General features: G+C 55.9%; 52 protein-coding genes (1 of these 52 only partly in view). 33 read left to right on the plus strand and 19 right to left on the minus strand.

Going from position 1 to position 56,958, the window contains the following annotated elements; genetic code table 11:
* Positions 1–345 precede the first annotated feature (345 nt).
* Entirely contained in the window at positions 346–1,485 is a 1,140-nt protein-coding gene (queG, locus tag QMN93_RS09395; protein ID WP_182382936.1) for a tRNA epoxyqueuosine(34) reductase QueG, read from the minus strand.
* Here queG and nnr point away from each other — a divergent pair.
* The 14 genes from nnr (at position 1,484) to rlmB (ending at position 17,261) form a co-directional block, all read left to right on the plus strand.
* Positions 1,484–3,007 (plus strand): bifunctional ADP-dependent NAD(P)H-hydrate dehydratase/NAD(P)H-hydrate epimerase, encoded by a 1,524-nt coding sequence (gene nnr / locus QMN93_RS09400; RefSeq protein WP_182382937.1) that lies wholly within the window; start codon positions 1,484–1,486, stop codon positions 3,005–3,007. The two genes, queG and nnr, sit on opposite strands and share 2 nt — an antisense overlap.
* Entirely contained in the window at positions 3,000–3,461 is a 462-nt protein-coding gene (gene tsaE, locus QMN93_RS09405) for a tRNA (adenosine(37)-N6)-threonylcarbamoyltransferase complex ATPase subunit type 1 TsaE (RefSeq protein WP_013095283.1), read from the plus strand. The genes nnr and tsaE overlap by 8 nt, the downstream gene beginning before the upstream one ends.
* 16 nt (positions 3,462–3,477) lie before the next feature.
* Positions 3,478–4,818 carry an N-acetylmuramoyl-L-alanine amidase AmiB gene (gene amiB, locus QMN93_RS09410; protein ID WP_033144462.1) on the plus strand — a complete coding sequence of 447 codons (1,341 nt, stop codon included), beginning with the start codon at positions 3,478–3,480 and terminating at the stop codon, positions 4,816–4,818.
* Between the two features lie 9 nt (positions 4,819–4,827).
* The gene (mutL, locus tag QMN93_RS09415) at positions 4,828–6,672 is read left to right on the plus strand and encodes a DNA mismatch repair endonuclease MutL (RefSeq protein ID WP_182382938.1); all 1,845 of its coding nucleotides are present in this window, start codon (positions 4,828–4,830) and stop codon (positions 6,670–6,672) included.
* On the plus strand, positions 6,665–7,615 hold the full coding sequence (gene miaA / locus QMN93_RS09420; protein WP_182382939.1) for a tRNA (adenosine(37)-N6)-dimethylallyltransferase MiaA: 951 nt from the start codon (positions 6,665–6,667) through the stop codon (positions 7,613–7,615). The genes mutL and miaA overlap by 8 nt, the downstream gene beginning before the upstream one ends.
* 85 nt (positions 7,616–7,700) lie before the next feature.
* Positions 7,701–8,012 carry an RNA chaperone Hfq gene (hfq, locus tag QMN93_RS09425; protein WP_023334248.1) on the plus strand — a complete coding sequence of 104 codons (312 nt, stop codon included), beginning with the start codon at positions 7,701–7,703 and terminating at the stop codon, positions 8,010–8,012.
* Between the two features lie 74 nt (positions 8,013–8,086).
* Positions 8,087–9,367 carry a ribosome rescue GTPase HflX gene (gene hflX, locus QMN93_RS09430; RefSeq protein WP_023310136.1) on the plus strand — a complete coding sequence of 427 codons (1,281 nt, stop codon included), beginning with the start codon at positions 8,087–8,089 and terminating at the stop codon, positions 9,365–9,367.
* A 56-nt stretch (positions 9,368–9,423) separates the two neighbouring features.
* Complete coding sequence (gene hflK / locus QMN93_RS09435) at positions 9,424–10,683, plus strand: FtsH protease activity modulator HflK (protein ID WP_045402256.1); 1,260 nt, start codon at positions 9,424–9,426, stop codon at positions 10,681–10,683.
* 2 nt (positions 10,684–10,685) lie between these two features.
* The gene (gene hflC, locus QMN93_RS09440; protein ID WP_023334250.1) at positions 10,686–11,690 is read left to right on the plus strand and encodes a protease modulator HflC; all 1,005 of its coding nucleotides are present in this window, start codon (positions 10,686–10,688) and stop codon (positions 11,688–11,690) included.
* A 71-nt stretch (positions 11,691–11,761) separates the two neighbouring features.
* Positions 11,762–11,959 carry a DUF2065 domain-containing protein gene (locus QMN93_RS09445; protein ID WP_003855996.1) on the plus strand — a complete coding sequence of 66 codons (198 nt, stop codon included), beginning with the start codon at positions 11,762–11,764 and terminating at the stop codon, positions 11,957–11,959.
* A gap of 104 nt (positions 11,960–12,063) precedes the next feature.
* Positions 12,064–13,362 carry an adenylosuccinate synthase gene (locus QMN93_RS09450; RefSeq protein ID WP_024907332.1) on the plus strand — a complete coding sequence of 433 codons (1,299 nt, stop codon included), beginning with the start codon at positions 12,064–12,066 and terminating at the stop codon, positions 13,360–13,362.
* A 192-nt stretch (positions 13,363–13,554) separates the two neighbouring features.
* Positions 13,555–13,980, plus strand: coding sequence for a nitric oxide-sensing transcriptional repressor NsrR (nsrR, locus tag QMN93_RS09455; RefSeq protein WP_023334253.1), 426 nt, complete (start codon positions 13,555–13,557; stop codon positions 13,978–13,980).
* Between the two features lie 38 nt (positions 13,981–14,018).
* Entirely contained in the window at positions 14,019–16,463 is a 2,445-nt protein-coding gene (gene rnr, locus QMN93_RS09460; RefSeq protein WP_023310140.1) for a ribonuclease R, read from the plus strand.
* A gap of 66 nt (positions 16,464–16,529) precedes the next feature.
* A complete protein-coding gene (gene rlmB, locus QMN93_RS09465) occupies positions 16,530–17,261 on the plus strand; it encodes a 23S rRNA (guanosine(2251)-2'-O)-methyltransferase RlmB (RefSeq protein ID WP_023334255.1) in 732 nt (243 codons plus the stop codon).
* 91 nt (positions 17,262–17,352) lie between these two features.
* Here rlmB and QMN93_RS09470 read toward each other — a convergent pair whose 3' ends face one another.
* Complete coding sequence (locus QMN93_RS09470; protein WP_182382940.1) at positions 17,353–18,627, minus strand: MFS transporter; 1,275 nt, start codon at positions 18,625–18,627, stop codon at positions 17,353–17,355.
* A 192-nt stretch (positions 18,628–18,819) separates the two neighbouring features.
* Here QMN93_RS09470 and QMN93_RS09475 point away from each other — a divergent pair, with 192 nt between their 5' ends.
* Complete coding sequence (locus QMN93_RS09475) at positions 18,820–20,442, plus strand: isovaleryl-CoA dehydrogenase (RefSeq protein ID WP_323619015.1); 1,623 nt, start codon at positions 18,820–18,822, stop codon at positions 20,440–20,442.
* Here QMN93_RS09475 and QMN93_RS09480 read toward each other — a convergent pair.
* The 3 genes from QMN93_RS09480 to bsmA all read right to left on the minus strand — a co-directional run bounded on the left by QMN93_RS09480 (position 20,439) and on the right by bsmA (position 23,296).
* Complete coding sequence (locus QMN93_RS09480) at positions 20,439–22,370, minus strand: methyl-accepting chemotaxis protein (protein WP_064673126.1); 1,932 nt, start codon at positions 22,368–22,370, stop codon at positions 20,439–20,441. The two genes, QMN93_RS09475 and QMN93_RS09480, sit on opposite strands and share 4 nt — an antisense overlap.
* A gap of 172 nt (positions 22,371–22,542) precedes the next feature.
* Positions 22,543–22,818, minus strand: a complete 276-nt coding sequence (yjfN, locus tag QMN93_RS09485; RefSeq protein WP_029740375.1) for a DUF1471 family protease activator YjfN — start codon at positions 22,816–22,818, stop codon at positions 22,543–22,545.
* Positions 22,819–22,966: 148 nt separating this feature from the next.
* On the minus strand, positions 22,967–23,296 hold the full coding sequence (gene bsmA / locus QMN93_RS09490) for a biofilm peroxide resistance protein BsmA (protein WP_029740376.1): 330 nt from the start codon (positions 23,294–23,296) through the stop codon (positions 22,967–22,969).
* A gap of 137 nt (positions 23,297–23,433) precedes the next feature.
* Here bsmA and yjfP point away from each other — a divergent pair, with 137 nt between their 5' ends.
* Positions 23,434–24,156, plus strand: a complete 723-nt coding sequence (yjfP, locus tag QMN93_RS09495; protein WP_182382942.1) for an esterase — start codon at positions 23,434–23,436, stop codon at positions 24,154–24,156.
* Between the two features lie 170 nt (positions 24,157–24,326).
* Here the strand turns inward: yjfP and yjfY are convergent, their stop codons facing one another.
* Positions 24,327–24,602 carry a DUF1471 family protein YjfY gene (gene yjfY, locus QMN93_RS09500; protein ID WP_029740378.1) on the minus strand — a complete coding sequence of 92 codons (276 nt, stop codon included), beginning with the start codon at positions 24,600–24,602 and terminating at the stop codon, positions 24,327–24,329.
* A 341-nt stretch (positions 24,603–24,943) separates the two neighbouring features.
* On the opposite strand from yjfY, the gene rpsF reads away from it, so the two are divergent.
* From rpsF to rplI, 4 genes are read left to right on the plus strand one after another with little or no spacing between them, the layout of a single operon-like run.
* Positions 24,944–25,339: a 30S ribosomal protein S6 gene (gene rpsF / locus QMN93_RS09505; RefSeq protein ID WP_014068637.1), complete on the plus strand. Its 396-nt coding sequence runs from the start codon at positions 24,944–24,946 to the stop codon at positions 25,337–25,339.
* Between the two features lie 6 nt (positions 25,340–25,345).
* Positions 25,346–25,660: a primosomal replication protein N gene (gene priB, locus QMN93_RS09510; RefSeq protein ID WP_008502895.1), complete on the plus strand. Its 315-nt coding sequence runs from the start codon at positions 25,346–25,348 to the stop codon at positions 25,658–25,660.
* Between the two features lie 4 nt (positions 25,661–25,664).
* Positions 25,665–25,892 (plus strand): 30S ribosomal protein S18, encoded by a 228-nt coding sequence (rpsR, locus tag QMN93_RS09515; RefSeq protein ID WP_000135199.1) that lies wholly within the window; start codon positions 25,665–25,667, stop codon positions 25,890–25,892.
* A gap of 41 nt (positions 25,893–25,933) precedes the next feature.
* Positions 25,934–26,383 (plus strand): 50S ribosomal protein L9, encoded by a 450-nt coding sequence (rplI, locus tag QMN93_RS09520; protein ID WP_023310148.1) that lies wholly within the window; start codon positions 25,934–25,936, stop codon positions 26,381–26,383.
* Positions 26,384–26,450: 67 nt separating this feature from the next.
* Here the strand turns inward: rplI and QMN93_RS09525 are convergent, their stop codons facing one another.
* The gene (locus QMN93_RS09525) at positions 26,451–27,095 is read right to left on the minus strand and encodes an OapA family protein (RefSeq protein ID WP_182382943.1); all 645 of its coding nucleotides are present in this window, start codon (positions 27,093–27,095) and stop codon (positions 26,451–26,453) included.
* Between the two features lie 233 nt (positions 27,096–27,328).
* On the opposite strand from QMN93_RS09525, the gene fklB reads away from it, so the two are divergent.
* Together fklB and cycA are read left to right on the plus strand one after the other, a co-directional pair.
* The gene (fklB, locus tag QMN93_RS09530; protein WP_008502892.1) at positions 27,329–27,949 is read left to right on the plus strand and encodes an FKBP-type peptidyl-prolyl cis-trans isomerase; all 621 of its coding nucleotides are present in this window, start codon (positions 27,329–27,331) and stop codon (positions 27,947–27,949) included.
* Between the two features lie 311 nt (positions 27,950–28,260).
* Positions 28,261–29,670 carry a D-serine/D-alanine/glycine transporter gene (cycA, locus tag QMN93_RS09535; protein ID WP_182382944.1) on the plus strand — a complete coding sequence of 470 codons (1,410 nt, stop codon included), beginning with the start codon at positions 28,261–28,263 and terminating at the stop codon, positions 29,668–29,670.
* Positions 29,671–29,766: 96 nt separating this feature from the next.
* Here the strand turns inward: cycA and ytfE are convergent, their stop codons facing one another.
* Entirely contained in the window at positions 29,767–30,429 is a 663-nt protein-coding gene (gene ytfE / locus QMN93_RS09540) for an iron-sulfur cluster repair protein YtfE (protein ID WP_182382945.1), read from the minus strand.
* A gap of 244 nt (positions 30,430–30,673) precedes the next feature.
* Here ytfE and QMN93_RS09545 point away from each other — a divergent pair, with 244 nt between their 5' ends.
* The gene (locus tag QMN93_RS09545; protein WP_182382946.1) at positions 30,674–32,323 is read left to right on the plus strand and encodes a methyl-accepting chemotaxis protein; all 1,650 of its coding nucleotides are present in this window, start codon (positions 30,674–30,676) and stop codon (positions 32,321–32,323) included.
* Positions 32,324–32,402: 79 nt separating this feature from the next.
* Here QMN93_RS09545 and QMN93_RS09550 read toward each other — a convergent pair whose 3' ends face one another.
* From QMN93_RS09550 to QMN93_RS09560, 3 genes are all read right to left on the minus strand, one after another.
* Positions 32,403–33,368, minus strand: a complete 966-nt coding sequence (locus QMN93_RS09550) for a DMT family transporter (protein ID WP_182382947.1) — start codon at positions 33,366–33,368, stop codon at positions 32,403–32,405.
* Positions 33,369–33,443: 75 nt separating this feature from the next.
* Positions 33,444–34,268 carry an AraC family transcriptional regulator gene (locus QMN93_RS09555; protein WP_064673129.1) on the minus strand — a complete coding sequence of 275 codons (825 nt, stop codon included), beginning with the start codon at positions 34,266–34,268 and terminating at the stop codon, positions 33,444–33,446.
* 48 nt (positions 34,269–34,316) lie between these two features.
* Positions 34,317–35,360: a GlxA family transcriptional regulator gene (locus QMN93_RS09560; RefSeq protein ID WP_226852589.1), complete on the minus strand. Its 1,044-nt coding sequence runs from the start codon at positions 35,358–35,360 to the stop codon at positions 34,317–34,319.
* Positions 35,361–35,980: 620 nt separating this feature from the next.
* Here QMN93_RS09560 and QMN93_RS09565 point away from each other — a divergent pair.
* Positions 35,981–37,435 (plus strand): beta-ketoacyl synthase, encoded by a 1,455-nt coding sequence (locus QMN93_RS09565; RefSeq protein ID WP_226852590.1) that lies wholly within the window; start codon positions 35,981–35,983, stop codon positions 37,433–37,435.
* Between the two features lie 85 nt (positions 37,436–37,520).
* On the opposite strand, the gene QMN93_RS09570 is transcribed toward QMN93_RS09565, so the two are convergent.
* Entirely contained in the window at positions 37,521–38,369 is an 849-nt protein-coding gene (locus tag QMN93_RS09570) for an SDR family oxidoreductase (RefSeq protein ID WP_033144480.1), read from the minus strand.
* Between the two features lie 84 nt (positions 38,370–38,453).
* Here QMN93_RS09570 and QMN93_RS09575 point away from each other — a divergent pair, with 84 nt between their 5' ends.
* The gene (locus QMN93_RS09575) at positions 38,454–38,840 is read left to right on the plus strand and encodes a helix-turn-helix domain-containing protein (RefSeq protein WP_032651400.1); all 387 of its coding nucleotides are present in this window, start codon (positions 38,454–38,456) and stop codon (positions 38,838–38,840) included.
* Positions 38,841–39,393: 553 nt separating this feature from the next.
* On the opposite strand, the gene QMN93_RS09580 is transcribed toward QMN93_RS09575, so the two are convergent.
* Positions 39,394–41,337 carry a bifunctional 2',3'-cyclic-nucleotide 2'-phosphodiesterase/3'-nucleotidase gene (locus QMN93_RS09580; protein ID WP_064673132.1) on the minus strand — a complete coding sequence of 648 codons (1,944 nt, stop codon included), beginning with the start codon at positions 41,335–41,337 and terminating at the stop codon, positions 39,394–39,396.
* A 190-nt stretch (positions 41,338–41,527) separates the two neighbouring features.
* On the opposite strand from QMN93_RS09580, the gene cysQ reads away from it, so the two are divergent.
* Positions 41,528–42,268: a 3'(2'),5'-bisphosphate nucleotidase CysQ gene (cysQ, locus tag QMN93_RS09585; protein ID WP_193138793.1), complete on the plus strand. Its 741-nt coding sequence runs from the start codon at positions 41,528–41,530 to the stop codon at positions 42,266–42,268.
* Here the strand turns inward: cysQ and QMN93_RS09590 are convergent.
* The gene (locus tag QMN93_RS09590; protein ID WP_047059492.1) at positions 42,262–42,819 is read right to left on the minus strand and encodes a YtfJ family protein; all 558 of its coding nucleotides are present in this window, start codon (positions 42,817–42,819) and stop codon (positions 42,262–42,264) included. The two genes, cysQ and QMN93_RS09590, sit on opposite strands and share 7 nt — an antisense overlap.
* Before the next feature lie 324 nt (positions 42,820–43,143).
* On the opposite strand from QMN93_RS09590, the gene QMN93_RS09595 reads away from it, so the two are divergent.
* Positions 43,144–43,350 carry a DUF1107 domain-containing protein gene (locus tag QMN93_RS09595; protein ID WP_008501430.1) on the plus strand — a complete coding sequence of 69 codons (207 nt, stop codon included), beginning with the start codon at positions 43,144–43,146 and terminating at the stop codon, positions 43,348–43,350.
* Positions 43,351–43,421: 71 nt separating this feature from the next.
* On the opposite strand, the gene QMN93_RS09600 is transcribed toward QMN93_RS09595, so the two are convergent.
* Positions 43,422–44,759: a hemolysin family protein gene (locus QMN93_RS09600; protein WP_032662457.1), complete on the minus strand. Its 1,338-nt coding sequence runs from the start codon at positions 44,757–44,759 to the stop codon at positions 43,422–43,424.
* A gap of 254 nt (positions 44,760–45,013) precedes the next feature.
* Positions 45,014–45,655: a peptide-methionine (S)-S-oxide reductase MsrA gene (msrA, locus tag QMN93_RS09605; RefSeq protein ID WP_029741954.1), complete on the minus strand. Its 642-nt coding sequence runs from the start codon at positions 45,653–45,655 to the stop codon at positions 45,014–45,016.
* Positions 45,656–45,879: 224 nt separating this feature from the next.
* Here msrA and tamA point away from each other — a divergent pair, with 224 nt between their 5' ends.
* The 3 genes from tamA to QMN93_RS09620 are packed head-to-tail and all read left to right on the plus strand — an operon-like array spanning position 45,880 to position 51,733.
* Positions 45,880–47,613, plus strand: coding sequence for an autotransporter assembly complex protein TamA (gene tamA / locus QMN93_RS09610; RefSeq protein ID WP_064673133.1), 1,734 nt, complete (start codon positions 45,880–45,882; stop codon positions 47,611–47,613).
* The gene (gene tamB / locus QMN93_RS09615) at positions 47,610–51,386 is read left to right on the plus strand and encodes an autotransporter assembly complex protein TamB (protein ID WP_193138794.1); all 3,777 of its coding nucleotides are present in this window, start codon (positions 47,610–47,612) and stop codon (positions 51,384–51,386) included. Before tamA ends, tamB begins: the two co-directional genes overlap by 4 nt.
* Before the next feature lie 2 nt (positions 51,387–51,388).
* Positions 51,389–51,733, plus strand: a complete 345-nt coding sequence (locus QMN93_RS09620) for a gamma-glutamylcyclotransferase (RefSeq protein WP_014830431.1) — start codon at positions 51,389–51,391, stop codon at positions 51,731–51,733.
* A 315-nt stretch (positions 51,734–52,048) separates the two neighbouring features.
* Here QMN93_RS09620 and QMN93_RS09625 read toward each other — a convergent pair whose 3' ends face one another.
* The 3 genes from QMN93_RS09625 to ppa all read right to left on the minus strand — a co-directional run bounded on the left by QMN93_RS09625 (position 52,049) and on the right by ppa (position 53,854).
* Positions 52,049–52,519 carry a hypothetical protein gene (locus QMN93_RS09625; RefSeq protein ID WP_182382950.1) on the minus strand — a complete coding sequence of 157 codons (471 nt, stop codon included), beginning with the start codon at positions 52,517–52,519 and terminating at the stop codon, positions 52,049–52,051.
* Complete coding sequence (locus QMN93_RS09630) at positions 52,516–53,100, minus strand: hypothetical protein (RefSeq protein ID WP_032662463.1); 585 nt, start codon at positions 53,098–53,100, stop codon at positions 52,516–52,518. The genes QMN93_RS09625 and QMN93_RS09630 overlap by 4 nt, the downstream gene beginning before the upstream one ends.
* A 223-nt stretch (positions 53,101–53,323) precedes the next feature.
* On the minus strand, positions 53,324–53,854 hold the full coding sequence (ppa, locus tag QMN93_RS09635) for an inorganic diphosphatase (RefSeq protein WP_010427397.1): 531 nt from the start codon (positions 53,852–53,854) through the stop codon (positions 53,324–53,326).
* A 309-nt stretch (positions 53,855–54,163) separates the two neighbouring features.
* On the opposite strand from ppa, the gene ytfQ reads away from it, so the two are divergent.
* From ytfQ to ytfT, 3 genes are all read left to right on the plus strand, one after another.
* Positions 54,164–55,120 carry a galactofuranose ABC transporter substrate-binding protein YtfQ gene (ytfQ, locus tag QMN93_RS09640; RefSeq protein WP_014882271.1) on the plus strand — a complete coding sequence of 319 codons (957 nt, stop codon included), beginning with the start codon at positions 54,164–54,166 and terminating at the stop codon, positions 55,118–55,120.
* 133 nt (positions 55,121–55,253) lie between these two features.
* Entirely contained in the window at positions 55,254–56,756 is a 1,503-nt protein-coding gene (gene ytfR, locus QMN93_RS09645) for a galactofuranose ABC transporter, ATP-binding protein YtfR (RefSeq protein WP_094935140.1), read from the plus strand.
* Positions 56,757–56,766: 10 nt separating this feature from the next.
* Positions 56,767–56,958, plus strand: partial view of a galactofuranose ABC transporter, ATP-binding protein YtfT gene (gene ytfT / locus QMN93_RS09650; protein ID WP_193138795.1) — the 5' portion only. The gene runs 834 nt beyond the window's last position; 192 of the gene's 1,026 nt are visible here — the first part of the coding sequence; it begins with the start codon at positions 56,767–56,769; its stop codon lies beyond the right edge, outside the window.

Raw genomic sequence — 56,958 nt, forward strand, 5'->3', positions numbered from 1 at the left:
CGGGAATAGCTCAGTTGGTAGAGCACGACCTTGCCAAGGTCGGGGTCGCGAGTTCGAGTCTCGTTTCCCGCTCCAAATTCTTCTTTATCTCTAAAATATCCACAGCGAAAAGAGTCGTTGGGGACGTTTTCTATTGTCTCTGAAATACTCTTGTGAACAGAGTTATCCACAGAAACTACGCTTAACCGTAACAGGGTTAAAACTTAGCAGGGTGAATAATATCTTTGTAACGCGCTGTATTTAGTAAATAAATTTTCATTTCAAAATGTTATTGAGATCACTTGACCTCTTCTCCAGCCCAGATGGCGCTTGAGTTTGTAATTTTATTCACAGGCTGTGAATAGTTCAGGCATCCCGCGTAAGCCCTTTTTCAATCACCCGCACCAGACGCTGTTTCTTCGGTAGCTGCACCTCGATCGTGCAGGCATTACGCTTCTCTATTTGCTGCGCAATCGCCCATTCTATGTGTTCATCAAGAAGTGGGTGCTCACCTTTACGGCTTTCAAGCGCCTGAATATTGGCTTCATCCCACGGGGCATTACCCAGCGCGACGGCAACATTACGCAGCCAGCGCAGATGACCGATACGGCGAATGGCCGAACCTTCCGTCACTTTCAGGAACCAGGCTTCGGTCCAGGCGAATAACTCAACCAGCTGCGGCGCATGCAGCGCCTTACGCGGGCTGAAATCCTCTTCGTCCGTGAGCTGCGAATAGCGGTTCCACGGGCAGATCAGCTGGCAGTCGTCGCAGCCGTAGATGCGGTTGCCGATAAGCGGTCGAAATTCCTCTGGAATGGCCCCTTCCAGTTCGATAGTGAGGTAGGAGATGCAGCGGCGCGCATCAACGGTGTAAGGCTCGACGATGGCACCCGTCGGGCAGATGGTCATGCAGGCCACGCAGCGTCCGCAGCCTTCTTCTACCGGGCCGTCTACCGGCAGCGGTAAATCAATCAGCAGTTCACCCAGGAAGAAGAACGATCCGGCGTCGCGGCTAAGGATAAGTGAGTGCTTACCTGTCCAGCCAAGCCCGGCTTTTTCGGCGATCGGGCGCTCAAGAATAGGCGCAGAATCGACAAAGGGTCTAAAATTCAGCGAAACACAGTGCTGCTGAATAGTTTCCCCGAGTTTTTTTAAACGGTTACGCAAGAGCTTATGGTAATCACGTCCCAGGGCGTACCGGCTGACGTAACCCAGAGCGGGATTTTTTAGCGTGCGCGCAAAGGCCGCGTTGGCGGGCAGATAATTCATGCGCACGCTGATGACGCGTAATGTGCCCGGCAAAAGCTCGTGAGGGCGGGCGCGCATCATGCCATGACGCGCCATCCACTCCATTTCGCCGTGGTATTGTTTGTCCAGCCAGGCCTGCAGTTTTGGCTCGCTGGCGGAAAGGTCGGTATCGGTAATGCCCACCTTCTGGAAGCCAAGCTCAGCACCCCACTGTTTTATTTTTTGCGCTAATTCATTGAGATCGAGGGGCTGTGACATGACGGACCATACGGTGAAGAAAAACCCCGCAAGTATACCACATTCCATCTGGCATGCGGATGACCTCCGGCGCGCCGAAAAAGAGGCCGCAGACAGCCTCGGGATTACCCTTTATGAACTGATGCTGCGCGCGGGGGAGGCGGCGTTTAACGTTGCCCGCAGCGCGTACCCTCAGGCCGCCCACTGGATGATTCTGTGCGGTCACGGCAATAACGGCGGCGACGGCTACGTCGTCGCCCGTCTCGCGGTTGCGGCAGGTATCCGCGTGACGTTGCTGGCCCTGGAGAGTGATAAACCGCTGCCTGAAGAGGCCAGCGCGGCGCGGGAGGCGTGGCTTAACGCAGGCGGTGTGATTCATGCGCCTGATATCGTCTGGCCGGAAGAGTTGGATCTGATTGTTGACGGTCTGCTGGGCACCGGGCTACGCAGTACGCCTCGCGAGAACATTGCCGCCCTTATTGAACACGCTAACAGACATTCCGCGCCGGTAGTTGCCCTGGATATTCCCTCTGGCCTGATTGCACAAACCGGCGCGACGCCGGGGGCGGTCATTCAGGCTGCACATACGGTAACCTTCATCGCCCTCAAGCCGGGGCTACTGACCGGTAAAGCACGAGACGTTGTTGGCGTGCTGCACCACCATGCGCTGGGGCTGGAGAGCTGGCTGTCCGGGCAGGAAACGCACCTCGCGCGTTTTGATGCTTCGCAGCTTGCGGCGTGGCTCCCGCCGCGCCGGCAGACGTCCCATAAGGGCGATCACGGCAGGCTGGTGATTATTGGCGGCGATCATGGTACGGCAGGTGCAATTCGCATGACCGGCGAGGCGGCTCTGCGCAGCGGTGCCGGATTAGTGCGAGTACTCACTCGCATTGAGAATATTGCGCCGATCGTTACGGCCCGACCGGAGCTGATGGTCCATGAGCTTAAGCCTCAGGCGCTTGAAGAAAGTCTGGAATGGGCGGACGTGGTGGTGATTGGCCCCGGGCTTGGGCAGCAGGCATGGGGTAAACAGGCCCTGCAAAAGGTCGAGAATTTTCGTAAACCGATGCTGTGGGATGCCGACGCGCTTAACCTTCTGGCAATAAACCCCGATAAGCGTCACAATCGCATTCTGACGCCACACCCCGGCGAAGCCGCGCGCCTGCTTAACTGCAGCGTGGCAGAAATTGAAAGCGATCGCTTACTTTCTGCTCAGCGTCTGGTAAAACGTTACGGAGGTGTTGCTGTTTTGAAAGGGGCAGGAACCGTTGTCGCCAGTGACGAGACGCAGGGCATTATTGATGCCGGAAATGCGGGCATGGCAAGCGGCGGCATGGGCGATGTGCTTTCCGGCATCATTGGCGCATTGCTTGGACAGAAACTTCCCCTTTATGATGCAGCCTGCGCGGGCTGCGTGGCCCACGGTGTCGCGGCGGATAAACTGGCCGCGCGTTACGGTACACGCGGCATGCTGGCCACCGATCTTTTTTGCACGCTGCGGCGTGTTGTTAACCCGGATGTGATTGACGTAGAAAATGACTAATCGAGCGATTCCTTTACCTGATGAACAAGCCACTTTAGAACTCGGCAAGCGCGTGGCGCAGGCCTGTCAGGGGGCAACCGTCATTTATCTGTATGGTGATTTAGGTGCGGGTAAAACCACCTTCAGCCGGGGTTTTTTGCAGGCGTTAGGGCATAACGGGAATGTGAAAAGCCCAACCTACACGCTGGTAGAACCGTACACCCTTGAAAATCTCATGGTGTATCACTTCGATTTATACCGCCTTGCGGATCCTGAGGAGCTGGAATTTATGGGGATCCGTGATTATTTTGCCAACGACGCCATTTGCCTGGTGGAGTGGCCGCAACAAGGTGCGGGTGTGCTGCCTGACCCGGATGTCGAAATTCACTTAGATTACCAGGCACAAGGGCGTGAGGCGCGCATCAGTGCTGTTTCCTCATCAGGCAGTTCCTTACTGGCGCGACTGGCCGGTTAAGCGTAGGGATGACGGGATGATAAATCGCGTTAAAGGTTGGTTGTTGGCTGCCACCGTGCTGCTGTGCGCGCAGGCCGGGGCGGCAAACCTCTCAGATATTCAGGTATCAAACGGCGAAAGCCAGGCCCGGATCACGTTCAGTTTTATGGGTGACCCTGAATATGCGTTCTCACAGCCAGACAGCCACAGCGTGGCGCTGGATATCAAACAAACAGGCGTGATCCAGGGGCTACCGCTGCGGTTCAGCGGTAACAATCTGGTGAAAAGTATCCGTTCGGGAACGCCGCAGGATAGCCAGTCGTTACGCCTGGTGGTTGATCTGACCGAAAAGGGCAAAACGAAGGCGGTGAAGCAGCAAAACGGGGCGAACTATACGGTGGTGTTTACCATCAATGCCGACGCGCCGCCACCGCCTCCACCGCCGCCGGTCGTAGCGAAGCGCGTGGAAGAACCGGTGTATACGCCGCGTCCTTCTGAACCTGCGCGTAATCCGTTTAAATCGCAGAACGATCGCATTACTGCGGCAACCAGCAGCAATACGGTGACGCGTCCTGCGGCCAGCGCGCGACGCGCGACGGTCAGCGGTGACAAAGTGATTATCGCCATTGATGCGGGCCACGGTGGGGAAGACCCGGGGGCGATTGGCCCTGGCGGCACGCGAGAAAAAAACGTGACTATCGCTATCGCGCGTAAACTGCGTTCGCTGCTCAATGACGACCCGATGTTTAAAGGCGTATTGACCCGCGACGGGGATTACTTTATCTCCGTAATGGGACGCTCGGACGTGGCGCGTAAGCAAAACGCGAACTTCCTGGTCTCTATTCATGCGGACGCCGCACCGAATCGTAGCGCGACCGGCGCCTCGGTTTGGGTGCTGTCGAACCGTCGCGCTAACAGCGAAATGGCCAACTGGCTGGAAGAGCACGAGAAGCAGTCTGAACTGTTAGGCGGCGCGGGCGACGTGCTGGCGAACAGCCAGTCCGATCCGTACCTCAGCCAGGCGGTGCTGGATTTACAGTTCGGTCATTCGCAGCGCGTCGGGTATGATGTCGCCACTAACGTATTGAACCAGCTGCAAAGCGTTGGCGTGCTGCATAAGCGCCGTCCGGAACATGCCAGCCTCGGCGTTCTGCGCTCCCCGGATATTCCGTCCATCCTTGTAGAGACGGGCTTTATCAGTAACAACGGTGAAGAGCGTCTGTTGGGAAGCGACAGTTACCAGCAGCAAATTGCCGAAGCGATTTATAACGGTTTACGTAAATATTTTGAGGCGCATCCTCTGCAGTCTGCGCCGCAGAGCGGCTCAGCACAGACGGCCAGCGCAGCGCTGCCGGGTGAGATGACCGCGACCAACTAAGGAGCATTCATGCCGATTCAGGTTCTACCGCCGCAGCTCGCGAACCAAATCGCCGCCGGTGAGGTGGTGGAACGCCCTGCGTCGGTGGTGAAGGAGCTGGTGGAAAACAGCCTTGATGCGGGCGCAACCCGCATCGATATTGATATCGAACGCGGTGGCGCGAAGCTTATCCGCATTCGCGACAACGGCTGTGGCATTAAAAAAGAGGAGCTGGCGCTGGCGCTGGCTCGTCACGCCACCAGTAAAATCGCCTCTCTGGACGATCTGGAAGCGATTATTAGCCTCGGTTTTCGCGGCGAAGCGCTGGCCAGTATTAGCTCCGTTTCGCGCTTAACGCTGACCTCCCGTACCGCTGAACAGCAGGAAGCCTGGCAGGCTTACGCCGAAGGGCGCGATATGGATGTGACGGTCAAACCCGCGGCGCACCCTGTCGGCACGACGCTGGAAGTCCTGGATCTGTTCTACAACACCCCCGCCCGACGCAAGTTTATGCGTACCGAGAAGACCGAGTTCGGCCATATCGACGAGATCATTCGCCGTATCGCGCTCGCCCGTTTCGATGTCGCCATCAACCTCAGCCATAACGGTAAGGTGATGCGCCAGTACCGCGCGGTGGCGGAAGGCGGACAGAAAGAGCGTCGCCTGGGCGCTATCTGCGGGACGCCGTTTCTGGAACAGGCTCTGGCCATTGAGTGGCAGCACGGCGATCTGGCTTTACGCGGCTGGGTTGCCGATCCAAACGCGAGCAGTGCTGCGTTCTCTGAAATTCAGTATTGCTACGTGAACGGGCGCATGATGCGCGATCGTCTCATCAATCACGCGATTCGCCAGGCCTGCGAAGACAAACTCGGGGCCGATCAGCAGCCAGCTTTCGTCCTTTATCTGGAAATCGACCCCCATCAGGTGGATGTAAACGTTCATCCTGCCAAGCATGAGGTGCGTTTCCACCAGTCGCGTCTGGTTCACGACTTCATTTATCAGGGTGTGGCCGCCGTGTTGCAGCAGCAGGCAGCGCCAACGCTGCCGCTGGAAAACGACGCTCCTGCGCCGCGTCCGCTGCCGGAAAACCGTGTGGCGGCGGGCCGCAATCATTTTGCTGAGCCTGCCGTCGCGCGTGAACCGGAAGCTCCGCGTTTCTCCCCGACCGGGAGCGCACCGCGTCCAACGGGCGCGAACTACCCGAATGCCCAGCCGGGCTATCAGAAGCAGCAGGGAGCGTTGTACCGCAAGCTGCTGGAAACGCCAGCCGTGGAGCGTAAAGAGCACATTCCGCCCGCTCAGCCTTCTCTGGACGGTCATAGCCAGAGTTTTGGCCGGGTGCTGACGATTATCGCACCGGATATGGCGCTGCTTGAGCGTGACGGCAAACTGATGCTTCTGGCCCTGCCGGTCGCCGAACGCTGGCTCAAGCAGATGCAGCTTACGCCAGGCGAAAATGCAGCCTGCGCGCAGCCGTTGTTGATTCCGGTTCGCCTGAAAATATCCCCTGATGAAACGAGGGTATTGCAGCGCGCAGAGCCGCAGCTGGCGCAAATGGGTATTGAAACTGTGCTCGAACCACAACATGTGACAATTCGTGCAGTGCCTTTACCCTTACGCCAACAAAATTTACAAAACTTGATTCCTGAACTGATAGGCTACCTGGCGCAGCAAACGTCGTTTGATGCCGCCAACACCGCGCAGTGGATCGCCCGCCATCTGGCAAGCGAACACGCGCCGTGGAGTATGGCGCAGGCCATTAGCGTGCTGGCGGAGGTAGAACGCCTCTGTCCGCATCTGGTGAAAACGCCGCCGGGTGGGTTATTACAACCTGTTGATTTACAAACGGCGATGAACGCCCTGAAACATGATTGACGCAAGTAAGGCGAGCCTGCCTAAGGCAATTTTTTTAATGGGCCCAACGGCCTCCGGCAAAACGGCGCTAGCCATTGAGTTGCGTAAAGTTTTGCCTGTAGAGTTGATTAGCGTCGACTCCGCCCTCATCTACCGGGGGATGGACATCGGCACGGCGAAGCCTGACGCAGAAGAGTTGCGTGCGGCACCGCACCGTTTGCTCGATATTCTCGACCCGGCTCAGGCGTACTCCGCAGCGGATTTCCGCCGGGATGCCTTAGCCGAGATGGCCGAGATAACGGCGACGGGACGTATACCGCTGTTGGTTGGCGGAACCATGCTCTATTTCAAGGCGTTGCTGGAGGGGTTGTCACCTCTGCCATCCGCGGATCCGGCAATAAGAGCGAAAATTGAGCAGCAGGCGGCAGAGCAGGGTTGGGACGTTTTGCATCAGCAACTGGCGGAGATTGACCCGGTTGCAGCAGCACGGATCCATCCAAATGATCCGCAAAGGCTTTCCCGGGCACTGGAAGTTTTTTTCATTTCGGGTAAAACTTTAACGGAACTGACGCAAACGTCAGGAGACGCTCTGCCGTATCAGGTGCATCAGTTCGCCATCGCCCCGGCGAGCCGTGAACTGCTCCATCAGCGAATTGAGCAGCGTTTTCATCAGATGTTAGCTTCAGATTTTGAAGCAGAAGTGCGGGCGCTATTTGCCCGTGGAGATTTGCATACGGACATGCCTTCCATTCGTTGTGTGGGATACCGCCAGATGTGGTCGTATCTTGAAGGTGAGATTTCATACGATGAAATGGTTTATAGAGGTGTTTGCGCCACGAGACAGTTAGCGAAGCGCCAGATCACCTGGTTGCGCGGTTGGGAGGGGGTTCACTGGTTAGACAGTGAAAAACCGCAACAGGCGTTAAACGAAGTGATTGAGGTTGTTGGTGATATCGCTCACTGAATGTGTACAATTGAGACGTATCGTGCGCAATTTTTCAGAATCGCAAGGTTCTAAGTACAAAACAAGCATATAAGGAAAAGATAGAATGGCTAAGGGGCAATCTTTACAAGATCCGTTCCTGAACGCATTGCGTCGGGAACGTGTTCCAGTTTCTATTTATTTGGTGAATGGTATTAAGCTGCAAGGTCAGATTGAGTCTTTCGATCAGTTTGTGATTCTGTTGAAAAACACGGTCAGTCAGATGGTCTACAAGCACGCTATTTCTACTGTTGTTCCGTCCCGTCCGGTATCTCATCACAGCAATAACGCTGGCGGCGGCACTGGTAGTAACTACCATCATGGCAGCAGCGCGCAGGGTTCTTCAACGCCGGCGCAGGACAGCGACGAGACCGAATAAGGTTTCGCACTGTTATCCACACGGGGAGCCAGGGATCCTGCGTTCCCCGCTGATCTTTTTAGAGAGGTTTACGCTTGTTTGACCGTTATGATGCCGGTGAGCAGGCGGTGCTGGTACACATCTATTTTTCGCAAGACAAAGATATGGAAGACCTCCAGGAGTTTGAATCTCTGGTCTCTTCCGCCGGTGTCGAAGCAATGCAGGTGATTACCGGTAGCCGTAAAGCGCCGCACCCAAAGTATTTTGTTGGTGAAGGTAAAGCAGTCGAAATTGCGGATGCCGTAAAAGCAACCGGCGCGTCAGTCGTGTTGTTTGATCATGCGCTGTCTCCAGCCCAGGAGCGCAACCTGGAAGCCCTTTGCGAATGCCGTGTTATCGATCGCACGGGTTTGATTTTAGATATTTTTGCTCAGCGTGCACGTACCCACGAAGGGAAACTGCAGGTTGAGCTGGCGCAGCTGCGCCATCTGGCAACGCGTCTGGTGCGTGGCTGGACACACCTTGAAAGACAAAAAGGCGGGATTGGTTTGCGCGGCCCGGGTGAAACCCAGCTCGAAACCGACCGTCGTTTGCTGCGTGGCCGAATTACCCAGATCCTTTCACGTCTGGAACGTGTAGAGAAACAGCGCGAACAGGGGCGTCGGGCGCGAACCAAAGCCGATATCCCGACGGTGTCGCTGGTGGGCTATACCAACGCCGGTAAATCCACCCTGTTTAACCAGATAACCGAGGCCCAGGTGTATGCCGCAGACCAGCTGTTTGCGACCCTGGACCCTACGCTGCGCCGTATTGACGTTGCAGACGTCGGTGAAACGGTGCTGGCGGATACCGTAGGGTTTATCCGCCACCTGCCGCATGACCTGGTGGCGGCGTTTAAAGCCACCCTGCAGGAGACGCGACAGGCGACTCTGCTGCTGCACGTGATTGATGCGGCAGACGTGCGCGTGCAGGAGAACATCGACGCGGTGAACGTGGTGCTCGAAGAGATCGACGCCCACGAGATCCCAACGCTGTTGGTCATGAATAAGATCGATATGCTGGACGATTTCGAACCGCGTATCGACAGAGATGAAGAAAACAAACCGATTCGGGTCTGGCTTTCTGCCCAGACCGGTATTGGTGTGCCACTGCTTTTCCAGGCTTTGACAGAACGTCTTTCCGGTGAGGTAGCTCAGCACACGCTGCGACTGCCGCCACAGGAAGGCAGGCTGCGCAGCCGGTTTTATCAGCTTCAGGCGATAGAAAAAGAGTGGATGGAGGATGACGGCAGCGTGGGGATGCAGGTGCGTATGCCGATCGTTGACTGGCGTCGCCTCTGTAAACAAGAACCTGCGCTGGTCGACTATATCGTCTGATCAGAAAGGGGATGCCTGAATAATTCGCCCTTGCATAACAAATATGGAGCATATACATGGCGTGGAATCAGCCCGGTAATAACGGACAAGACCGCGACCCGTGGGGAAGCAGCAAACCTGGCGGCAACTCTGAGGGAAATGGCAACAAAGGTGGTCGCGAGCAGGGGCCGCCGGATCTGGATGATATCTTCCGCAAACTGAGCAAGAAGCTTGGTGGCCTTGGCGGAGGAAAAGGTTCTGGCTCGGGTGGCAATTCCACTCAGAGTTCGCGCCCGCCAATGGGTGGCCGCGTAGTGGGTATCGTGGCCGCTGCGGTAGTCATCATCTGGGCAGCCAGCGGGTTCTACACCATTAAAGAAGCAGAACGCGGCGTAGTCACCCGTTTCGGTAAGTTCAGCCATCTGGTTGAGCCGGGTCTGAACTGGAAGCCGACCTTCATTGACGATGTGACCGCGGTAAACGTGGAATCCGTCCGTGAACTGGCCGCCTCTGGCGTGATGCTGACCTCTGACGAAAACGTGGTGCGCGTTGAGATGAACGTGCAGTACCGCGTGACCGATCCTGAGCGTTATCTGTTTAGCGTGACCAGCGCCGATGACAGCCTGCGTCAGGCGACCGACAGCGCCCTGCGCGGTGTGATCGGTAAATACACCATGGACCGTATTCTGACCGAAGGTCGTACCGTTATTCGTAGCGATACCCAGCGCGAGCTGGAAGAGACCATTCGTCCGTACAACATGGGTATTACCCTGCTGGACGTCAACTTCCAGGCTGCGCGTCCGCCGGAAGAGGTGAAAGCCGCATTTGACGATGCGATTGCTGCCCGTGAAAACGAACAGCAGTACATCCGTGAAGCAGAAGCGTACACCAACGAAGTTCAGCCACGCGCTAACGGTCAGGCGCAGCGTATTCTGGAAGAAGCGCGCGCGTATAAGACGCAGACCATCCTGGAAGCTCAGGGTGAAGTGGCTCGCTTTGCGAAGATCCTGCCGGAATATAAAGCGGCACCGGAAATTACCCGTGAGCGTCTCTATATCGAGACCATGGAAAAAGTGCTGAGCCATACCCGCAAAGTGTTGGTTAACGACAATAAAGGCGGGAACCTGATGGTTCTGCCGCTGGATCAGATGCTGAAAGGCGGTTCTGCGCCAGCAGCGAAAGGCGACACCAGCGGAGCGAATAACCTGCTGCGTCTGCCGCCAGCCTCAACAGGCAGCGCCAGCACGAACACAACGCCTTCTTCGAACGATGGTGACATTATGGACCAACGCCGTGCTAACGCGCAGCGTAACGACTACCAGCGTCAGGGGGAATAAGGATGCGTAAGTCAGTTATTGCGATCATCGTCATCGTACTGGTCGCGCTTTATACCTCGATCTTTGTGGTGAAAGAAGGCGAGCGTGGGATTAAGTTCCAGTTCAGCAGCGTCGTGCGTGACGGCGACAAACGCCCGGTGATTTACGAGCCGGGTCTGCACTTCAAGGTGCCGTTTATTCAGTCCGTGAAAACGCTTGATGCGCGTATCCAGACCATGGATAACCAGGCCGACCGTTTCGTGACCAAAGAGAAGAAAGACCTGATCGTTGATTCCTATATCAAATGGCGCATCAGCGATTTCAGCCGTTACTTCCTGGCAACGGGCGGTGGTGACGTTTCTCAGGCAGAAGTGCTGCTGAAACGTAAGTTCTCTGACCGCCTGCGTTCCGAGATTGGTCGTCTGGATGTGAAAGACATCGTGACCGACTCCCGTGGTCGTTTGACCCTGGAAGTACGCGATGCGCTGAACTCCGGTACAGCGGGCACTGAAGATGAAGTTTCAACGCCGGCAGCAGATGATGCGATTGCCAAAGCGGCTGAACGCGTTCAGGCGGAGACCAACGGTAAAGTGCCGGTGATCAACCCGAACAGTATGGCTGCGCTGGGTATCGAAGTGGTTGACGTGCGTATCAAGCAGATCAACCTGCCAGTTGAAGTGTCCGAGGCGATTTACAACCGTATGCGCGCCGAGCGTGAAGCGGTAGCCCGTCGTCACCGTTCACAGGGCCAGGAAGAGGCTGAGAAGCTGCGTGCCGCAGCGGACTACGAAGTCACCAAGACGCTGGCGGAATCTGAGCGCCAGGGCCGTATCCTGCGCGGTGAAGGCGATGCCGAAGCGGCGAAGCTGTTCGCGGATGCCTTCAGCCAGGATCCTGACTTCTACGCCTTTATCCGTAGCCTGCGCGCTTACGAGAATAGCTTCCAGAGCAACCAGGATGTGATGGTGCTCAGCCCGGACAGCGATTTCTTCCGTTATATGAAGACGCCGACTAACGCAACGCGATAAACTCAGGTCCGTTTGAGTATTCAAACCACCGCTCCCAACGGAGCGGTGGTTTTCTTTTATAAGGAATAAAAATGAATTCAACGATCTGGCTCGCACTGGCTTTGGTCCTGGTGCTGGAAGGTCTTGGACCGATGCTTTATCCGCGTGCCTGGCGCCGAATGATCGCCACGATGAGCCAGCTGCCGGATAATATTTTGCGTCGTTTTGGCGGCGGTCTTGTGGTTGCGGGCATCGTGATCTACTACATGTTGAGGAAAACGATTGGCTGATCAAAAAGTAGACGCAATCGGCGTATTTTGAGGTCAAAAAGTGCTGTATATCTGAAAAAGCGATGGTAGAATCCATTTTTAAGCAAACGGTGATTTTGAAAAAAATGGGTAACAACGTCGTCGTACTGGGCACCCAATGGGGTGACGAAGGTAAAGGGAAGATTGTTGATCTTCTGACTGAACGGGCTAAATATGTTGTACGCTACCAGGGCGGTCACAACGCAGGCCATACTCTCGTAATCAACGGTGAAAAAACCGTCCTCCATCTTATTCCATCAGGCATTCTTCGTGATAACGTCACCAGCATCATCGGTAACGGCGTTGTGCTGTCTCCTGCTGCGCTGATGAAAGAGATGAAAGGTCTGGAAGACCGTGGTATCCCTGTTCGTGAGCGTCTGCTGCTCTCCGAAGCCTGCCCGCTGATCCTGGATTATCACGTGGCGCTGGACGTAGCGCGTGAGAAAGCGCGCGGCGCGAAAGCGATCGGCACCACCGGTCGTGGTATCGGTCCGGCTTACGAAGATAAAGTTGCACGTCGCGGTCTGCGCGTGGGCGACCTCTTCGACAAAGCAACCTTCGCTGAAAAACTGAAAGAAGTGATGGAATATCACAACTTCCAGCTGGTGAACTTCTACAAAGCTGACGCTGTTGACTACCAGAAAGTGCTGGATGACGTCATGGCGATCGCTGACATTCTGACCGGTATGGTTGTTGACGTGTCCGATCTGCTGGACCAGGCGCGCAAGCGTGGCGATTTCGTCATGTTCGAAGGTGCGCAGGGTACGCTGCTGGACATCGACCACGGTACCTATCCGTACGTAACGTCCTCTAACACCACTGCAGGTGGCGTGGCGACCGGCTCTGGCCTGGGTCCACGTTATGTGGATTACGTACTGGGCATCATCAAAGCGTACTCCACTCGCGTGGGTGCGGGTCCATTCCCGACCGAGCTGTTTGATGAAACCGGCGAGTTCCTGTGCAAGCAGGGTAACGAGTTTGGCGCGACCACAGGTCGTCGTCGTCGTACCGGCTGGCTGGATGCGGTTGCAGTGCGTCGCGCAGTGCAGATCAACTCCCTGTCTGGCTTCTGCCTGACCAAGCTGGACGTACTGGACGGCCTGAAAGAAGTGAAAATCTGCGTAGGCTACCGTATGCCAGATGGCCGCGAAGTGACCACCACTCCGCTGGCTGCTGACGACTGGGAAGGCATTGAGCCAATCTACGAAACTATGCCGGGCTGGTCTGAGACCACTTTCGGTGTGAAAGAGCGTAGCGGCCTGCCGCAGGCGGCGCTGGATTACATCAAGCGTATTGAAGAACTGACCGAAGTACCGATCGATATTATTTCTACCGGCCCGGATCGTACTGAAACGATGATCCTGCGCGACCCGTTCGACGCATAATCTTCGTGACTGCTGGCCTGCGGGGAGACCCGTAGGCCGGATAAGCGTAGCGCCATCCGGCGACCGCTCCTGGATCTCCGCTTTTTCGCCCCGTCTGTCAAATAAATTAGCCGCTAACTATCTGGCTGGTTTATCATCATTAATGAATATCTCTGCGGTTTGACCGCGTTTTCCCTTTTTCCTGAGGTTGATGTGCAGTTAACAAGTTTCACCGATTACGGCTTACGTGCGCTGATTTACATGGCGTCGTTACCCGAGGGGAAGATGACCAGTATCTCTGAAGTGACAGAGGTCTACGGCGTATCCCGTAATCATATGGTCAAAATAATCAATCAACTTAGTCGTGCCGGATACGTTGCTGCCGTCCGCGGGAAGAATGGTGGGATCCGTCTCGGTAAACCGGCACAGAGTATTCGTGTTGGCGATGTGGTACGTGAACTGGAGCCGCTTTCTCTGGTGAACTGCAGCAGCGAGTTCTGCCACATCACGCCCGCTTGCCGCCTGAAAAAGGCGCTTTCAAAGGCCGTGCAAAGTTTTCTCATGGAACTGGATAACTACACGCTGGCCGATTTGGTTGAAGAGAATCAACCGCTTTATAAATTATTGCTGGTGGAATGAAGAAAATTTCCACCGGAGCTGACAACGGAGGAACCGACATGTCACATGATCCTTTCCAGGAACGCGAAGCCGAAAAATACGCGAATCCTATTCCCAGCCGCGAGTTCATCATTGAACACTTAACAAAACGCGAAAAACCCGCCAATCGTGAAGAACTTGCCGTTGAATTAAACATTGAAGGTGAAGAGCAAATTGAAGCCCTTCGCCGCCGCCTGCGCGCGATGGAGCGTGACGGGCAGCTGGTCTTTACCCGCCGCCAGTGCTACGCGCTGCCAGAACGCCTCGATCTGCTGAAAGGGACCGTCATTGGTCACCGCGATGGCTTCGGCTTCCTGCGCGTGGAAGGCCGTAAAGACGATCTGTACCTCTCATCTGAGCAGATGAAGATGTGCATCCACGGCGACCAGATCCTGGCGCAGCCGCTGGGCGCTGACCGTAAAGGCCGCCGCGAAGCGCGCGTGGTACGCGTTCTGGTGCCAAAAACCAGCCAGATCGTCGGCCGCTATTTTACCGACGCGGGCGTGGGCTTCGTGGTGCCGGACGACAGCCGTCTGAGCTTCGACATCCTCATCCCACCTGAAGAGGTGATGGGTGCCCGCATGGGCTTTGTGGTGGTGGTGGAACTCACCCAGCGCCCAACCCGTCGCACCAAAGCGGTAGGTAAAATCGTCGAAGTACTGGGCGATAACATGGGCACCACGATGGCCGTTGATATGGCATTGCGCACCCATGAAATTCCGTACATCTGGCCGAAAGCGGTTGAAGATCAGATCGAAAGCCTGCGCGAAGAAGTGCCGGAAGAGTCCAAAGTGGGCCGCGTGGATCTGCGCTCCCTGCCGCTGGTCACTATCGACGGCGAAGACGCCCGCGACTTTGATGACGCCGTCTACTGCGAGAAAAAACGCGGTGGTGGCTGGCGCCTGTGGGTCGCTATCGCTGACGTAAGCTATTACGTCCGTCCGCACACCCCGCTGGATAACGAAGCCCGCAGCCGCGGTACCTCGGTCTACTTCCCGTCCCAGGTCGTGCCGATGCTGCCGGAAGTGCTGTCTAACGGCCTGTGTTCCCTGAACCCGCAGGTTGACCGCCTCTGTATGGTTTGCGAGATGACCATCTCCACCAAAGGGCGCTTAACCGGCTACAAGTTCTACGAAGCGGTGATGAGCTCGCACGCGCGTCTGACCTATACCAAGGTCTGGCATATGCTGCAGGGCGACCAGGATCTGCGCGAACAATACGCGCCGCTGGTCAAACACATCGAAGAGCTGCATAACCTCTACAAAACGCTGGATCAGGCGCGCGAAGAGCGCGGCGGGATCTCGTTTGAGAGTGAAGAAGCGAAATTCATTTTCAACGCCGAACGCCGCATTGAGCGTATCGAGCAGACCCAGCGTAACGATGCGCACAAGCTGATCGAAGAGTGTATGATCCTGGCGAACATCTCGGCGGCACGTTTCGTCGAGAAAGCCAAAGAGCCTGCGCTGTTCCGTATTCACGATAAGCCGACCACGGAAGCCATTACGTCGTTCCGCTCCGTGCTGGCTGAACTGGGTCTGGAACTGCCCGGGGGCAACAAGCCAGAGCCGCGCGATTACGCTGAGCTGCTGGAGTCCATTGGCGACCGTCCTGACGCAGAAATGCTGCAGACGATGCTGTTGCGCTCTATGAAGCAGGCGATTTACGATCCGGAAAACCGCGGACACTTTGGCCTGGCGCTGCAGTCTTACGCCCACTTTACGTCGCCGATCCGTCGTTATCCTGACCTCTCTCTGCACCGTGCGATCAAGTATCTGCTGGCGCAGGAGCAGGGCCATAAAGGGAACACCACCGAAACCGGTGGCTACCACTATTCGATGGAAGAGATGCTGCAGCTGGGTCAGCACTGCTCCATGGCCGAACGTCGTGCCGATGAAGCAACACGCGACGTGGCGGACTGGCTGAAGTGTGACTTTATGCTCGATCAGGTCGGTAACGTCTTCAAAGGCGTGATTGCCAGCGTGACCGGCTTTGGTTTCTTCGTTCGTCTGGACGAGCTGTTCATCGACGGTCTGGTGCACGTCTCCAGCCTGGATAACGACTACTACCGCTTCGACCAGGTCGGCCAGCGCCTTATTGGTGAATCTGGCGGCCAGACCTACCGTCTGGGCGACCGTGTGGAAGTGAAGGTCGAAGCCGTGAATATGGACGACCGTAAGATCGACTTCAGCCTAATCTCCAGCGAGCGCGCGCCGCGTAACGTCGGTAAAACCGAGCGTGAAAGGGCGAAAAAAACCGGTAACGGTAAACCGGGCGGCGGTAAACGTCGTCAGGCGGGCAAGAAGGTAAACTTCGAGCCGGACAGCGCGTTCCGCGGCGAGAAGAAACAGAAGCCGAAGGCGGCGAAGAAAGAAGCCCGTTCAGCGAAAAAACCTTCCGCGAAAACGCAGAAAATCGCTGCCGCCACCAAAGCGAAGCGCGCGGCCAAGAAAAAGCAGGCGGAGTAAATTCTCCCCTCAACCTGACCCTCTCCCCAGCGGGGGGAGGGGAAATACTTATTACGAGAACCATCAATGAGTGAAATGATTTACGGCATCCACGCGGTGCAGGCCCTTCTCGAGCGCGCACCGGAGCGTTTTCAGGAAGTGTTTATTCTGAAAGGGCGTGAAGATAAGCGTCTGATGCCGCTGATCCACGCCCTGGAAGCGCAGGGCGTGGTGATCCAGCTGGCGAATCGCCAGTTCCTGGATGAGAAAAGCGAAGGCGCGGTCCACCAGGGGATCATTGCCCGCGTGAAGCCGGGTCGTCAGTATCAGGAAAACGATCTGCCGGATCTGATTGCCGAGCTGGATAACCCGTTCTTCCTGATCCTCGACGGCGTTACCGATCCGCACAACCTCGGCGCGTGCCTGCGCAGCGCCGATGCGGCGGGCGTGCATGCGGTGATCGTGCCGAAAGATCGCTCCGCGCAGCTGAACGCGACGGCGAAGAAGGTGGCCTGCGGCGCGGCGGAAAACGTTCCGCTGATCCGCGTGACTAACCTGGCGCGCACTATGCGTCTGCTGCAGGAAGAGAACATCTGGATCGTCGGTACCGCCGGTGAAGCGGATCATACTCTGTACCAGAGCAAAATGACCGGCCGTCTGGCGCTGGTGATGGGTGCGGAAGGCGAAGGCATGCGTCGTCTGACCCGCGAGCACTGCGACGAGCTGATCAGCATCCCGATGGCGGGCAGCGTGTCGTCCCTGAACGTTTCCGTTGCGACGGGCATCTGCCTGTTTGAAGCGGTGCGCCAGCGCGGGTAGCCTGTTGTGCCGGGTGGCGGCTTCGCCTTACCCGGCCTACAAAGGCACGGTACCGTAGGCCCGGTAAGCGCAGCGCCACCGGGCATTAACCTCACTCCTCTAGCGACCGCAAATGGTCATCCTTCCTCAGCGTCATCAGCGCGAAAATACTCACTACCGCCGTCGCCATCACGTAATACGCCGGAATATCCAGGTTGCCCGTCTGCTTAATCAGCCCGGTAATAATCAGCCCTGCACATCCCGAGAAAATCGCGTTCGACAAAGAGTAGGCCAGCCCCAGCCCCGTATAGCGCGCGCGCGTCGGGAACATCTCAGATAGCATCGCCGGGCCCGGCCCCGCCAGCATGCCCACCAGGCCGCCCGCAATCAACACCACACCAGCCTTCACCGCCAGCGTACTCGACTCAGCCTGAAGGATTTTCAGCAGCGGCAGGGCGAGGATCAGCAGCAGCGCGGTGGCGATAATCATCACCGTGCGGCGCCCTATCCGGTCACTCAGGATCCCCGACGGAATGATGGTCAGCGCAAAACCAATATTTGAAATCACCGCTATCAACAGCGCCTGGTTGAACCCGGTGTGCAGCGCCGACTGCAGATAGGTCGGCATAATCACCAGGTAGGTATACCCCGCCGCAGACCAGACCATGACGCGCCCAATTCCCATCACGATGGCCCGGAGCGTGGCGGCAGTATCCGCCTGAGCGACAGCCGGTTTATCCTGCTGCTGCACAAAGCTCGGTGTCTCTTCCATACTGACGCGAAGCCACAGCGCCACAACGCCCATGGGCAGCGCCAGGAAGAACGGAATGCGCCAGCCCCAGTCGTGCAGGGCTTCAGGCGTGAGAAGGGTGGAGAGCAGCGCCACGATGCCTGCGCCCGCCAGCAGCCCCAGCGCCACGGTAAAGGACTGCCACGCGCCATAGAGCCCACGCTTGCCGCGCGGGGCGAACTCCGTCATCAGCGAGACCGCGCCGCCGTACTCGCCGCCCGCGAACAGCCCCTGCAGGATGCGCAGCAGCGTAATAATCAGCGGCGCGGCAATCCCGATGCTGGCGTAGACCGGCACAACGCCGATGGCGGCGGTAGCGAGCGTCATCAGCACCAGCACGATAATTAGCGTCGGCTTACGGCCAATCCGGTCGCCGATGCGGCCAAACACCACCGCACCCAGCGGGCGGAAGAAGAAGGCGATGGCAAACGAGGCGTAGGTGAGGATCAGGCTGGTCAGCCCCGCCTCTCCTTCAAGCTGGAAGAAGTTTTTCGCAATGACGGTCGCCAGAAAACCGTAGACCGCAAACTCATACCACTCGATAAAGTTACCAATGGAGCCTGCAATTAATGCTCGCTTGTGCGCGTCCGGTTGCATAACGATCCTCACTTAAGGTGTAAGAATAAATTATTCAACAAAAGCGGAGTCATGAAATAGTTTATTCTTATGTTCTGTGAGCTATTTCACGAATGATATCAGCGGGATCGTGAACGTGTGACTCCCCTCCCATGCAGCGTGCGCGCGGTCTGTCCATACTTATCGTCATTGCCACTGAAGGAGGGAGACAGCATGCACTGGCAGACCCATACCGTTTTCAATCAACCTGCACCGCTTTCCAACAGCAACCTTTTCCTCTCGGACTGCGCCCTGCGCGATGCGGTCGTGCGTGAAGGAGCCGAGTGGGATTTTGAGCTGCTCGCCAGCATCGGGCAGCAGTTGGGCACCGCGGAGTCGCTGGAGCTGGGCCGGCTGGCAAACGTCAACCCGCCCGAGCTGTTACGCTATGACGCCACCGGGGAGCGGCTGGACGACGTGCGTTTTCATCCGGCGTGGCATCTGCTGATACAGGGGCTTTGCGCCAACCGCGTGCATAACCTGGCGTGGGAAGAGGAGGCGCGTAAAGGGTCGTTTGTCGCTCGGGCCGCACGCTTTGTGCTTCATGCTCAGGTAGAGGCGGGCACGCTTTGCCCGGTCACTATGACGTTTGCCGCCACGCCGCTGTTGCAGCAGGCGCTCCCCAAAGCATTTCACGACTGGCTGACGCCGCTGCTCAGCGATCGCTATGATCCGCACCTTGCCCCTGGCGCGCAAAAGCGCGGCCTGCTGATTGGCATGGGGATGACGGAAAAGCAGGGCGGCTCGGACGTGCTCAGCAACACCACCAAAGCGGAAAAATGCAGCGACGGCAGCTACAGGCTGGTGGGGCATAAATGGTTTTTCTCCGTCCCGCAAAGCGATGCGCACCTGGTGCTGGCCCAGGCGAAGGGCGGGCTATCCTGCTTTTTTGTGCCGCGCTTTTTGCCTGACGGACAGCGCAACGCCGTGCGTCTGGAGCGCCTTAAGGACAAGCTCGGGAACCGCTCCAACGCCAGCAGCGAGGCGGAGTTTCTCGATGCCTCCGGCTGGCTGTTGGGGGAAGAGGGCGAAGGGGTACGGCAGATCCTCAAAATGGGCGGTCTGACGCGCTTTGACTGCGCGCTGGGCAGCCACGGACTGATGCGTCGGGCGCTCTCGGTGGCGCTGTACCATGCCCACCAGCGTCAGACCTTCGGCAAAAACCTCATCGATCAGCCTTTAATGCGCGAGGTATTAAGCCGGATGGCGCTGGTGCTGGAGGGGCACACGGCGCTGCTGTTCCGCCTGGCCCGGGCGTGGGACAAGCGTGCCGATCCGCAGGAGGCCGCCTGGGCGAGGCTGTTTACCCCGGCGGCGAAATTTAGCATCTGTAAAGCGGGTATCCCGTTTGTCGCTGAGGCGATGGAGGTGCTGGGCGGGATCGGATATTGCGAAGAGAGCGAACTTCCCCGCCTGTACCGCGAGATGCCGGTGAACAGCATCTGGGAAGGGTCAGGAAATATTATGTGCCTGGACGTTCTGCGCGTGCTGGCGAAGCAGCCGGGTATTCACGATCTGCTTGCCGACGAGTTTGCGCAGGTGAAAGGGCAGGACAGACACTTCGACCGCAGCTGGCGACAGCTTCAGCAAAAACTGCGTAAACCGCAGGAGGCGCAGGGGCGAGAGATCGCGCAGCAGCTTTTCTTGCTGGGTGCCGGAAGCCAGATGCTGCGGCACGCATCGCCCCCGGTGGCGCAGGCGTGGTGCCGCATGATGCTGGATACCCGTGGCGGCACGCTGATGAGCGAGCAGGTGCAAAGCGACCTGCTGCTGCGTGCGACGGGCAGAGTCGGTTAGCCTTTTAGCTGGAACAGGCTCACCAGCTGAGTCAGGTGTGAACCCTTCTCGCGCAGCGTTTGAGCGGTTTGTTCGCTGCGTGAGATGCGGTCGGCATTGATATGCGACGCTTCGCCAATATGGGTCATGGCAAGGTTCACCTGGCCGATCCCGGCGGACTGCTCGCGTGAGGCATGGTTAATCTCGGTGACCAGCTGGCTGATGTTATCGATATGAATGATGATGTCGTCCATCGCCAGGCGCGTCCGTTCAGACAGCGCATGACCCTCACTCACTTTTCTGAGCGTATCGCCAATCAGCTGTTCAATCTCCTTCACCGCGTTAGCGCTGCGTCCCGCCAGCGCGCGAACTTCCTGCGCGACTACCGCAAACCCTTTTCCGTGCTCGCCTGCGCGGGCCGCTTCCACAGCCGCGTTCAGCGCCAGAATATTGGTCTGGAAAGCGATGGATTCGATCACGCGGGTGATGTCTTCGATGCGTTTTGACGCTTCGCGAATGTCGTCCATGGTCGACACCGCATGGGTGACCGTCTCACCGCCCTGATGGACCGCGAGCGAGGTTTCACCCACCAGCTGCTGTGTTTGCTCCATGTTGGCGGCATTTTGCTGCACGGTGGCGGCCAGCTGCTCCATGCTGGCGGACGTCTCCTCCACGCTGCTGGCCTGCTTGTTGATCTGCTCTGAAATCTCGCCAGTGTCGGCGGCCAGCGCGTTGGTGCCCAAATGGATCTCGCCTGCTGCCTCACGAACCTGCAGGACAATTTTTTGCAGGCCGCCGCCGATGCCGTTGATAGCATCGATCAGCTGGCCGACTTCGTCCTGGCGGGTCACGGGCAGGCTGGAACGGAGATCCCCAGCGGCATATTGTCGGGCAAGATGGATAACGTTGCGCAGCGGACGGGTCAGCACGCGGCGAATAATGACCACGAACAGGCCAGCAAAAAGGATGGATAAGACCACGCCGGCCAGCAGGAAGCGATCGCGCATGGCGGTAACGCTTGAGAGCAGCACCGATTTATCCACTTCGCCCACGATCGTCCAGTTCCAGCCCGGCAGCGGGGTATACGCCATTTTCAGTGTCCGGCCGTCGTCGCTTGTACGCTCCAGCGTGCCGGGTTTGTCACCCAGAAGCTGCTGCTGCGTCGCGCCGTCCCACTTCGGCTGTTTTCCCTCTTCGCTGGCATGGAACAGGTATTGCCCGCGCGTTTTGCCGTTGCTGCGATCCAGCACGAAGAAGTGACCGCTCTCGCCCAGGCGGCGGTTGAGGATTTTCTCGCGCATTACGTTCCAGGAGTGGGTGATGTCCACCCCGACAAAGACAATCGCAATGACCTGCCCTTCGGCGTTTTTAACGGGCTGGTACTGGGTGATGTAGTGTTTGCCGAACAGCAGCGCCAGGCCGCGGTACACTTCACCTTTGTTGACGGCGGCAAAGGCCGGGCTGGCGTTATCCAGAACGGTACCCATTGCCCGATCGCCATTCTCTTTGCGCAGGGAAGTGGCTACGCGAACAAAGTCGTTACCGCTGCGTACAAACAGCGTCGAAATGGCTCCCGTACGGTTCAGGAACTCGTCCGAAAGGGTGTTATTTTCATGCAGCCCGGTGTCTCCGCCTTTCAGAAGCGGAACGCTAAGTCCGTTAATCGTCTGGTGTTGGGAATTATCAATGTTCAGGGGCTGCGGTAAAAAGGTGGTAAACAGACGGGTGTAGCTCTCAACCTCTTCACTCAGGCTGGTGTTGAACATCTGCACCATGTCGACCATGCCGGTGGACTGATTATGCAGATCTTCGACCGCAAGGGCTTCAAGCTGCTGGCTGGCTTTTTGGCTGAGCAGAAAAGTGAATAGCAGAAACAGCGTGGCGACACTGACGCCAGTCAGCAGCGAGAGTTTCGACCCCAGGCCCGCACGGCGGAAAAAGTTGATCATAAATTGCTCATCATTGAAAAGTTATGGTTCTTCAACGGCAGAGCGGAGATTACGTTTACTGTTTTAATGTAACAAAATGTTATTCAATTGTTCTTTATTGGTTTTATATAAGATAAAAAATTTGCAAAAACGAAAAGCCACTAAAAATAAGTGGCTTTTATCAGGAGGGAGTTTACACGTAGAGAATGGCCTGTACCCGCCAGCGATCGATATGGTTATCTTCCTGCATCTGGATGATGCGATACCATGAAGCACCCTGCTCATCGGCCTTTAATGCCACGACACGTTCAACGTCTTGCGGGCTCCCCGAGATATTATTCACGGAGATCTGGCCAATTTCATTCAGGCCAGTCACACAATCAGCACTGGCGAATTCTGCTGACTGCGCGGTGGTGCTCAGCAGGCCTGCTGAGAGCAACAGTGAGGTCAAAGCAAGAGTTCGTTTCATCGTCAGCTCCATTTCACATATATCCGGTATCCGCCGGGCAATCCTTCGCTAATAAACTCCCTTCCATTGATGCGGGCGTGGAGTTTATTGTGGACAGGAAAATGTCTATGGACGCAAAGCAGTGTAAATCTCGTTCAAAGGAAAACCATTATTTGCGGTACAAAATGGCCTGTGAGTACCACTGTCCCGTTATGATGGTTTCGTCGATCATAATGATGACGTAATAATCTGCTTTGGCGGCGACGGCCTGTGCTTTTATTGCCGATTCTGCGTCATCCGGAGAGCCGCGAACCAGCGCGGAGATGGTGCCCATTCGTTGTAATCCTTCCGTCTGATTACGACGAATCTCCTGTGGATGATCGGCGACCGGTGGAGCGGGTTGCGGCGTTCCCTGCAGCGCGCTACAGCCACTCAGCAGAAACACCAGCAATAAAGCAGCAAACCTGCGCATAACCATATCTCGTTTCCTGATAGCCATAGTGTAGTTGGCTGTGAATTTAGTTTTGGGGGAATGTTCCCGAAGTGTTATCTGGGACGTATATTTCGAATGAAAATGACGCGAAAGCGTAACCCAGTTCTCAACATTATGAATCATAGATTCGCACAGGGTCGACAATGATTGAAATTGAAATACGCCACCTCGGCGACCATGAAATTTTACACGCGATGCCGGCGGGTAAACGTGATAAACCGCTGCCTGTTGTCGTTTTTTATCACGGGTTTACCTCATCGAAGCTGGTTTACAGTTATTTTGCGGTAGCGCTGGCGCAGGCGGGTTTTCGCGTGGTGATGCCAGATGCACCCGACCACGGCGCACGCTTTACGGGTAATGAACAGGCGCGGCTGGGTCAGTTCTGGCAGATTCTGCACGGGAGTCTGACCGAGTTTGCCGGGCTGCGCGATGCGCTTTATGGGGCAGGGCTGGTGGCCGACAATCGTCTGGCGGTAGCCGGGGCATCGATGGGCGGTATGACGGCGCTGGGGATTATGACGCATCATCCTGAAGTGAAGTCTGTCGCCTGTCTGATGGGCTCGGGCTACTTTACTTCGCTGGCGAAGACCCTTTTCCCCCCTCAGGATTTAACGGAAATGACGGCGACGCTGGCAGAGTGGGAAGTGACCCGGGCATTGCCGCGCGTGGCCGATCGCCCGCTGCTGCTGTGGCACGGTGACGCGGATGATGTGGTCCCGCCCGAGGGAACCTTCCGTCTGCAGCAGGCGTTAATGAATGAAGGGCTGGACGCTAATCTGACCTGTCTGTGGGAACCGGGCGTCCGCCACCGCATTACGCCAACGGCGCTGGACGCTACGGTGGCTTTTTTCAGCCAGCACCTTTAAATGCGCAGGACTTTGATGCCCTAATCTTCCCGCTTGTGGAGGATCTCTGGGGGGCTATTTTACCGGTAGTATTCCGGAGCCACTCACAAAAAAAAAGCCCCCGGGCAGGGGGCAACGTCATCTATGGCTATGTTCTCGTTGTTGGCTTTCCTGGTGCTAGCGTTAAAGCGTTATCGGTAAATATCTGCACTGGCGTGCATGTTGCCGTTGCTGCCGGGCTCACGGGTTAACATCACGTGGTAATAGGTTGCGCCCTGCGCATCGGTTTCTGCGTTTAATGCCTGATCTGCTTCACTTTCCGTGGCGAAATTATGATTGATGTAAATTACGCCCAAGCTTTGCACATCATCCATGTTTCTGGCCTGTCGGCTGTCTATCTTGATGGCTGCCATCGCGTTTGCACTGAGCAAAAGCGCCGCCATTATGGCTAATGCGATTTTTTTCATGATATGCGCTCCACGACTACGTGCTGCGAGAGGGGGGATGCTCCTTCTTTAATTCAGGCGATCTCTGATTAAAGTGTAATCACTCATCCGGCGGGGATGCGTGACCATTTCTGATGCAGTTGTTCAAAAAAACAACGCTTCCGGGTGTGACCAATTTTAAATCACCCACTTAGACCCGCTTCGCGCTTTGTGCGAATTATTTGTGCAATCAGCTTGAGTTTCCAGGGGCGCGCAAGTATTATGACGCGTCAATTTTTCAGCCGACCTTTAACACGTTCCTTGCCTCCCCGGGCCTCGGCTGACCCAGACAGGAGGCTGAATAATCCGTAAGGAGCAATTCGATGCGTCATTACGAAATCGTTTTTATGGTCCATCCTGACCAGAGCGAACAGGTTCCGGGCATGATCGAGCGTTACTCTGCTGCCATCACTGGTGCAGAAGGTACGATCCACCGTCTGGAAGACTGGGGCCGCCGTCAGCTGGCTTACCCGATCAACAAACTGCACAAAGCACACTACGTTCTGATGAACGTTGAAGCGCCGCAGGAAGTGATCGATGAGCTGGAAACTACCTTCCGCTTCAACGATGCCGTTATCCGCAGCATGGTTATGCGTACCAAAAACGCAGTTACCGAAGCATCTCCGATGGTTAAAGCGAAAGACGAGCGCCGTGAGCGTCGCGATGATTTCGCAAACGAAACCGCAGATGATTCTGATGCTGGGGATTCTGAAGAGTAATTTCTGATGACCAACCGTCTGGCGTTGTCCGGCATCGTATGCAGGGCTCCCCTTCGAAAGGTCAGTCCATCAGGAATTCCGCATTGCCAGTTCGTGCTTGAGCATCGTTCTGTGCAAGAGGAAGCCGGGTTTCACCGGCAGGCGTGGTGCCAAATGCCCGTTATTATTAGCGGACACGAAAACCAGGCCATTACTCACAGTTTAACGGTCGGTAGCGCAGTAATCGTTCAGGGGTTCATCTCTTGCCACAAGGCAAAGAACGGCCTGAGCAAAATGGTTCTGCATGCCGAGCAGATTGATTTGATAGATTCTGGAGACTAGCCATATGGCACGTTATTTCCGTCGTCGCAAGTTCTGCCGTTTCACCGCGGAAGGCGTTCAAGAGATCGACTATAAAGATATCGCAACGCTGAAAAACTACATCACCGAAAGCGGTAAGATTGTCCCAAGCCGTATCACCGGTACTCGTGCAAAATACCAGCGTCAGCTGGCTCGCGCTATCAAACGCGCTCGCTACCTGTCCCTGCTGCCGTACACTGATCGTCATCAGTAATCGGGCACGGTCCATTAATACGACTTTAAGAGGATAAGGTAATGCAAGTTATTCTGCTTGATAAAGTAGCAAACCTGGGCAGCCTGGGTGATCAGGTTAACGTTAAAGCGGGTTACGCACGTAACTTCCTGGTTCCACAGGGTAAAGCTGTTCCAGCTACCAAGAAAAACGTAGAGTTTTTCGAAGCACGTCGCGCTGAACTGGAAGCCAAACTGGCTGACGTTCTGGCGGCTGCTAACGCTCGCGCTGAAGCAATCAACGCACTGGGCACCGTTACCATCGCGTCTAAATCAGGCGACGAAGGTAAACTGTTCGGTTCCATCGGTACCCGCGATATCGCTGATGCAGTTTCTGCAGCAGGCGTTAAAGTGGCTAAGAGCGAAGTTCGTCTGCCGAACGGCGTTCTGCGTACCACTGGTGAGCACGAAGTTGACTTCCAGGTTCACAGCGAAGTGTTCGCTAAACTGGTTGTTAACGTTGTAGCTGAGTAATTTTTTACTCTGCTCACGTTGAAACGCCGGCCTTGTGCCGGCGTTTTGCTTTTTACAGATCCGGGTCTTAACGCGCCCTGATGAAACTGCCGTCTGGCTGGCGGGTAAACAGTACCTGTTGTCCACTTCCCGTATCAATCGTTAACCCTGTCACTACCCCGCTGGCATTCTGGCGAATCTGTACCATCTGACCATTCTGCAGGTTACTGAGCGGTTTACCCGCACCTTCCACCTTCGCCATGGCATACACGTCGGTTGGCGGCAGGTTGTGGTCGCGGAACAGCTGTGCCAGCGTTTTACCCGGCTCTACGCGATAGGAACGCCACTGTTGCTCAATGCCGGTAGGCTGTTGCGTCTGAGGCTGAGACGGGGCGGCGGCTTGATCCTGCGGCTGTTCATCCTGAATAGGTTCTGGCTCAACCGGCGCGACCTGACCCGGATCGTTAGACGGGGTCACAAGCTGCGTCTGCATCGGCTGTGCGTCAGGCTGTGGCCGCGCCTGCGACTGAATATCCAGCTGAGCATTGCGGGCGACGGGGGCGGTATCGACATCATCGCCCCCGGAAGGAAGCAGGAAGCCCACGATCACCATCAGCGCGCCAATGATGATCCCTCTGCGATGCAGAGGAGGCAGCGGGTCCATGATGCGAAAATTGTCCGGCGCCTGCCAGATTTTCGCCAGGGTAGGTTTCAGTTCAAATCGCCCGGGCATGGCACTCCTCCTGCTCCGCGTATTTTTTATCCTGTGCCCCGAAGTATAGTTTGCTAACTGCCTGAACGGCGTAGTAAACCCGACATCCGTGACATCAGTTCGGGATTAATCCTGGTTATCTCTATTGTTTCTGTTTCGTCGCGGTTTGTCACCTTAACTTCAGACAAAGTTTTACCCATAAGGGCATGGCTGATATGCTGCCCGCTACTTTAAATGTGATGGAAGGAAAACCCATGACCACCCCGACTTTTGACACTATCGAAGCGCAGGCAAGTTACGGTATCGGCTTGCAGGTAGGACAGCAGCTGAGCGAATCCGGCCTGGAAGGTCTGTTACCTGAAGCGCTGGTGGCGGGTATCGCTGACGCGCTGGAAGGCAAACAGCCTGCCGTTCCGGTAGACGTTGTGCACCGTGCGCTGCGTGAAATCCACGAACGTGCTGACGCCGTGCGTCGCGCGCGCTTCGAAGAGATGGCAGCCGAAGGTGTGAAATATCTGGAAGAGAACCGTGAGCGTGAAGGCGTGAATAGCACCGAATCCGGTCTGCAGTTCCGCGTGATCAATCAGGGCGACGGCGCAATCCCGGCGCGTACCGACCACGTTCGCGTGCATTACACCGGTAAACTGATCGACGGTACCGTGTTCGACAGCTCCGTGGCGCGCGGCGAACCGGCTGAGTTCCCGGTTAACGGCGTGATCGCAGGCTGGATCGAAGCTCTGACCCTGATGCCGGTCGGTTCCAAATGGGAACTGACTATCCCGCATAACCTGGCCTACGGCGAGCGTGGCGCTGGCGCGTCCATCCCGCCATTCAGCACCCTGGTCTTTGAAGTCGAGCTGCTGGAAATTCTGTAATCGACTTTTCTTATTTCCTCTCCCCGGTTGGGGAGAGGAAAATAGTGTAAAAACCTATAGTTACGGCGCTATCAACATTTTATCTTGCAAACGAAACTGTTGCGTGTATTTTTGTGAGCTGTTTCGCGCTGTATGAGTGATATGACACTCACTTTCAACATATTATTAACATAATATCTAAATCATAGTATTCATCCCGCCGATTCTTACCTAATATCGATTAGCCCTTACAAGGGAACGTCATCTTTTGACGTATTTAAAGGCCAGAAGAGCCTTAACAACACAGACAGGCATAAACAGGAAAATATCACATGGTAGATCAGGTCAAAGTCGTCGCCGACGAAGAGGCGTCGTCTGAACAGTCGCTACGGCGCAATCTCACAAACCGTCATATTCAGCTCATTGCGATTGGGGGTGCCATCGGTACCGGGCTGTTTATGGGGTCAGGCAAAACCATCAGTCTCGCCGGGCCGTCGATCATATTCGTTTATATGATCATCGGTTTTATGCTCTTCTTCGTGATGCGTGCAATGGGTGAACTGCTGCTCTCGAACCTCGAATACAAATCCTTTAGCGACTTCGCTTCTGACCTGCTCGGGCCGTGGGCGGGCTATTTCACCGGCTGGACCTACTGGTTCTGCTGGGTCGTCACCGGTATGGCGGACGTCGTGGCGATTACCGCCTACGCGCAGTTCTGGTTCCCGGGGCTGTCGGACTGGGTCGCCTCGCTGGCGGTCATTGTTCTGCTGCTGAGCCTTAACCTCGCCACCGTTAAAATGTTCGGTGAGATGGAGTTCTGGTTCGCGATGATCAAAATCGTGGCGATTGTCGGGCTTATCGTCGTGGGTCTGGTGATGGTGCTCACCCACTTCCAGTCGCCAACGGGCGTTCAGGCGTCGTTTACCCATCTGTGGAATGACGGCGGCTGGTTCCCGAAAGGCATTAGCGGCTTCTTTGCCGGCTTCCAGATCGCGGTATTTGCGTTCGTGGGCATTGAACTGGTGGGCACGACGGCAGCGGAGACCAAAGATCCCGAGAAGTCTCTCCCGCGCGCGATTAACTCTATTCCGCTGCGTATCATCATGTTCTACGTCTTCGCGCTGATCGTCATTATGTCCGTGACGCCGTGGAGCTCCGTGGTGCCAACCAAGAGCCCGTTCGTTGAGCTGTTCGTGCTGGTAGGCCTGCCTGCTGCCGCGAGCCTGATTAACTTCGTGGTGCTGACCTCTGCGGCATCTTCCGCGAACAGCGGCGTGTTCTCCACCAGCCGTATGCTGTTTGGCCTGGCGCAGGAAGGCGTGGCGCCGAGCGCGTTCGCCAAGCTGTCTAAGCGCGCGGTACCGGCAAAAGGGTTGACCTTCTCCTGCATGTGCCTGCTGGGCGGCGTGGTGATGCTCTACGTGAACCCAAGCGTGATTGGCGCGTTCACCATGATTACCACGGTCTCTGCGATCCTGTTTATGTTCGTCTGGACCATCATCCTCTGTTCATACCTGGTGTACCGCAAGAAGCGCCCGCACCTGCATGAAAAATCGATCTACAAGATGCCGCTGGGCAAGCTGATGTGCTGGGTGTGCATGGCGTTCTTCGTCTTCGTGCTGGTTCTGCTGACGCTGGAAGATGATACCCGTCAGGCACTCATCGTCACGCCGCTGTGGTTTATCGCGCTGGGGCTGGGCTGGGTGTTTATCGGTAAGAAACGTATGGCAGGCGTAAGGTAAAAGCAAAACGGCAACTTCGGTTGCCGTTTTTAGTTTTTGCACCCTCTCCCCGTGGGAGAGGGCCGGGGTGAGGGCATCAGGCCGCAGCGGCCTTTTTTATTCCCCAGCTAATGCCCGCGGGAACAGAACGTTGTTCTCAAGACTGATGTGTTCCATCAGGTCGTCAATCATCTCGTTAATGCCGTTGTACATCGCTTTCCACGTTGTGCACGCTTCTGGCGGCGGCGTGACGTTGTGGGTGGTGTGTTTGATCACTTCCAGCAGCTCACCCGCATCATCGTGCTCGCTTTCCATCACGCTGATAGGCCCCATCGCCTGGCTTCCCATTCCCTGTTTAATCATCGGGAAGAGGATCTGCTCTTCTTTCATCATATGGCTGGAAAGCTCTTCGTGCAGCAGGGTCAGGTACTTCGCCAGGCCGCGCGGTACGGAAGGTTTGTCGGCATGGACGCGCTCGACTTTGGTTGCCTGCAGGATCAGCTCCGGCAGCTGTTCACGGTGACGGTCATGGTATCGCACGATGATATGGTCGATGATTTCAGCAAGCGGGGCGGTTCGCCAGTCTTTGTCGACGGGCTGCTCGGCCAGCAGCGCCAGCTCTGCTTCAATCACCTCAACGTCCAGCTCTTTGCGCGAGGCCGCACGTGCCAGGGTTTGCTTACCGCCGCAGCAGTAATCCATATCGTATTTCCGAAACAGCGCAGAAGCGCGAGGAATGGAGAGCGCCAGCTCGCCAAGGGGTTGGTCGCGAAAGGCCATAGCAGTTACCTCGTCATCAATAATATAAGATGTATATTAAATACATCTTTAAGGCAGCGCTATAACCCTTTAGAGGGAAGGGGGAAAATGAGATGCAGGTCACAAAAAAATACCCCATTTAACTCTCTGAATGGACTTAGGAAAGTGGTTTAGAAACTTTTTAAAGGTGTAGAAACAGTAAACAACCCGCTGTGCCTGCCGATATATCCACGTCAGACAAACCTGCATATAACAAAGGCAACGCATGTTTAAACGTATAAAAGTCATTACCCTTCTGATTTCGGTGCTGCTTGTGCTCGGTATCATGCAAGTGATTTCCGCCGGTATCTTTATCAACGCGCTGAATAACGATAAAGACAACTTCACCGTGTCGCAGCTCTCCAGCAAGAACGTGGCGGAGTTTACCGATGCGTGGATCAGTCTGAACCAGGCGCGCGTCACCCTGAACCGCGGGATGCTGCGTCTGCAAAGCAGCATGGCCTCTCAGATTAACGGTGGGCAGCTCAATGAGCTGGTCAACACGGCGAAAAATCTGCTCGCCGATGCGCAGGTCCATTACGATAAATACTATGCCCTGCCAAATACGCCGGGCCTGGACGAGAACCTGGCCAAGCGTCTGGAAGAGCAGTACCGCATTTACTCTGCAACGCTGACGCAAATGAACGTTCTGCTGAGCCAGGGCAATCTGGAAGATATGTTCAAGCAGAACGCGGAGCAAAAGCAGACCGCGATGCAGACGGTTTACCGTGAATGGCGCGAAGCGCAGGCAACGCTTACCGATAAAGGCATCCAGGACAATGAAAGCGACTACAAGCGCATCCTGTGGATCCTCTCTGCGGTTATGCTGCTGGTGATTGTGGTGATTATCTCCAGCTGGGTAGCCATGCGCCGCGTGCTGCTGCTGCCTCTGGAAGAGGTGATTAACCATATTCGCGCCATTGCGGCGGGGGATTTAACCCAGCCGATTCAGGCTGAAGGTAAGAACGAAATGGCTATCCTGGCGCGCAACGTTCAGGAGATGCAGACCTCGCTGGCGAACACCGTGGGCGTGGTGCGTGAAGGTGCGGATACCATCTACACCGGTGCCGGTGAAATTTCTGCCGGCAGCAACGACCTCTCTTCCCGTACCGAGCAGCAGGCCGCGTCTCTGGAAGAGACGGCAGCCAGCATGGAACAGCTGACGGCAACCGTGAAGCAGAACGCCGATAACGCGCGTCAGGCTTCCCGTCTGGCGCTGGACGCCTCCTCTACGGCGAAGAAGGGCGGTAACGTGGTTGAAGGCGTGGTGCGTACGATGGACGAAATCGCCACCAGCTCCAGTAAAATCGCGCAAATTACTAACGTAATCGACGGTATTGCCTTCCAGACTAACATCCTGGCGCTGAACGCTGCGGTGGAAGCGGCGCGTGCAGGCGAGCAGGGCCGTGGTTTTGCGGTGGTGGCAGGAGAAGTGCGTACTCTCGCCCAGCGCAGCGCCCAGGCGGCGAAAGAGATCAAAGCGCTCATCGATGATTCCGGCGAGCGCGTGAACGCGGGCTCCCAGCTGGTTAACGAAGCCGGGGAGACGATGGCAGAGATCGTCAATGCGGTCACCCGCGTGACGGACATCATGGGTGAAATTGCCTCGGCCTCTGACGAGCAGAGCCGCGGTATCGACCAGGTGGGCCAGGCGGTAGCCGAGATGGACCGCGTGACCCAGCAGAACGCCTCGCTGGTAGAGGAATCTGCGGCCGCGGCGGCGGCGCTGGAAGATCAGGCTGCCCGCCTGAACGAAGCGGTGGCGGTGTTCAAAATCACCCGCAACCAGGCGGTCAAAGCGGCGCCGGTGAAAACCTACGTGCCCAAAGCGCAGCCCGTAGCGGCGGCGTCTGAAGGGAACTGGGAAACGTTTTAAGGGCTTGCCCGGTGGCGGCTACGCCTTACCGGGCCTACGATTTTGTAGGCCCTGCAAGCGCAGCGCCGCTGGGCAATGCTCACATCTCCGACGCCGGAATGACCCTCGGTTTTTCCGGCTTCGCTCTTACCGCCATCACCACTCCCACCACCAGCAGCGCGATCCCGCAGGCCGTGAATAACGGCGGTAAGCTCTGGCGCATCAGGAAGGTATAAAGCAGTCCGGCCAGGGTTTCGAAGACAATCAGCGGCCCTAAAATCACCGTCGGCAGCTTCTGGCTGGCAATGTTCCAGCACAGCGCGCCCACCCATGAGCACAGCACCGCAATCGCCACCATCAGGCCGATAAAAACCCAGGGTCTTGGCCCGAAGGGTTGGGCGAAGTCTGGCTGTTGATGGCCTAACCAGATGCACGCGCCGGCATAGCCCACCAGCGAGACGGGCAGCGTAACCAGCGCCTGCGCCGTCGCCCACATCATCGGGTGCTTGTCCGGGTTCTCCCGCAGCCAGCGCGCGTTGCGCAGGGCATACCATGCCCAGCACGCCACGGAAATGAACGCCAGCACAATGCCAGAGCCGTAACGCCACAGGTCAACATCCGCCTGCCCGTGACGCAGCTCGGCAATATTGACGCATACCAGCCCCACGGCGGTGCATACCAGCGCCGGCGCCATTTTTGACCACGCCAGTTTGCCATCGCGGTGGCTGTAGAGCCGGTTAGCAAAGACGGGGATGACGACCGGCAGCGTGCCGATAATCATGGTAGATACCGGCGCACCGGTACGCTGAATGGCACTCGCAAGGCAAACGTAGTAGATAAGATTGCCCATCATGGTCAGCGCCAGCGCGGTGCCCCAGTCCTGACGGCTGAGCTGACGCAAGCGCGCGCGTCCCAGCCACGCCAGGGGCAGAGCAATCAGCCCGAGCGCCAGATAGCGTCCGGTCGACTGCAGTATTGCCGGATACTCGGGCACGATCAGCGGGCCGACAAAAATAAGCCCCCACATCATCCCGGCCAGCAGGGCATACAACACTCCACTAATCATTTTTCCATCCACAGGTATTTACGCTGCATGCAGTGTAGGAGGGGAAAATGCGCGCGTATTGTATGAGATTGCGCATTAGCGCCGGGTGACCTGCTTCTGGTAGCGCACGGGCGTAATGCCGTAGCGGCGGGTAAACGCGCGGGTTAAATGGGACTGGTCGGTCAGCCCGGTCGCGGCTGCCACTTCGGCGGCGGGCATGCCGTGGGTGAGGAACGCTTTAGCGCGCCAGAGGCGAATGGCCATCAGCATCTGGTGCGGCGTAACGTGAAAATGGGCTTTGAACTGGCGCTGGAAGTGGTACGGGCTGAGCGAAACGACGCTGGCCAGCTCGTCCAGAGTCAGGGAGTGCATGTAGTTGTCGTGCAGGTACTCGCGCACGCGTTCGAAGCGGTGCGCGCCTTCCTGAATCACCGGCGCGTGATGGGCCAGCGGCTGGAAGGTCTCAATCAGATCCAGCAGTAATCCTTTTTGCGCAAGCGGCTCGTCCGTATGCCACAAGCCGTAAATCAGCCTGCCGATTTGCTGCGAGCGCAGCGGGTCATGACGCGTGACATCGCTAAACCACCAGTGCCGGAGGCCGGTCACCTCTTCCAGCAGATCGGGTTCGATATAGACCATCCGGTAGCGCCAGCCGCCTTCGGTGGCGGATTCGCCGGTATGGATCTCGTCCGGGTTCATGGTGACGACGGATTTTTCCGCCGCGAGATGCTGGGTACCGCGATAGCGAAAGCGTTCGGCACCTGTTTCAATCGTGCCGATCCCGAAGGCTTCATGAGTGTGAGGCTCAAAGGCGTAGTCAGAAATATGCGCGTGATAAAGCTCCAGACCCGGCAACTGCGCCAGATGGCGAAAGCGCGCGCTGTCTCTTTCATCATTAAACTGTTCCGGTACGCCTTGCACGTTGAGCCTCCTCGTGGTCATCTTTTCATTATCAGAGATGACCGCAGTTTATGCACTAAACATCTTTGCCCGGACGGTCTTACGGTAATCCCCCGGTGAAACCGTTGTTTTATGCTTAAACTGGCGATTAAAGTGCGCAATATCCTGATATCCAACCGCATTTGCAATCTCCTGAATACACAGATTGGTGGATTGCAGCATTGTCATGGCGGATTCAATTCTGGCGGTTAATAAATACTGCAGTGGGGACATGTCGGTGGCATTTTTAAAGCGGCGATTAAAGTTGCGCAAACTCATGCCAGCCATATCTGCAAGATTCTGCATGGATATATCCGAGGCGCAGTTGGCTTTTATCCAGATCTGAATTTGAACAATATCTTCATCCGGATGGGGCTTGTTTTCTTCACTATAACACTGACGTTCAAACTGGCTACGAATTTCATGGAAAAATGTCCGTTGAGTATGGGTGGCTACACGTTTCCCGTATATCGTTTCAATAAAATGAATTGTCAGATCTGACAGGGCCTTAACGCTTGCGGCGCAGAAAATATTATCGGCCTGAGTGAGAAAATGTTTTGTCTGTAATTTTACGCTGGGGTAGTCGCGCGAGAATTGTTTGAAGTAGTGCCAGTGGGTGGTGGCAGGCTTTCCGTTGAGCAATCCCGACTCCGCCAGAAAACAGCAGCCCGTTCCGACGGCGGCGATGCGGGTTCCTCGCGCGGCCTGCTCGGTCAGCCATTCCAGAAGTTCAGGCTCTTGTCTGACCACCGCGCGAGGATTGCGCCACAGGGCAGGAAGATAGATAACGTCATAGTGTCTGTCTGCGGCAAGGGTGGTATCGGCGGTAATGCTAAAACCACTGTGCGTCAGAATGGGCTCGCTGTTTATGCCAATGGTATTCACCTTCAGAATATTCTCCGGGCGACAGAGCCTGAAGGGTGACTTCTCCGGTTTGTGCGTGCCTGCGTGGGATGTTTTTTTTTGCTCAGCTAAATAGCTACTGGCTGCCGCTTTCCACATTTCAATCGGAAGACTGAGACCGGAACTTAGCATGCGTTCACATAACACAAATCCTATTTGTGTATTTGTCATTTTTGATTAATACCTGTTTTGACTATTATTTTTGGTGGCTCATCGTTGCCGTGGCCAAAAAAGTCAGCGTTTTGGCTGGATTTTCATATTAGCTTTTGTTGGTAATTTGTAAACTAATATCTGAAATTATCGCACTTGCTTAATAAAATAAATCCACGACCACGAGAGAATAAATTATGGTGAAATTACCCGTAATAACGGCTTTTGGCGGCTATGGTCCAGCTGGGCGTAGTTCTTCACATCATGCATTTCGTCGAATGATTATTGAGTCATTATCGGAAGAGGAACGGCAGGATACGTTATTATCGTTAGCCAACCTGATGGGCGTCCTTAAATATGATGAAGGTGGGTATTGCGACATTTCCGGTAAAAGATTTACACCTGCTCAGGCCGCCGCGAGGATAAAAGACGAGGTGCTTGAGGGAACCCTTATCAGAAATATTACGCGCGACTACTTTGATGTCGATGCTATTGCCGGCCATGCAAAATTGAATATGGCTTCAGGCGAAGAGGGATTCAGTTTTAATATATCTGCCAGGCAATTACCTCAACCCTTACCGGCGGGATGGCACGTTGAGGAATTAGCGGATCGGCGTGTCCGTATTACCGTTCAGGGAGAGATGGACTGCAAAATTGAGGCGTTGCTGCGCACGGAGGTTCAGGCTGCAGGGCTGTTGCCGCAGGGATTCCGTCCGGGCGACCATTACAATTCGCAGTTCCATCCGCGGGCGTTACAAATGGCGATTGTCGGAGCGTCAGACGCCATCAACGCGCTGGGGATCCCGTGGCGAGAGGTACAGGCCAAAATCACGCCGGATCAGCTCGGCGTCTATTCGGGCAATATCATGGGGCAGCTCGACGATTATGGCTTTGGCGGGATGCTGCAGTCGCGCCTGAAAGGCCATCGCGTCAGCGCCAAACAGTGCCCGCTGGGCCTGAACAGCATGTGCGCCGATTTCCTCAATGCGTATGTGCTGGGTAGCGTCGGTCATACCAGCGCCACGCTGGGGGCGTGTGCCACGTTTCTGTATAACCTGAATGCGGCAGTTGAGGATATCAAAGCGGGGCGCATTCGCGTAGCCGTCGTTGGCAGCGCCGAAGCGCCGGTCACCTCAGAAGTGATTGAAGGATTCGATGCCATGGGCGCCCTGGCAACGGAGAGCAAGCTTAAGCACATTGATGAAACGGAAACGGCCGACTGGCGCAACAGCAGCCGCCCGTTTGGCAACAGCTGCGGTTTTGTTATCGCAGAATCCAGCCAGTATGTCGTGTTAATGGACGACGAGCTGGCGCTGCAGCTTGGCGCAGAGATCCACGGTTCGGTGGGGAATGTCTTCATCAACGCTGACGGCTTTAAACGCTCTATTGCGTCAACGGGGCCGGGGAATTACATCACCATGGCGAAAGCCGTAGCCTCTGCGGTATCGATGGCCGGGATAGAGACGGTGCAGAAGGGATCGTTTATTCAGGCGCACGGCTCAAGCACGCCGAAGAATTGCGTCTCCGAGGCCGATATTTTTGACCGCGTTGCGCAAGCTTTTTCGATTCGCGACTGGCCGGTGACGGCGGTGAAATCGTACCTCGGTCACTCCCTGGGCCCCGCCAGCGGCGACCAGCTTATCGGCTGCCTCGGCGTCTTCCGCTATGGTATTTTGCCGGGAATTAAAAGCGTGTCCCACATCGCGCCGCAGGTGAACAATGCGCGCTTAACCATTCCTCTTCAGGACTGCAAATTAGAGGAAGGCCAGGGACAAATCGCCTTTATTAATTCAAAAGGCTTTGGCGGTAATAATGCCACGGGGGTAGTTTACTCGCCAAAGCTTACCCATCAATGGTTGCGCAAACGCTATGGGGAAACGGTGTTTGCGAATTATCAGCAGCGTAACCGCCAGGTGCGACGTCAGGCTAACGCCTACGACGAGGCGGCCTCGCAGGGTGAACTCAATGTCATTTATCGTTTCGGCCAGCAGGGGATAAATGAGGAAGATATTAAGATTGATATGAATGGCATCACCATTCCCGGATTTGAAAAACCGATAACGTACGCGACGGATAAAGAATACCCGGACTTTTAATCGTTATATCTGATTTTATTATTAATAAATATGAGCGGGCCGGGTAAGGGAAATCACCCGGCCGCAGGAAAGAACGGTGACACCGTTAAAGAATGGCTTTAATGCTCTGCGCCAGCGGGGTCGTTGCGCGCCCGATCAGCTTGCTCAGCGTATGGCTATCGTCAAAGAGTCCCCCTTTGGACGCACCCACATCGGAGTCCGCCAGCATATCTGCCAGCCCGGCAGGCAGACCGACGCTTTTCAGCGCGGCGGCAAAATCCGCTTCACTGAGATTCTGGTAGGTTACCGGCTTCCCGCTCTGTTTGCTGAGTTCAGCCGCCAGTTCGCTCAGCGTCCAGCCGTGGTCGCCCGCCAGTTCGTAGACCTTGCCCGCGTGGCCCTCTTCTGCGATCACTTTGGCGGCCGCCGCGGCATAGTCGGCACGGGTGGCAGAGGCAATTTTGCCTTCGCCTGCCGCACCAATAAACACGCCGTGTTCCAGCGCAGGCGGCGCGCTCGCCAGGTAGTTTTCGGTATACCAGCCATTGCGCAGCAGGGCATAAGGGATGCCGGACGCCGCCAGCGCTTTTTCAGTGGCAACGTGTTCAACGTGCAGACCCAGCGGGGAGTTGTCCGCATGCAGCAGGCTGGTGTAGGCGATAAATTTCACGCCTGCCGTTTTGGCGGCGTTAATCACGTTCTGGTGCTGGGTTGCGCGCTGGCCGACTTCGCTGGAAGAGATCAGCAGCAGCTTATCCACGCCGCTCAGCGCGGCGGTGAATGCGGCTTCATCCGTGTAGTCCGCCTGGCGAACCACAATTCCCTGCTGGCTTAAGGCCTGCGCTTTCGCCGGGTTACGTACGATGGCCACAATCTGGCTGGCCGGTACGGTTTTCAACAGCTGTTCGATAACGAGATGGCCAAGCTGGCCGGTAGCACCGGTAATCGCGATCATGATGAATCTCCTTCGTGTTTGTCTGGTGTTGTGGCACACTAGCACCATAGCTAACTTTTAGTAAGTACGTACAAAAAGGTAAGTATGAAAACAACGATACCGACGCTCAGCGAACAAATGCGCGATGGCAATCTTTTCGCGGAACAGTGTCCTTCACGCGAGGTGCTCAAACACGTGACCAGCCGCTGGGGTGTCCTGATTCTGCTGGCCCTGCGCCAGGGAACGCATCGCTTTAGCGATCTGCGCCGTAAAATGGGCGGGGTGAGCGAAAAGATGCTGTCGCAGTCACTCCAGGCGCTGGAGCTGGACGGGTTTGTCGATCGCGTGTCGTATCCGGTGGTGCCGCCGCACGTAGAGTATAGTCTGACGCCGATGGGGATTGAGGTCAGCGAGAAAGTCGCCGCGCTGGCGGACTGGATTGAGGTGAATACCCCGAAGGTGATGGCGAACAGGGACGATCGTGCGGCCTGATGTCTTCACCCTGACCTAATGCCTGCGTGGGCGACCCCCTCTCCCTTGAGGGAGAGGGCTGGGGTGAGGGGGAACATATAACTCTGGTGGTCATTCCGTTCACTTTATGTTCCTTGCTACTCTGTAACGACATGGCCTGTGAACGTGCCAGGGCGGCTCAATCGCCGCCGCCCTGGCGACCCGGGCTCCCGGCGGTAAATCGCCGCTTCGCGGATTGCTCGCCCCATCCCTGGGGCTCACCCTTTCAGGGCCAGCTCAGGCGCTGTCCAAAATTGCTCCCGGCAATTTTGTCCTCAGCTTATTCCTTCAGGCTATCGGGTCGGGCATGAGCCTGCATCCCTGCAGGCCACGCCCTCTCGGCGCATCCTTGCGCCTCGCCCCGGCCTTGCGGAAACGCTTCGGCGATTTACAACCGGACCAGGGCATCGCTGCAATTCATTAATTTTTCTGAAGAAATATTCATCGCTTCGAGTTGGAAAATTACTGAGGACCCCTCTCCCATAGGGAGAGGGAACAAACACGAAAAACGGCAACGTATGTTGCCGTTTTGTTTTTACTTGCTCAAATCCACCTGATAAATCGCGAACCCGATATCATCCGTTGCGACCTTCTTCATCGGATACTGGGCTTTATCCTTGATAAACGCGGCTGCTTTATCGGATGGCGACGTTTCAAAGCGGATATCCAGTTTCGTATCGCTGTGGATCGGCGCGAGACGCCAGTTGTTGTCCACCGCCGGATGAATTTCGCCCGCCTTCTTCGACTCCGCGCTGATCCACGCCGCCAGCACCGAGCGGTTCTCATCCGGCGAGGCAAAGGCGATGTGGCTATCTCCCGTACCGGCAAACTTACCGCCGTAGGCGCGGTAGTTATTGGTCACGACCAGGAAGGTGGCATTCGGGTCGATCGCCTTGCCGTTGAAGGTCAGGTTTTTGATGCGCTCCGCCTGCGGGTTGATCGCCTGACACTCGCCGTCATATTTCGCCGGCTGGGTGACGTCAATCTGGTAGTTCACGCCGTCGATCACGTCGAAGTTATAGGTACGGAAGCCGTCCCAGTTAATCAGCGACTGCGGCTTACTGCTGTGCGGGTCAATCTGGTTAAACTGTCCGGCAGAGCACTCCAGCCACTCTTTCACCTCCTGGCCCGTCGCTTTTACCACCACCAGCGTGTTCGGGTAGAGATAGAGATCGGCGGCGTTACGGAAGGTCAGCTGGCCCTTTTCGACTTCAACATAGCTTGCCGGGTCGTTCTTACGCCCGCCCACCTTGAATGGCGCAGCCGCTGACAGAACCGGCAGTTTTGCCAGATCCGGATCGCCCTGCACAAAGTGTTCCGCATAGGCTTTCTGCGCCATGTTGACGACCTGAACGGTCGGGTCGTCCTGCACCAGCGCCAGGAAGCTGTACATGTTATCGGCGGATTTGCCGATCGGCTTGCTGACGAATTCGCGCGTGGCGTCGTGATCGTGCTTCAGCACGTCGACCAGTTTTTTATCTTCCGCCGCCAGAGATTTTTTAGCCGCAGCGTCGTAAATCGGGCGCGCTTCGGCTTTTGACTGCGTCACCTTCCAGCTGCCGCCGTCGTTATTCAGCACCAGATCCACCACGCCAAGATGGTCGCCCCACATGCCCGGCATCACCGAAGGCACGCCGTTGAGCGTCCCTTTCTCAATGTCCGCTCCTTTGATGCTGGCGAAATCTTTGCCCGGGAAGACCGCGTGGGCGTGGCCGAACAGGATCGCGTCGACGCCCGGGACTTCACTCAGATAGTAAACGGAGTTTTCTGCCATGGCCTGATACGGATCGGCGGAGAGACCCGAGTGGGCGACAACGACCACCAGATCGGCGCCTTTTTCGCGCATTTCCGGCACGTATTTCCGCGCGGTTTCGGTGATGTCGTTAACGGTCACTTTGCCGTCGAGGTTGGCCTTATCCCACGTCATGATCTGCGGCGGCACAAAACCGATATAGCCGATTTTCAGCGTCTGTTTTTTACCGTCCTGGTCGACGACGTTTGTCTCTTTAATCAGGTAAGGGGTAAAGAGCGGCTTTTGCGTCTTAACGTCGATGATATTGGCGTTAACGTACGGGAATTTCGCACCGGCCAGGGCGTCATGCAGGTATTTTAGACCGTAGTTGAATTCGTGGTTGCCGAGGTTGCCGACGGTATAGTCCAGGGTGTTCATCGCTTTATAAACAGGATGGATCTCGCCTTTTTTCAGCCCCCTGGTCGCCATGTAATCCCCGAGAGGACTGCCCTGAATGAGATCGCCATTGTCGACCAGCACGCTGTTTTTCACTTCGCCACGCGCCGCATCGATCAGGCTTGCCGTGCGTACCAGGCCGAATTTTTCCGTCGGGGTATCTTTGTAGTAATCGAAGTCCATCATGTTGCTGTGCAGATCGGTCGTTTCCAGAATACGCAGATCTACCGTCGCCGCCTGTACGCTTGCTGCAATCAGCGTCGCCAGAAGCGTTGCACTAAACTTAATCATCAGAGGAGTCCTTTTTTCGATGCAGAGCACAAAAGAGTATGTATCTATAGCTTGTTGCTTACAGAAATGTGAATCCTGACAGAAAAAAGTAACCTGAAACCGGAATTGCTTCACAGATAGCGGAATTGTTCACATTACGATATAACTAAAACAAAGAGTTAACCTCACTGCGTTAACAAAGAGGTGGAAAATGCTAGATAAAATTTGTCAGCTCGCACGGGATGCGGGAGATGCCATCATGCAGGTGTATGACGGTAGTAAACCTATGGAGGTGGTCAGCAAGGCCGACGACTCTCCGGTCACGGCGGCGGATATCGCGGCGCATAAGGTGATCCTGAAAGGATTACAGGTTTTAACGCCGGATATCCCCGTTCTGTCAGAAGAAGCGCCGCAAAGCTGGGACGAGCGCCAGCACTGGCAGCGTTACTGGCTGGTCGATCCGCTGGACGGGACAAAAGAGTTCATCAAGCGCAACGGTGAATTCACCGTCAATATCGCCCTGATTGAGAAGGGCAAAGCGGTGCTGGGCGTGGTCTACGCGCCGGTGATGAAGGTGATGTACAGCGCTGCAGAAGGGAAGGCGTGGAAGGAAGAGTGCGGCGTGCGCAAGCAGATCCAGGTGCGCGATGCGCGTCCACCGCTGGTGGTGATTAGCCGCTCGCACAGCGACAGCGAGCTGCAGGAGTACCTGCAGCAGCTGGGTGAACACCAGACCACCTCGATTGGCTCATCGCTGAAATTCTGCCTGGTGGCGGAAGGCCATGCGCAGCTCTACCCTCGCTTTGGGCCAACCAACGTCTGGGATACCGCGGCAGGTCATGCCGTTGCCGCGGCCGCCGGGGCGCATGTTCATGACTGGCAGGGCAAGCCGCTGGACTATACCCCGCGCGAATCCTTCCTCAACCCCGGCTTCCGCGTCTCTATTTACTGAGCCAGCAGCTTATGCAGCAGGTCGACAACCTGCTGCACCTCTTCCTGGGTTAACGCGCCGTCTTTCGCCCACTGTACGCGACCCTCTTTATCCAGCACGATAATCGCGGAGCTCTCTTCTTCCAGCTGCCAGGCCTTACGGGTTACGCCGTTGCTGTCGACGATAAACTGCGACCACGGATAGAGCTTTTTATTGCTCTCAAGGCTTGAGCGCACAAACATCCCGGAGCCCGGAATGGCGTCGTCGGTGTTAACAATGGTGGTCGTCTGGTAGCGGTCGTGAGGGAATTTTGCGGCCTTGATCGCTTCCACCAGGGTAGCATTTTTCTCTTTTGCGGATGTACGACCGGCAATATGTTGTACAACTCTCACTTTGCCCGCGAGCTGCGCGCTATTCCAGGCTTTGTAGCTAAACTTATCATTGTCGAGAATCAATTCTCCCCGGTCAGCAATGCCGACTGGCGGTACACGTTGTCCTTTTTCAATGTTGTGAGCGGAAGCCCACAGTGGCAGCAGCAGGCAGGCTGCTGCAAGGATATTACGTAGGGTCATGGCGTTTCCTTATTGTTTGCAGGTGATCCGACCACTTGGTCTTGCGCTTTTAATCATAAGTGCGATCAATGGGGTTTTCCCGCAATCCCGATGCCAGTTTGCGGGCGAACGCACATATCCATGAAAAAACGACGGCTTATACTGCGCCCGGTCACGCTTTGCAAAGATTATTCTGAATAATTGTAATCAAACGGTAAATAAACTTATGCACACTGGGTAACACCGTAGTTCTGGTCTATAGTCATTGGGCATTAAAATTTGCGCTCAGGACAGTCGGGCCGATTGTGGCACCGCAAGAGCGTATGATTCGCAGGAGATACAAGAATGAAAATTTTCCAACGCTACAACCCGCTTCAGGTGGCGAAGTACGTGAAGATCCTGTTCCGTGGACGGTTGTACATCAAGGATGTTGGCGCTTTTGAGTTTGATAAGGGCAAGATCCTTGTCCCAAAAGTGAAGGACAAACAGCACCTGTCTGTGATGTCCGAAGTCAACCGTCAGGTTATGCGTCTGCAGACTGAGATGGCTTAACCAACGTGCTATGCAGTAGTTAAAAAAACGGCTCCCAATGGGAGCCGTTGATGTTTGTAGAGGCTGGTACTTTACGCCGACACCTTCTCTTCCGCGTCCGGCAGCTTCGGTACCAGTACGGTCGGTTTGTTATCGATGCGCGTCACCAGCAGCTGGTCGATGCGGTAGTTATCAATATCCACCACTTCAAACTTGTAGCCGGAGAACTTCACCGAGTCGGTACGTTTCGGGATCTTACGCAGCATAAACATCATAAAGCCGCCGATGGTCTCGTAGTTGCCGGACTGCGGGAACTCGTCGATATCCAGCACGCGCATCACGTCTTCAATCGGTGTGCCGCCATCAATCAGCCACGAATTATCGTCACGCTGAACAATCTGCTCTTCCAGCCCCTGGCCAACCAGGTCGCCCATCAGCGTGGTCATCACGTCGTTCAGGGTGATAATACCCACCACCAGCGCGTATTCGTTCATGATAACCGCGAAGTCTTCCCCGGCGGTTTTGAAACTTTCCAGCGCTTCTGAGAGCGTCAGAGTGTCCGGCACAATCAGGGTATTGCGGATCTGCACGCCGCTGTTGAGCGCCAGGCTCTGGTTTGCCAGCACGCGGTTCAGCAGGTCTTTGGAGTCGACGTAACCGATGATGTGGTCGATATCTTCATTACAGACCAGGAACTTAGAGTGCGGATGCTGCGCTACTTTGTTCTTCAGGCTCTGCTCATCTTCATGTAAATCGAACCAGATAATGTTTTCACGGCCCGTCATGGAAGACGGCACGGTACGGGATTCCAGCTCGAACACGTTCTCAATCAGCTCGTGCTCCTGCTTGCGCAGCACCCCGGCCAGCGCGCCGGCTTCAACCACCGCATAAATGTCGTCAGAGGTGATGTCGTCTTTACGCACCATTGGCAGCTTAAAGATGCGGAAAATGACGTTCGCCAGGCCGTTGAAGAACCACACCAGCGGACGAAACACGTACAGACAGAAGCGCATCGGGTTGATGATACGCAAAGCCACAGCTTCTGGCGCAATCATACCGATGCGTTTCGGGGTCAGGTCTGCAAAGAGGATGAACAGGCCGGTTACCAGCGAGAAGGAGAGGATAAAGCTCAGCTGTTCGGCCAGTTCAACGGACATGTACTTAACAAACAGACTATAAAACGCCGGAGAAAACGCCGCATCACCCACGATACCGCCGAGAATGGCGACCGCGTTGAGGCCAATCTGCACCACGGTGAAGAACATCCCGGGGTTTTCCTGCATTTTCAGGATACGGGTAGCATTGATGTTGCCTTCATCGGCAAGCAGCTTCAGTTTGATTTTACGGGACGCGGCCAGCGAGATCTCAGATATTGAGAAAAACGCGCTGACGGCAATCAGACAAAGTATTACTAAAATACTGTTTAACATAGTTTATCCGGCTTCTCGCCAGATCCTCAGAAGGGGAGTTGATACCATTTGTGTGAAAACACATTGAAAATCAGCTCGTAGCGTTGAGCCGATTATTTCAGCGGGTAGTATAGCGTAAAGAGATGTAAATCTGCCAGAGGTCACAATTTGGCGAAGATGGCCGGCGAGGGCGGCTGGTGGATGGATGTTAAGCTATGAGACAACGCTGTCGCTTCTTTGAGCGCCACGCGGCTCGCGTGGCGCTGGGTCGATAATCAGGCCAGCTGTGGCGGCAGGCAGACGCCGATGCCCCCGATACCGCAGTAGCCGTACGGGTTTTTATGCAGATACTGCTGGTGATCGTCCTCGGCATAGTAGAACGGTTTCGCGGTGGTGATTTCCGTCGTCACCTCGCGCGTATCGCCCGCTTCACGCATGGCCTGCTGGAAACGCTCAAGGCTGGCGCGCGCGGCGGCATCCTGTTCGGGCGTGAGCGGATAAATGGCCGAACGGTACTGTGTGCCGTGGTCGTTGCCCTGACGCATGCCCTGCGCCGGGTCGTGGTTTTCCCAGAAGACCTGCAGGAGCTGCTCGTAGCTGATGACTGCAGGGTCATAGACCACGCGTACCGCTTCCGCATGCCCGGTTTCGCCGGAGCAGACTTCGCGATAGGTAGGATTCGGCGTGTAGCCGCCCGTGTAGCCAGCCGCCGTGCTGTAAACGCCGGGCAGCTGCCAGAAGAGGCGCTCAACGCCCCAGAAGCAGCCCATGGCGAACAGGGCGATTTCCATTCCCTCCGGCACGTTGGTCATGGAATGGTTATTGACGGCGTGTAAGGTCGCCACAGGCATAGGGGTGTTGCGTCCCGGTAATGCATCAGTTTGTGAAACCAGATGCTTTTTGTCGAATAAACTCACGATGGGGCCTCCCGGGGTGCGATGTTTCGGTTAAGGTTGTCACGAAGCGTTTAATTGAACACAATAAATGCGCTGAATGAGTCTAGATTTAATCATAAGAAATATTTGGGTGTTACACCCGTTTTCAACCCGTGATTTGGGTTTTTGGCCAACAGGCCGTATTTTGCCGCGGAGCGGTACTTCATTTGCTTCCAGGGTGGAAACAGGGATATTCAGGAGAAAACGTGACAAAAATCCGCCAGTTATGTTTAGTCAGTGTATTGCTGACAAGCGGGATTGCCAGCGCGGCGAATGTCCGTTTGCAGGTTGAGGGGTTATCCGGGGCGCTGGAAAAAAACGTGCGTGCGCAGTTGTCGACCATCCAGAGTGATGAGGTGACGCCGGACCGGCGTTTTCGCGCGCGCGTGGATGACGCCATCCGTGAAGGGCTGAAAGCGCTGGGGTATTACGAACCCACCATTGATTTCGATCTTCGCCCGCCGCCAAAGAAGGGGCGTCAGGTCCTTATTGCCCGCGTTTCGCCGGGTGAGCCGGTATTGATTGGCGGCACGAACGTTATCCTGCGCGGCGGGGCGCGTACCGACCGGGATTACCTGGACCTGCTCAGCACGCGGCCGAAAATCGGTACCGTGCTTAACCACGGTGACTACGATCATTTCAAAAAAGAGCTGACGAACGTTTCCCTGCGTAAGGGCTACTTCGACAGCCAGTTCAATAAAAGCCAGCTGGGGATTGCGCTGGATCGGCGTCAGGCCTTCTGGGATATCGACTACGACAGCGGAGAACGCTACCGTTTTGGCGATGTGACGTTTGAAGGTTCGCAAATTCGTGAAGAGTATCTGCAAAACCTCGTGCCGTTCAAAAAAGGGGATTACTACCAGTCGAGGGACCTGGCGGAACTGAACCGTCGTCTTTCCGCTACCGGCTGGTTTAACTCCGTGGTTGTCGCGCCGGAATTTGATAAGTCTCGCAAAACGAAGGTGTTGCCGCTGCATGGCGTTGTCTCGCCGCGCACCGAGAACACCATTGAGACCGGTGTTGGCTACTCGACGGATGTTGGACCACGCGTGAGAACCTCGTGGAAAAAACCGTGGATGAACTCGTACGGTCACAGCCTGACCACCAGCCTGAGCCTCTCTGCGCCCGAGCAGCAGCTGGATTTCAGCTACAAAATGCCGCTGCTGAAAAATCCGCTTGAGCAATATTACCTTGTGCAGGGCGGTTTTAAGCGCACCGACTTGAACGACACCAAGCAGGACTCAACAACGCTTGCGGTCTCCCGCTTCTGGGATCTCTCCAGCGGCTGGCAGCGCGCCATTAACCTGCGCTGGAGCCTGGACCACTTTACCCAGGCCAACGTCACCAATACCACCATGCTGCTTTATCCGGGCGTGATGATCAGCCGTACCCGCTCGCGCGGCGGCCTGATGCCGAGCTGGGGCGACTCACAGCGCTACTCCATCGATTATTCCAACTCCGCCTGGGGCTCCGACGTGGATTTCTCGGTGATTCAGGCGCAAAACGTCTGGATCCGCACGCTGTACGACAAACACCGCTTTGTGATGCGCGGCAATCTCGGCTGGATTGAAACGGGAGACTTCGAGCGCGTTCCGCCGGATCTGCGCTTCTTCGCCGGGGGCGACCGCAGCATTCGTGGGTATAAGTACAAATCGATCTCACCTGAGAACGAGAAAGGCCAACTTACCGGTGCATCAAAACTGGCGACCGGATCGCTGGAGTATCAGTACAACGTCAGCGGAAAGTGGTGGGGCGCCATGTTTGTTGACGGCGGTGAGGCGGTGAACGATATCCGCCGCAGCGACTTCAAAACCGGCGCGGGCGTGGGCGTACGCTGGCAGTCACCCGTCGGGCCCATCAAGCTCGACTTCGCCGTGCCTGTCGGCGACAAAGAAGAGCACGGATTACAGTTTTACATCGGTCTGGGGCCTGAATTATGAGTTTATGGAAGAAAAAAAGCCTCGGGGTGCTGATTTTTATCGTGCTGCTGCTCGGTACGGTGGCGTTTCTGGTGGGAACGACGACCGGGCTGCATCTGCTGTTTAACGCCGCGAACCGCTGGGTGCCTGGGCTGGAGATTGGCCAGGTAACGGGCGGCTGGCGCGATCTGCGTCTGAAGAATATCCGCTACGAGCAGCCGGGCGTGGCGGTGAACGCCGGGGAGTTCCACCTGGCGGTGAAGCTGGGCTGCCTGCGCGACAGCAAGCTCTGCGTCAACGATCTGTCGCTTAAAGACGTCAACGTGGCGATAGATTCGAAAAAAATGCCGAAGTCTGCGCCGGTCGAGGAAGAGGACAGCGGCCCGCTGAATCTCTCCACGCCGTACCCGATCGCGCTCTATCGGGTCGCGCTCGATAACGTCAATATCAAAATCGACGACACTACCGTGTCCGTGATGGATTTCACCTCCGGCCTGCGCTGGCAGGAGAAAAACCTGACCCTGACGCCGACGTCCCTGCAGGGCTTGCTGATCGCGTTGCCGAAGGTGGCCGACGTGGCGCAGGAAGAGATCGTCGAGCCGAAGATCCAGAACCCGCAGCCGGAAGAAAAGCCGCTGGGCGAAACGCTGAAAGATCTCTTCTCGAAGCCTGTCCTGCCGGAAATGACCGACGTTCATCTGCCGCTGAACCTTAATATCGAGGAGTTCAAAGGCGAGCAGCTGCGCCTGACCGGCGATACCGATCTGACGGTCTACACCATGCTGCTGAAAGTCAGCAGCATTGACGGCAACATGAAGCTCGACGCGCTGGATATCGACACCAACCAGGGCTCGGTGAATGCGTCAGGGAATGCCCTGCTGCGCGATAACTGGCCGGTGGACATCACGCTTAACAGTGCCCTCAACATCGATCCGCTGAAAGGCGAAAAGGTGAAGGTCAAAGTGGGCGGGGCGCTGCGCGATAAGCTGGATGTCGGGGTGAATCTCTCCGGCCCGGTGGACATGGTCCTGCGCGCGCAAACGCAGCTGGCGGAAGCCGGGCTGCCGCTCAATCTGGAGGTTGTCAGCAAGCAGCTTTACTGGCCGTTCACCGGCGAAAAGCAGTTCCAGGCCGATGATCTGAAGCTGAAGCTGAGCGGCAAGATGACCGACTACACGCTCTCGTTCCGCACCGCGGTGAAGGGGCAGGGCGTGCCGCCTGCGAATATCACGCTGGATGCGAAGGGCAACGAACAGCAGGTCAACCTCGACAAGCTGACCGTCGCGGCGCTGGAAGGCAAAACCGAGCTGACCGCGCTGCTCGACTGGCAGCAGGCGATCAGCTGGCGCGGCGAGCTGAAGCTGACGGGTATTAACACCGCCAAAGAGGTGCCGGACTGGCCGTCGAAGCTGGATGGCCTGATTAAAACCCGCGGCAGCCTGTACGGCGGTACGTGGCAGATGGACGTGCCGGAAATCAAGCTCACCGGGAACGTGAAGCAGAACAAGGTTAACGTTGAAGGCTCGGTGAAAGGCAACAGCTATCTGCAGTGGGTTATCCCGGGGCTGCACGTGGCGCTGGGCCGCAACACGGCGGATATCAAAGGCGAGCTGGGGGTGAAGGATCTCAATCTGGACGCCACCATCGACGCGCCGAATCTGGATAACGCCCTGCCGGGTCTGGGCGGCACGGCGAAAGGTCTCGTGAAAGTGCGCGGTACGGTGGAGGCGCCGCAGCTGCTGGCGGACATTACCGCCAATAACCTGCGCTGGCAGGAGCTGAGCGTTGCCCGCGTCCGCGTGGAAGGGGATGTGAAATCCACCGATCAGATCGGCGGTAGCCTGAACCTGCGCGTGGAGCGCATTTCTCAGCCGGACGTGAACATTAACCTGGTCACCCTGGACGCCAAAGGGAACGAGAAACAGCACGACCTCCAGCTGCGCGTGCAGGGCGAGCCGGTCTCCGGCCAGCTTCACCTTACCGGCAGCTTCGACCGCAAAGAAGAACGCTGGAAAGGGACGCTGGATAACACGCGCTTCAATACGCCGGTCGGGCCGCTGGCGCTCTCGCGATCCATTGCCCTCGACTACCGCAACGCCGAGCAGAAGATCAGCATTGGGCCACACTGCTGGACCAACCCGAATGCGGAGCTGTGCGTGCCGCAGACCATCGATGCGGGTGCGGAAGGGCGCGCGCAGATCAATCTCAACCGCTTCGATCTGGCGATGCTGAAGCCGTTTATGCCGGATACGACCCAGGCCAGCGGCGTCTTCAGCGGGAAAGCCGATGTGGCCTGGGACACCACCAAAGAGGGACTGCCGCAGGGCAGCGTCACGCTGTCCGGGCGTAACGTGAAGGTGACGCAGGAGGTCAACGACGCGCCGCTGCCGGTGGCGTTCGACACCCTGAACCTGAGTGCCGATCTGCATAACAATCGCGCGCAGCTGGGGTGGACGATCCGCCTGACCAACAACGGTCAGCTGGACGGGCAGGTCCAGATTACCGATCCGCAGGGTCGGCGTAATCTGGGCGGCAACGTCAACATCCGTAACTTCAACCTGGCGATGGTGAACCCGATTTTCGCGCGCGGGGAAAAAGCGGAGGGCATGCTGAACGCTAACCTGCGCCTGGCCGGTAACGTGCAAAGCCCGCAGCTGTTCGGTCAGATGCGGCTCAGCGGCGTGGATATCGACGGTAACTTCATGCCGTTTGACATGCAGCCCAGCCAGATCGCGATGAACTTCAACGGTATGAGCTCGACGCTGAGCGGCTCGGTATTGACGCAGCAAGGGCAAATCAACCTGAGCGGCGACGCGGACTGGAGCCAGCTCGACAACTGGCGCGCCCGAATTGCCGCGAAGGGCAGCCGGGTACGCATCACCGTACCGCCAATGGTGCGCCTGGACGTTTCGCCTGATGTGGTCTTTGAAGCCACGCCAAGCCTCTTTACGCTTGACGGGCGCGTCGACGTGCCGTGGGCGCGCATCGTGGTTCACGACGTGCCGGAAAGCGCGGTCGGCGTCTCAAGTGATGAAGTGATGCTCAATGAAAATCTGAAACCTGTCGAACAGAAGAGCGCGGGCATACCGATCAATAGTAACCTCATCGTGCACGTGGGAAATAACGTGCGGTTGAATGCGTTTGGGCTGAAGGCGAGGCTCACGGGCGACCTGAAAGTCGCGCAGGATAAACAAGGGCTTGGCCTGAACGGGCAGATCACTATTCCTGAAGGGCGTTTCCACGCCTATGGTCAGGATCTGATTGTGCGCAAAGGCGAGCTGCTGTTCTCCGGTCCACCGGATCAGCCCCTGCTGAACATCGAAGCGATTCGTAACCCGGAAGCGACGGAAAACGACGTCATTGCTGGCGTTCGCGTCACCGGTTCTGCTGACGAACCGAAGGCGGAGATCTTCTCTGACCCGGCGATGTCGCAGCAGGAAGCTCTCTCTTATCTGCTGCGTGGACAAGGTCTGGACAGCGGACAAAGCGACAGCGCGGCGATGACCTCGATGTTAGTGGGTCTGGGGGTTGCACAAAGTGGGCAGGTTGTGGGTAAAATCGGCGAGACGTTCGGCGTAAGCAATCTGGCGCTGGACACCCAGGGCGTGGGCGACTCCTCGCAGGTGGTGGTCAGCGGCTATGTACTGCCGGGTCTGCAGGTAAAATATGGTGTGGGGATCTTTGACTCACTGGCAACTCTCACGTTACGCTATCGCCTGATGCCCAAGCTATATCTGGAAGCAGTGTCCGGCGTAGACCAGGCACTTGATCTGCTCTATCAGTTTGAGTTTTAGCAATGCGAATATTTGTCTACGGCAGTTTACGAACCAAGCAAGGCAACAGTCACTGGATGACCAATGCCCTGCTGCTGGGGAATTACAATATCGAGAACTACCAGTTGTACAGCCTGGGCCACTATCCAGGCGCGGTTCCGGGCGAAGGAACAGTACAGGGTGAAGTCTATCGTATTGATAACGCGACGCTTGCCGAACTTGATGCCTTGCGCACCAGGGGCGGTGAATACGCACGCCAGTTGATCCAGACGCCGTACGGAAGTGCGTGGATGTACGTCTACCAGCGTCCGGTCGAAGGGTTAACGCGGATTGTAAGCGGTAACTGGTTAGACAGAGACCAGTACTGAAAAAAACAACGCCACCGTGAGGTGGCGTTGTTTTTTTTATTCCTTCAACTCTCTTCTGTATCCCGGCGTCGGGTTAAAAACAGAGGAACGAACAGCATGATGTACGGGGCAATAAGCCATAAAAAACACAAGGCGCGTGAACGGCCATAGTAGTTTATGCACCGCGTATTGCTTGAAATGACGGGCAGGAAAAACAGTAAAAACAGCAGAATCACATAATCGCTTCGATAAGGGATCCATAAGTAAAACAAAAACCAGGCAAGCTGGAATGTCATGATGCAGAGATACTGCCATTTACTGTCTTTACCGTAACAGTCAAACGCCTTTATGTAGCCCATCTTTATGCTTTGAAGAAAGAAACTTAGCATGTATAACGCTCACGATCGCGACGGTCAGGAGTGTGCTCATCAGCAACGCCCCTAAAAAATAGCTTTGGGTGATATCGGTAGCACCCGAGCCTAAAGTATGCAATTTACTATAACCTCTATCTACTGCAACAAAAAGCGTATATAGCCCTATGTTAATAAAGAATTGCAGAAGACAAGAAAAAAAGATATTTCTGGGAATTGTTTTTAATAGAGTGAGTAACGCATAAATAATGCTTGATGATAGCGCGAAGTAAAGTCCGTTAAGTAAACCAGATAGTAATGCGCTATTTATTTGACTGAATATTAAATGATCGCTTCCATAGTACCATGACAGATATTCAACATAAGTACTTCTGCCAAAGACAAAGGAGGCAATAATAAGGACGAATAGGCTCATGACATGGCTTTTCTTACTCATAATTTTGCTCCCTTAGATAGCAGCTCCTTCATCGTTTTACTGGCTTCTAGCTGATCTTTGATTATGGCAAGGTCACGAGTATTGTGGTTATATTTTGCAATAGCGGTTGGTGTACCCTTACCACCATTATCCATAAAGAAGACTATATCCTTACGACCATAAAGAAGGACTTGTGGGATGGGATCACGCCCATAACTCACCGCCTGTGGAAGGGAGTGGATAGACTCTGTCGTGAGGAAGCGAGGAATATTTTCATGCTCAATATTACCTAAAGGCGTGGTGGCAACAAGGGAGCCGATAAAATCGGTCGTATACACTAACGCATCTGTATCCTTGGTCGTTACTTTTGAACCCGTAATATATTTTATCTGTTGCCAAAGGGTAATATCTTTAGGGGTAACCTTAACACCATCCATAAACATATCCTGCTTGCGTTTTAGCTGAATGACAGTACGGTGCACCTGTGTCAAAGAGGGGCTGATTTCCCCAATAGAAGGCATATAACCATCGCGGGAATACAACCGTTCAATGATAAAATAAATTCCAGTTGGGCGGGCAACATCAATGTTAATGGATGACATATGAATCCTGTAATGAATGGGGATTAATGATCATCATGACAGTATGTTGTGAACAGCCAGGCTATTCAACCACTCCCACTATAAATGATAGGGAGTCTTTTTTTGTTTTTAATATCCAAAACAAAAGGAATGGGATTATTCTTAAAAGTTAAGTTTGTACTACTCTCAACCAGGGAAATAAAAAAGCCCCGACTCGCGGGGCCTTCATTAACAGCAGTAAGAATTACTTCTTAGCAGCGCGTTCGAAGGAGGCGATGATTTCTGCTTTCGCCGCTTCTGCGTTGTCCCAGCCGTCAACTTTAACCCATTTGCCTTTTTCGAGGTCTTTGTAGTGCTCGAAGAAGTGAGTGATCTGCGCTTTCAGCAGCTCTGGCAGGTCGTTCACATCTTTGATGTGATCGTATTCTTTGCTCAGCTTGGTGTGCGGTACCGCAACCAGCTTCGCATCTTCACCGGATTCGTCGGTCATTTTCAGCACGCCAACTGGACGGCAGCGAATGACGGAGCCTGGCTCCAGTGGGTATGGCGTTGGGACCAGCACGTCAACCGGGTCACCGTCCAGAGACAGGGTGTGGTTGATGTAACCGTAGTTGCACGGATAGAACATCGCGGTAGACATGAAACGGTCTACGAACAGGGCGCCGCTCTCTTTGTCCACTTCGTATTTGATCGGATCTGCGTTAGCCGGGATTTCGATAACTACGTAGATGTCTTCTGGCAGTTCTTTACCCGCTGGGACGTTGAGTAAGCTCATGTCGGTGTCCTTTAAAATGGATGGTAAACAAGTGGCAGGTATTATAGCCAACTCGCGCTGAATGTCTCCGCCTGTTTTCGCTTTCTCTCCCCGCTTTCTCCACTTTTCAGACCGATTCCATGACAGAAAAATCCATAAACTCAGCCGCATTTTTCATGGCGAAATGAAAGCGATTACAAACTTGTGATTAACGTTTTATTCACTTTTCTGAAGTGTGATGTAACGCAATTCGTTACATATTTCATGGGCTATAGTCATTTCGCAGAACATCTTTTAACCAACAATAAACACCCCTACGAGGACGCTCATATGTGGAAGCGCTTACTTCTTGTCACAGCAGTTTCGGCAGCCATGTCGTCTATGGCGATGGCCGCTCCCTTAACCGTAGGTTTTTCGCAGGTCGGCTCTGAATCTGGCTGGCGAGCGGCAGAAACCAACGTTGCGAAAAGCGAGGCTCAGAAACGCGGCATTACCCTGAAAATCGCCGATGGTCAGCAAAAACAAGAGAATCAGATCAAAGCCGTGCGCTCCTTTATCGCCCAGGGCGTGGATGCCATCTTTATTGCACCCGTCGTGGCGACCGGCTGGGAACCCGTCCTGAAGGAAGCGAAAGACGCTGAGATCCCGGTCTTCCTGCTCGACCGTTCCATCGACGTCAAAGACAAATCCCTCTATATGACCACCGTGACCGCCAACAACGTGCTTGAAGGGCAATTGATTGGCGACTGGCTGGTGAAACAGGTCGACGGCAAGCCGTGTAACGTCGTTGAGCTGCAGGGCACCGTCGGCGCGAGCGTGGCCATCGATCGTAAAAAAGGCTTTGCTGAGGCCATCGCTAAAGCGCCAAACATCAAGATTATCCGTTCTCAGTCCGGCGACTTTACGCGCAGTAAAGGTAAAGAGGTCATGGAGAGCTTCATCAAGGCTGAAAACAACGGCAAGAACATCTGCATGGTTTACGCCCACAACGATGACATGGTGATCGGTGCGATTCAGGCGATTAAAGAAGCGGGCCTGAAGCCGGGCAAAGATATCCTCACCGGCTCTATCGACGGCGTGCCGGACATCTACAAAGCGATGATCGACGGCGAAGCCAACGCCAGCGTGGAGCTGACGCCAAACATGGCGGGCCCGGCATTCGACGCGCTGGAGAAATTCAAGAAAGACGGCACGATGCCTGAGAAGGTGACGGTCACCAAGTCCACGCTCTACCTGCCTGACACGGCGAAAGAAGAGTTAGAGAAGAAGAAAAATATGGGCTACTAAGACCCGCGCCCCTCACCCCAGCCCTCTCCCCGGAGGGGAGAGGGAGAAAGGCAGGGCGGAGCTGGATATTAACAATTGGCACGATCAATCCCCTCTCCCCTCCGGGGAGAGGGTCAGGGTGAGGGGGAAAACCATGACCACTGAACAACACCAGGAAATCCTCCGCACAGAGGGCTTAAGCAAATTCTTCCCCGGCGTAAAGGCGCTGGATAACGTTGATTTCAGCCTGCGGCGCGGTGAGATTATGGCGCTGCTGGGCGAGAACGGCGCGGGAAAATCGACGCTGATTAAATCCCTGACCGGCGTTTATCACGCCGATCGCGGCACCATCTGGCTGGAAGGCAACGCCATTTCGCCGAAAAATACCGCCCATGCCCAGCTGCTGGGGATCGGGACGGTGTACCAGGAAGTAAACCTGCTGCCGAATATGTCGGTGGCGGATAATCTGTTTATTGGCCGTGAGCCGCGACGTTTTGGCCTGCTGCGCCGCAAAGAGATGGAGGCGCGGGCGACAAAGCTGATGGAGTCGTACGGCTTCTCCCTTGACGTCCGCGAGCCGCTGAACCGCTTTTCCGTGGCGATGCAGCAGATTGTCGCCATCTGTCGCGCGATCGATCTCTCGGCAAAGGTGCTGATCCTCGACGAACCCACCGCCAGCCTCGATACCCAGGAAGTTGAGATGCTCTTTACCCTGATGCGTCAGCTGCGCGATCAGGGCGTCAGCCTGATCTTCGTTACCCACTTCCTCGATCAGGTATATGAGGTAAGCGATCGCATCACGGTGCTGCGCAACGGCAGCTTTGTCGGCTGCCGCGAAACCCGCGAGCTGCCGCAGATCGAACTGGTGAAAATGATGCTGGGCCGCGAGCTGGAAACCAACGCTCTTCAGCGCGCCGGGCGCACGCTGCTGAGCGAGAAACCGGTCGCCGCGTTCAGCGATTACGGCAAGAAAGGCGTGATATCGCCGTTTAATCTGGAAGTCCGCCCGGGCGAAATTGTCGGGCTGGCGGGCCTGCTGGGCTCCGGCCGGACTGAAACCGCCGAGGTGATATTCGGAATCAAGCCGGCCGACAGCGGCAGCGCGCTGATCAAGGGCAAACCGCAAACCCTGCGATCCCCGCATCAGGCCTCCTGTCTGGGCGTCGGCTTCTGCCCGGAAGATCGGAAAACGGACGGCATTATTGCCGCGGCCTCGGTGCGGGAAAATATCATTCTGGCGCTGCAGGCCCAGCGCGGCTGGCTGCGCCCGATCCCCCGTAAAGAGCAAAACGCCATCGCCGAGCGCTTTATCCGTCAGCTGGGTATTCGTACCCCGAGCGCGGAACAGCCTATTGAGTTCCTCTCCGGCGGTAACCAGCAGAAGGTTCTCCTCTCCCGCTGGCTGCTGACCAAACCCCAGTTCCTGATCCTCGACGAACCGACCCGCGGCATTGACGTGGGGGCGCACGCCGAAATTATCCGGCTTATCGAAACCCTGTGCGCGGACGGTCTGGCGCTGCTGGTTATTTCGTCCGAGCTGGAGGAGCTGGTGGGCTATGCCGATCGCGTCATCATCATGCGCGATCGCAAACAGGTGGCAGAGATCCCGCTGGATAAGCTGTCCGTTCCGGCGATCATGAATGCCATCGCGGCATAAGGAGTAAATCGTGATGCCCCGTTCGCTTTCGCAAACCGGTGAGACAAAGCGCCGCTTCAGCTGGCCAATCGGTACGCCGCAAATCGCAGCGCTGCTGGTGGTGCTGCTGGTTGATAGCCTGGTCGCGCCGCATTTCTTCCAGATTATCGTGCAGGATGGCCGCCTGTTTGGCAGCCCGATAGACATTCTAAACCGTGCCGCG

This window comes from Enterobacter sp. R-1.6.2, assembly GCF_035064085.1.
GTDB classification, from domain to species: domain Bacteria; phylum Pseudomonadota; class Gammaproteobacteria; order Enterobacterales; family Enterobacteriaceae; genus Enterobacter; species Enterobacter asburiae_B.

What these genes read in the sequence shown, in the direction of transcription:
- nnr (WP_182382937.1), top strand. Translation starts at nt 1,484, where the DNA reads ATGACGGACCATACGGTGAAGAAAAACCCCGCAAGTATACCACATTCC.
- queG (WP_182382936.1), bottom strand. Translation starts at nt 1,485, where the DNA reads ATGTCACAGCCCCTCGATCTCAATGAATTAGCGCAAAAAATAAAACAG.
- tsaE (WP_013095283.1), top strand. Translation starts at nt 3,000, where the DNA reads ATGACTAATCGAGCGATTCCTTTACCTGATGAACAAGCCACTTTAGAA.
- amiB (WP_033144462.1), top strand. Translation starts at nt 3,478, where the DNA reads ATGATAAATCGCGTTAAAGGTTGGTTGTTGGCTGCCACCGTGCTGCTG.
- mutL (WP_182382938.1), top strand. Translation starts at nt 4,828, where the DNA reads ATGCCGATTCAGGTTCTACCGCCGCAGCTCGCGAACCAAATCGCCGCC.
- miaA (WP_182382939.1), top strand. Translation starts at nt 6,665, where the DNA reads ATGATTGACGCAAGTAAGGCGAGCCTGCCTAAGGCAATTTTTTTAATG.
- hfq (WP_023334248.1), top strand. Translation starts at nt 7,701, where the DNA reads ATGGCTAAGGGGCAATCTTTACAAGATCCGTTCCTGAACGCATTGCGT.
- hflK (WP_045402256.1), top strand. Translation starts at nt 9,424, where the DNA reads ATGGCGTGGAATCAGCCCGGTAATAACGGACAAGACCGCGACCCGTGG.
- hflC (WP_023334250.1), top strand. Translation starts at nt 10,686, where the DNA reads ATGCGTAAGTCAGTTATTGCGATCATCGTCATCGTACTGGTCGCGCTT.
- QMN93_RS09445 (WP_003855996.1), top strand. Translation starts at nt 11,762, where the DNA reads ATGAATTCAACGATCTGGCTCGCACTGGCTTTGGTCCTGGTGCTGGAA.
- QMN93_RS09450 (WP_024907332.1), top strand. Translation starts at nt 12,064, where the DNA reads ATGGGTAACAACGTCGTCGTACTGGGCACCCAATGGGGTGACGAAGGT.
- rnr (WP_023310140.1), top strand. Translation starts at nt 14,019, where the DNA reads ATGTCACATGATCCTTTCCAGGAACGCGAAGCCGAAAAATACGCGAAT.
- rlmB (WP_023334255.1), top strand. Translation starts at nt 16,530, where the DNA reads ATGAGTGAAATGATTTACGGCATCCACGCGGTGCAGGCCCTTCTCGAG.
- QMN93_RS09470 (WP_182382940.1), bottom strand. Translation starts at nt 18,627, where the DNA reads ATGCAACCGGACGCGCACAAGCGAGCATTAATTGCAGGCTCCATTGGT.
- QMN93_RS09475 (WP_323619015.1), top strand. Translation starts at nt 18,820, where the DNA reads ATGCACTGGCAGACCCATACCGTTTTCAATCAACCTGCACCGCTTTCC.
- QMN93_RS09480 (WP_064673126.1), bottom strand. Translation starts at nt 22,370, where the DNA reads ATGATCAACTTTTTCCGCCGTGCGGGCCTGGGGTCGAAACTCTCGCTG.
- yjfN (WP_029740375.1), bottom strand. Translation starts at nt 22,818, where the DNA reads ATGAAACGAACTCTTGCTTTGACCTCACTGTTGCTCTCAGCAGGCCTG.
- bsmA (WP_029740376.1), bottom strand. Translation starts at nt 23,296, where the DNA reads ATGGCTATCAGGAAACGAGATATGGTTATGCGCAGGTTTGCTGCTTTA.
- yjfP (WP_182382942.1), top strand. Translation starts at nt 23,434, where the DNA reads ATGATTGAAATTGAAATACGCCACCTCGGCGACCATGAAATTTTACAC.
- yjfY (WP_029740378.1), bottom strand. Translation starts at nt 24,602, where the DNA reads ATGAAAAAAATCGCATTAGCCATAATGGCGGCGCTTTTGCTCAGTGCA.
- rpsF (WP_014068637.1), top strand. Translation starts at nt 24,944, where the DNA reads ATGCGTCATTACGAAATCGTTTTTATGGTCCATCCTGACCAGAGCGAA.
- priB (WP_008502895.1), top strand. Translation starts at nt 25,346, where the DNA reads ATGACCAACCGTCTGGCGTTGTCCGGCATCGTATGCAGGGCTCCCCTT.
- rpsR (WP_000135199.1), top strand. Translation starts at nt 25,665, where the DNA reads ATGGCACGTTATTTCCGTCGTCGCAAGTTCTGCCGTTTCACCGCGGAA.
- rplI (WP_023310148.1), top strand. Translation starts at nt 25,934, where the DNA reads ATGCAAGTTATTCTGCTTGATAAAGTAGCAAACCTGGGCAGCCTGGGT.
- QMN93_RS09525 (WP_182382943.1), bottom strand. Translation starts at nt 27,095, where the DNA reads ATGCCCGGGCGATTTGAACTGAAACCTACCCTGGCGAAAATCTGGCAG.
- fklB (WP_008502892.1), top strand. Translation starts at nt 27,329, where the DNA reads ATGACCACCCCGACTTTTGACACTATCGAAGCGCAGGCAAGTTACGGT.
- cycA (WP_182382944.1), top strand. Translation starts at nt 28,261, where the DNA reads ATGGTAGATCAGGTCAAAGTCGTCGCCGACGAAGAGGCGTCGTCTGAA.
- ytfE (WP_182382945.1), bottom strand. Translation starts at nt 30,429, where the DNA reads ATGGCCTTTCGCGACCAACCCCTTGGCGAGCTGGCGCTCTCCATTCCT.
- QMN93_RS09545 (WP_182382946.1), top strand. Translation starts at nt 30,674, where the DNA reads ATGTTTAAACGTATAAAAGTCATTACCCTTCTGATTTCGGTGCTGCTT.
- QMN93_RS09550 (WP_182382947.1), bottom strand. Translation starts at nt 33,368, where the DNA reads ATGATTAGTGGAGTGTTGTATGCCCTGCTGGCCGGGATGATGTGGGGG.
- QMN93_RS09560 (WP_226852589.1), bottom strand. Translation starts at nt 35,360, where the DNA reads ATGACAAATACACAAATAGGATTTGTGTTATGTGAACGCATGCTAAGT.
- QMN93_RS09565 (WP_226852590.1), top strand. Translation starts at nt 35,981, where the DNA reads ATGGACTGCAAAATTGAGGCGTTGCTGCGCACGGAGGTTCAGGCTGCA.
- QMN93_RS09570 (WP_033144480.1), bottom strand. Translation starts at nt 38,369, where the DNA reads ATGATCGCGATTACCGGTGCTACCGGCCAGCTTGGCCATCTCGTTATC.
- QMN93_RS09575 (WP_032651400.1), top strand. Translation starts at nt 38,454, where the DNA reads ATGAAAACAACGATACCGACGCTCAGCGAACAAATGCGCGATGGCAAT.
- QMN93_RS09580 (WP_064673132.1), bottom strand. Translation starts at nt 41,337, where the DNA reads ATGATTAAGTTTAGTGCAACGCTTCTGGCGACGCTGATTGCAGCAAGC.
- cysQ (WP_193138793.1), top strand. Translation starts at nt 41,528, where the DNA reads ATGCTAGATAAAATTTGTCAGCTCGCACGGGATGCGGGAGATGCCATC.
- QMN93_RS09590 (WP_047059492.1), bottom strand. Translation starts at nt 42,819, where the DNA reads ATGACCCTACGTAATATCCTTGCAGCAGCCTGCCTGCTGCTGCCACTG.
- QMN93_RS09595 (WP_008501430.1), top strand. Translation starts at nt 43,144, where the DNA reads ATGAAAATTTTCCAACGCTACAACCCGCTTCAGGTGGCGAAGTACGTG.
- QMN93_RS09600 (WP_032662457.1), bottom strand. Translation starts at nt 44,759, where the DNA reads ATGTTAAACAGTATTTTAGTAATACTTTGTCTGATTGCCGTCAGCGCG.
- tamB (WP_193138794.1), top strand. Translation starts at nt 47,610, where the DNA reads ATGAGTTTATGGAAGAAAAAAAGCCTCGGGGTGCTGATTTTTATCGTG.
- QMN93_RS09620 (WP_014830431.1), top strand. Translation starts at nt 51,389, where the DNA reads ATGCGAATATTTGTCTACGGCAGTTTACGAACCAAGCAAGGCAACAGT.
- QMN93_RS09625 (WP_182382950.1), bottom strand. Translation starts at nt 52,519, where the DNA reads ATGAGTAAGAAAAGCCATGTCATGAGCCTATTCGTCCTTATTATTGCC.
- QMN93_RS09630 (WP_032662463.1), bottom strand. Translation starts at nt 53,100, where the DNA reads ATGTCATCCATTAACATTGATGTTGCCCGCCCAACTGGAATTTATTTT.
- ppa (WP_010427397.1), bottom strand. Translation starts at nt 53,854, where the DNA reads ATGAGCTTACTCAACGTCCCAGCGGGTAAAGAACTGCCAGAAGACATC.
- ytfQ (WP_014882271.1), top strand. Translation starts at nt 54,164, where the DNA reads ATGTGGAAGCGCTTACTTCTTGTCACAGCAGTTTCGGCAGCCATGTCG.
- ytfR (WP_094935140.1), top strand. Translation starts at nt 55,254, where the DNA reads ATGACCACTGAACAACACCAGGAAATCCTCCGCACAGAGGGCTTAAGC.